The organism is Thermomonospora cellulosilytica, assembly GCF_014138835.1.
In the GTDB taxonomy this organism is placed as follows: domain Bacteria; phylum Actinomycetota; class Actinomycetes; order Streptosporangiales; family Streptosporangiaceae; genus Thermomonospora; species Thermomonospora amylolytica.
The window spans coordinates 6,392,307-6,446,984 of sequence record NZ_JACJII010000001.1 but is presented as its reverse complement, the minus strand read 5'-3'; the positions used below and the strand labels follow the sequence as shown (position 1 = coordinate 6,446,984).

Genomic DNA, 54,678 nt, shown 5'->3' with positions numbered 1-54,678 from the left:
CGGGTCGGCGGCCGGGCCCCGGCGCACTCCACCGCGCTGGGCAAGGCGATCCTGGCCTGGCTGGAGCCCGAGCGGGTCGACGCGCTGCTCGGCCCCGAGCCGTACCGGCTGACCAACCGCACCATCGGCGACCTGGGCACCCTGCACCAGGAGCTGCACCGGATCCGGCGGCGGCGCGGGCTGGCGTTCGAACGCGGCGAGTCGTTCCCCGGCATCGCCTGCGTGGCGGCGGCGATCCGCGGCGAGGAGGGCCCGGTCGCCGGCCTGTCCCTGGTCGGCGACATCCGCACCCCGCTGGAGAACGTCGCCCCGCTGGTGGCCGCCGCCGCCCGCGAGGCCTCCCTGACCCTGTTCCCCGGCTCCGGCGCGTCGGCACGCCGCGCCAGGACCCGCCGCCCCTGCCCGGCGCCGCCGCCGGAGGCCACCTGGTCCCCGGAGACCATGAACCGCCTGCTGGCCCTCGACGCCCGCACCTGGTTCTGAACGCGCGCCGGACCCGATGGGGCAGGCCCGGGAGGAGGGGAGTCGTCCCGGGCCTGCGTGGGGGACGGTACCAGGGGAACGGGACGGCGGGAGCCGCCCGGCGAGATCCCCCGAGAACGCGCCGGTCGGTTGTCGTGGAAGCCGCGGGAGTCGCGGGAACGGCGGTCATCCCCAGCGGTCGGCCCTGGACCAGGGGTCGGGGGCGATCGGGGCGTCGGGCTCGTCGATGCCGAAACGGCTGCGGAAGAAGATCATCGGGCGGTGTTCGTCGGCCACGCGTTCGATCGCCAGCACCTGCCCGATGACCACGTCGTGGTCCCCGGCCGGGTGCACGGCGTGCACGGCGGCGTGGACCCGGACCAGCACGCCGGGCAGGGCGGGGGCGCCCCACGGCGAGACCTCCCACTCCAGGCCCTCGAACCGGCGGCCCCGGGGCGAGCCGAAGCGTTCGCAGACCTCCCGCTGGTCCTCGGCCAGCACGTTCACGCAGAACCGGCCGGACCGCCGGATCCGCGGCCAGGACCGGCCCCGGTGGTCGGCGCAGAACAGCACCAGCGGCGGCTCCAGCGACACCGAGGCGAACGACTGGCAGGCGAACCCCACCGGCTCCCCGCCGTCCAGCCCGGTCACCACCGTGACCCCGGTGGCGAACAGCCCCATGGCCCGCCGGAATTCCAGCGAGTCGGGGCCGGTGTCGGTGGTGAGCGCTGGCTCGGCTGACATGGGTCACCTCTCGGGCTGGCCTCGGCACGGCCCTTCGACCGTAGGCGGCGGCCCGTGACGGCCGGTAAGCGGGATCCCGTTGAGCGGTAAGGAGCATCCCCGCGTCCCTCGCCCGTCGGGGCGCGTCCCGCTGATCGGGATGGGTCCGGCGACCTTGACAGGGCGCTGATTACGTTCCCGGCAACGCCACTCCCGACGGACTGAGGGACGATGACCACCGAGCTGACCCACGCGTCGACGTTGCGCGAACTCGCCACCGACCAGGGCGTGCTGCGTTACCACGAGGCGGGCGACGGCCCTCCGCTGTTGCTGCTGCACGGCTCCGGCCCCGGCGTCACCGGCTGGCGGAACTTCCGCGGCAACCTGCCGGCGCTGGCCGAGCACTTCCGCTGCCTGGTCCTGGAGTTCCCCGGCTTCGGAGTGAGCGACTCCACCGACCGGCACCCCATGGTCGCGGCCCCCCAGGCGGTGACCCGGTTCCTGGACGGGCTGGGCCTGCACCAGGTGGACGTGATCGGCAACTCGATGGGCGGGATCGTCGGCGTCCAGTGGGCGCTGGCGCATCCGGACCGGGTGCGCCGGCTGGTCACCATCGGCGGCATCGGCCCGAACGTCCTCAGCCCCGCGCCGGGGGAGGGCATCAACCTGCTGATGGAGTTCGTCGAGGACCCCACCCGGGAGCGGCTGGTCCAGTGGCTGCACTCGATGGTCCACGACCCGTCCCTGGTCACCGAGGAGATGATCGAGGAGCGCTGGCGGCAGGCCACCGACCCCGACACCCTCGCCTCCTCCCGCCGCATGTACGGCAGGGCCGCGGCGGCGGCCCGCGCCAAGATGACGGCCGCCTCCGACGCCCCGCCGTACTGGGCGATGCTGCACAAACTCAGGGCCCGCACCCTCATCACCTGGGGCCGCGACGACCGGGTCAGCCCCGTGGACATGGCGCTGCTGCCGATGCGGACCATCCCCGACGTGGAGGTGCACATCTTCCCCAACTGCGGGCACTGGGTGATGATCGAGCAGAAGGAGGCCTGGGAGCGCACCGTCCTGGCCTTCCTGACCCGCAAGGACGCCTCATGAGCGCCGCCGGGTGGGTCGCCGAGTACGACCTGGTGATCGTCGGCAGCGGCGGCGGTGGGATGACGGCGGCGCTGACCGCCCACGACCAGGGCCTCGAGCCGCTGATCGTGGAGAAGGGCAGGAAGTACGGCGGCAGCACCGGCATCTCCGGCGGCGGCATCTGGATCCCCAACAACCCCGTGCTGCGCAGGCTCGGCCACAACGACTCCCGCGAGTCCGTCCGCCGCTACCTCGACCAGCTCACCGGCGGCAGGGTCCCCGGGGAACGCCTGGACGCGTTCATCGACAACGGCCCCGCCGCGATGGAGCTGCTCTGCCGGAGCAGGTGGATGGAGTTCTTCTGGACCAAGGGCTACTCCGACTACCACCCCGAGCTGGAGGGCGGCCGTCCCCTGGGCAGGTCCATCGAGCCCAAGCCGTTCGACACCCGCAAGCTGGGCGAGGACGAGAAGTACCAGCGGCCCAACAGCATGAAGGGGCCGCTGGGCCTGTGGGTCACCGCCAAGGACTACCGCGACCTGGCGATGGCCAAGCGGACCTGGCGGGGCCGCCGCGCCTCCCTGGTCGCCGCCTGGCGGGTGTCGTCCAACCTGGTCCGGCGCCGCCACATGGCCACCGGCGGACGGGCCCTGGTGGCGCGGATGCGGATGGCGCTCAAGGACGCCGGCGTCCCGCTGTGGCTCCGGACCCCGATGACCGAACTGGTCACCGACGAGAACGGCGCGGTGACCGGGGTCGTCGTGGAACGCGACGGCGAGACCCTGCGGATCCGGGCGCGGCACGGGGTGGTGCTGGCGACCGGGGGCTTCGACCACAACCCCGAGATGCGCGCCAAGTACCTGCCCGAGGGCGGGCAGGACGACTTCGGCATGGGCGCGCGGGAGAACACCGGTGACGGCATCCTCGCGGGGGAGCGGCTCGGCGCGGCCCTGGACCTGATGGACGACGCCTGGTGGATGCCCGCCGTCCGCCACCCGGCCGGGGCGACGATCCCGCTGGTGTCCGAACGCGCCATCCCCCGCCAGGTGATCGTGAACGCCGAGGGCCGCCGGTTCACCAACGAGGCCGCCCCGTACGTCAACTTCGTCCACGACCAGCTCGCCGGCGGGCATGTGCCGTGCTGGATGGTGATGGACGCCAAGGCCCGCGCGCGTTACCCGTTCGCGCAGATCCTGCCGGGCGCGCCGATCCCGCAGGCGTTCTACGACGCGGGCATCGCGTTCAAGGCCGGGACCCTCGCCGAGCTGGCGGGCAAGATCGGCGTCCCGGCGGACGCCCTCACCGAGACGGTGGAGAAGTTCAACGCCCACGCCCGCGACGGCAAGGACCCCGAGTACGGCCGGGGCGACAGCGCCTACGACCGCTACTACGGCGACCCCCGGCTCAAGAACCCCAACCTCGACGTCATCGACACCGCCCCGTTCCACGCGTTCCGGATCGAGGTCGGCGACCTGGGCACCAAGGGCGGGCTGGTGTGCGACGAGCACAGCCGGGTGCTGCGCGAGGACGGCTCGGTGATCGAGGGCCTGTACGCCACCGGCAACACCTCGGCGTCGGTGATGGGCAACGAGTACGCCGGTCCGGGCGCGACCATCGGCCCGTCGATCGTGTTCGGCTACATCGCCGCCAAGCACGCGGCCTCCCGCGCGGGGCGGGCATGACGGTGCTGAAGGTGCGGGTCGCCGAGGTGGTCCGGGAGACCGCCGAGGCCCACACCCTCGTGCTGGAGCCCGCCGAGGAGGACCGGGACCGGTTCGCCTACCGGCCCGGCCAGTTCCTCACCGTCCGGGTCCCGGCGGGGGACGGTCACGTGGCGCGCTGCTATTCGCTGTGCAGCTCGCCGGTGTGCGACGACCGGCTCAAGGTGACCGTCAAGCGGGTCGCCGGGGGCCTGGGGTCCAACTGGATCTGCGACAACGTCGCCGAGGGCGACGTGCTGGAGGTGCTGCGGCCCTCCGGCACGTTCACCCCCGCGTCGCTGGACGAGGACCTGCTGCTGCTGGCGGCGGGCAGCGGCATCACCCCGGTGATGTCGATCCTCAAGTCCTGCCTGGCCGCCGGGCGCGGGTCGGTGACGCTGGTCTACGCCAACCGCGACGAGCGTTCGGTGATCTTCGCCGGTGAGCTGCGCGCCCTGGCCGAACGGCACGGCGAACGGCTGACCGTCGTGCACTGGCTGGAGTCGCTGCAGGGCCTGCCCACGGCCGCCGCCCTGCGCGCGCTGGCCCGCCCGTACCGGGGCCGGGAGGCGTTCGTGTGCGGGCCGGAGGCGTTCATGGATCTGGCGACCTCGGTGCTCACCGGGCTCGGCGTGCCGGCCGGGCGCGTCCATGTGGAGAAGTTCTTCTCGCTGTCCGGCGACCCGTTCGCCGAGCCGGAGCCCGACGACGCCGCCGACGACGAGGCCCCCGCCACCGTCGAGGTGGAGATCGACGGCGAGACCCGCACGGTGACCTGGCCGCGCTCGCAACGCCTGCTGGACGTGCTGCTGCGCGCCGGGGTCGACGCGCCGTACTCCTGCCGCGAGGGCTCCTGCGCCGCCTGCGCCTGCGTGCTGCTGGAGGGCGATGCCGAGATGGACGCCAACACCGTGCTGGACCGCCGGGACCTCGACGACGGGCTCATCCTCGCCTGCCAGGCCAGGCCGCTCAGCGACCGCCTCAGGGTCAGCTACGACGGCTGACCGCGACACCACGGGAGTTCAGGCCATGCGCAACCGCGTGCTCGACGAGATCATGGAACGCGCCGAGGAGATCCGCGAGCTGGGCCCGGTCGGCGAGCGGCTCGGCAGGCTGGACGACAAGGCCGCCGGGGTGCTGCGGGACGCCGGGGTGATCCGGCTGCTCCAGCCGGCCGGGCACGGCGGGCTGGAGGCGCATCCCCGCGAGTTCGCCGAGACGGTGATGGCGATCGCCGCCCTGGACGGGTCGGCCGGATGGATCGCCGGGATCGTCGGCGTGCACCCGTGGGAGATGGCGATGGCCGACCCGAGGGTGCAGCAGGAGATCTGGGGCGAGGACCCCGACACCTGGATCGCCTCCCCGTACGCGCCGATGGGCATCGCCCGCCCGGTGGACGGGGGTTACGTCTTCAACGGGCGCTGGCAGTTCTCCTCGGGCACCGACCACTGCGACTGGATCTTCCTCGGCGGGATGCTGGGGGACGCGGACGGCAGGATGGCGCAGCCGCCGCAGGCCCTGCATCTGATCCTGCCGCGCTCGGACTACGAGATCGTGGAGGGCTCCTGGGAGGTCGCCGGGCTGTGCGGCACCGGCTCCAAGGACATCGTCGTCCGCGACGCCTTCGTGCCCGACTACCGCGTCATCCCGTTCGCCAAGGTCATCGACGGGTCCGCGCCCCGCGAGGCGGGGCTGACCAACCCGACCTACCTGACCCCGTTCTCCACGGTGTTCCCGCTGGGCATCACCGCTGCCGTCATCGGCATCACCGAGGGGGCGCTGGCCTGCCACCTGGCCTACCAGCGCGACCGCGTCCAGATCACCGGCACCCGGATCAAGGACGACCCGTACGTGCTGTACGCGATCAGCGAGGCCGCCGCCGAGATCTCCGCCTCCCGCACCGCACTGATCGACAACGCCTGCCGCATGTACGACAAGGCCGCCGCCGGTCGGGAGATCACCTTCGCCGAACGCGCCGCCGGCCGCCGCGTCCAGGTCCGCGCCGCCTGGCGCGCCGTGCAGGCCATGAACGAGATCGTGGTCCGCTCCGGCGGCAACGCCATGCGCCGGGACAACCCCATCCAGCGCTTCTGGCGCGACGCCCACGTGGGCCTGGCCCACGCCATCCACGTGCCGGGCTCGGTCTACCACGCCTCCGCCCTGACCGACCTGGGCGTGGAGCCCCCGCCCGGCCCCATGCGCTCGATGATCTAGAACGTCCGGTCCAGGGCGAGGACGGCGGCGCGGCGCAGGGCCCGGCGGTCGGCGTCGGAGACGGTGGAGGCCGAGCAGGAGGCCAGGGCGAGGACGTTGCCCCGGCGGGCGACGACGATGACCCAGCCCTCCTCGGTGACGCCCGCGCAGCTGTCCTCGCCGCCGACGGCGGCGTCTCCGGTGGCGGCCGGGCCGGTGCAGCCGAAGTCGGTGCCGCCCCGGATCGCGTTGCGGGCGTCGGTGACGCCCTGTTCCGGGTTCCGGGTGTTGTAGAGGTTGAGCTGGATCTGGAACGTGTTCTTGGGCGGGAACCGTTCGGTGCCGAACGCGCACAGCTCCCAGCGGCCGTACCCGTCGTCCTCGCCCTGCGGGATCCGCCGGCCGAGGGCGGCCCCCATGGCGCGCAGCACCTCCCGGCCGTTCCCGTCGTCGTAGATCGTGCACATGTCGGGCAGCGTCGTGACGTACGGCGGATCGTTCCGCGGCCCGCCGGCGTCCTCCAGCAGCCGCGCCCCGACGAGGCCGCCCAAGGCCAGCACCGGCACCATCACCAGCGCGAGCATCGCCAGCAGCACCGGCCACGCCCTGCGGGGCCTGGGCTGCGGCAGGACGGTCGGCTTGAAGTGCGGATGCGGGGTCCAGGGCGGGGGAGCGGGCGGCTGCGCGCCCGCCGCGGTCTCCGTCCCGGCGGCCCCGTGCCCCGTGAGCCGCGAGACGACCTGTTCGGCGGTGGGCCGCCGCGCAGGGTCCTTGGCCAGGCACGCCGCCGCGATCGAGCGCAGCGGCTCCGCCATGCCCGACAGGTCCGGCTCCCCGCTGAGGATCTGGTGGAACAGCGCCTGCACGCCGTCCCGTGCGAATGCCGGATGCCCGGTCGCGGCGAACACCATCACCGCGCCCCAGGCGAACATGTCGGCCGCCGCCGTGACCTGGTCGCCCTCGATCTGCTCCGGCGCCATGTAGGCCGGGGTCCCGATCGGCCCCTGGGTGAGCGAGGAGGCCAGATCCACCTCTCGGGCGATCCCGAAGTCGATCACCCGCGGCCCGTCCGGCCCCAGCAGCACGTTGTGCGGCTTGAAGTCCCGGTGCACCACCCCGGCCCGGTGGATCGCCGCCAGCGCGGTCGCCGTCGCCACCGCCAGCCGGTCCAGCGCCGCCCCCCGCAGCGGCCCGCCCGTCTCCACCGCCCGTTGCAGCGACGGCCCGTCCACGTACTCGCTCACCACGTACGGCGGCGTCGCGTCCAGCCGCACGTCGAGGATCGGCACGGTGCAGAACGGCGCGACCCGCCGGGCCGCCGCGACCTCCCGTTCCATCCGCAGCCGGGCGGCCGGGTCCAGCCCCCGCAGCACCTTGACCGCGACCCGCCGCCCGTCGGCCCCGCGCCCGAGATACACCACGCTCTGCCCGCCCTCGCCGAGCCGCCCGGCGATCTCCCACGCCCCGACGGCCTGCGGATCCCCGGGCCGCAACGGCATGACGACGGACATGCGGGCTCCTCACCTGGCGGACGTGCCTCCCTTCTACCGCATTCCGCCCGGAACGTCCGCGAATGCGGATCCATGGCCGTTGGTTATACGAGCATGTATTGGACGCCGTCGCCCCGGCACGGCCGGTGGCCCTGTTCCTGCTCGGCTACGCCTGGAACCTGTGCTTCGTCGCCGCCCTGACCACGCTCACCCAGCTCCGTCCGCGGCGTGACCTGCGAACGGACCGCTGAAGCCGGAAACGGCTCGTCCCCCATGCGGCGCATGCGTTCGGGGACAGAGCCGGTACCGCTTCATCCCCGTCACCACCGCCAACGGCGTGCCCCTGGACTTCGCCGACGCGGGCGCCGGGCCGATCACCGCCCGGCACTGCGCGTTCCCGCTTCCCGAGGCGGAGTCCGACGCGGCGTTCGACCGGCTCGGGGCGCGGCCGGGGTGTCCTGAGGGTTGGGGTCGTCTTCCCTGGTCCAGCGAAGATGTGAGTTTCCTTCGGGTACTGCCGGGGCGTTTTGTTCCTCCCTGGTGATGTCCGGTACGTGGTGTCCGATGAATCTTGACCCGGTTGTCACCGTTCAGTCAGGAAACGGTACGGCGAAGGGCTGCTTACCACTCTCTGTGTGGAGATATACACCCAAAGTGATCCCAAGAGAAGGTAAAGGCACCCGAACGTAGTGGAGGGATCACGATGCGAATGTTCTCCCGGATCGCCGCGACCACCGCCGTGGCCGGCTCACTGACCGCCGCGGGCCTGGTCGGCCTGTCGGCGCCCGCCCACGCCGACGCCGCCGACTGCGTGGCCTACCTGGCCTCCGTGAACCAGTCCAGCCTCCTGCGGACGGCGTTCTGCGAGGCCACCCAGACGGCGGCCCAGACGGTGTCCCCCTCGGTCGCCGAGAGCGCCTGCCTGCTGCTGATGGCGGTGACCGGGCTCGGCCAGACCGACGCGCAGCAGGCCTGCAACAGGGCCGTCGCCCCGTAACGCGCACCAAGGAAGACCCGCCGCGGCGACCCGGTGGCACGAGCCCCGGGCGCCGCGGCGGCCCCCGGCCGGCGCCGGGGCGGTGACAGGGCTGGAGCACCGCCCCGGCGCCGGCCGTTGACGTCCACCGGTTCCCACCCGGCACCGCGGACGAGGCCGGCCGCCGGGAGGGAAGCGGGCGGGGCCGGTCGCCAGGAGGGGAGTACAGGCGACCGGCCCCACCTGCGACGGGACACCCGATGCCCCGCCCCGCCCTGAGCAGGCCGGTCCCGGTCGGGTGGGCCGGATGCGGCCGAGGTCTGGGCGGCACCGGACTTTTCTGTGATCATGGGCCTCCGTACGACGACGTGCAGAGGGCGGGAGGGGCCGTGATCCGATTCGCCGTTGTGGCCGGGGTGGTGCTGGGCGCGGGGCTGATGGCGCCGGGCGCCTCCGCCCAGGAGGTCCGGGACGTCCACGTCAAGGAGAGCGAGGGGCGCGTCGCGGCGGTCGGGCCGGGCTTCACGCTCAAGCTGACCAGGCACGGGATCACCACGAACGTGGTGGACGAGGAGTTCGGCGATCCCGCGACCGGCAACGAGATCGTGCGGCAGGTCATCGACCTGGCCGGGCGCACCTTCCGGCCGTTCGTCTGCGAGAACGGCACGTACACCATCAAGTCGGGCACCTTCGAGCGCACCTGGCGGTTCTCGCTGCTGGAACGGCGGCCCGCGCCGTATCCGGAGCGGTTCCACGCGGGATTCCCCGGCTTCGTGACGCCGTTCCTCGGCGAGTTCGACGCCACCGTGACCGACGAGACGGGCGAGACGCTGCGCGTGCTGATCTCCGACCTGGCGTACGAGGCGCGGACGGAGAACGGCGGATTCCGGGGCACCTACCCCATCCACGGGTTCGTGGTGGACCAGAAGGGCAAGATCCGGGACCGCATCTCGCTCTTCGGCCGCTTCCGCTCCGGGCCGGGCGGCGCGAACGCCGCGTACTGGATCGAAGACCGCGGCACCTGCCACCAGACGGCCGACCTCGGCTGGGGCGAGCCGAACACCGACCGTGTGGTGGTGACGGGGCCGCTGCTGGTCCTCCCGTTCAACTCCCCGGTCATCACACCCAGGCGATAGGAGCCGGACGGCGATCGCCGTCACCCGGCGTGTTCCCGGGCGCATCGGGGGCAGTGGCGGGCCAGCGGCCGCAGCTTCAGATGGGCGAAGGCGATGGGGGCGTCGCAGGCCCGGCAGCGGCCGTAGTCGCCGGTCGCCATGCGTTCGAGGGCTTCCTGCAGCTCGGCGGCCTGCGCCTCGGCGAGGGTGATCCCGGCGTACAGCGCGGTGCGCTCGCCGGCGGGGCCGGTGTGGTTCCGCAGCTCGGCCAGCAACCGGTCCAGCTCGAGGCTGCGCCACAGCAGCCGGCCCTGCAACTGCTCACGCAGGGCCTGCAGTTGCACGCTGGACAGGTGACCTCGGGCGTCGAGCGGCATGAGGGACCTCCTTCACGGTCGGTGCACGTGGGCGCGACCGATGCTCCGCGGATGCGGGCCGGGGCTCGTACGGCCCGGGGGCGAGCCCGGCAGGAACGGCGGCGAGGCCCGCCCCCGGCCGCCCGGCGCGTCCGGTCACCGGCGGCGGGCCGCACGATCAGCGCCGCCGCTGCTGGCACCGCACGCAGAAGCGGGCGTAGGGCAGGATCTCCAGACGGCCCTCGGGGATCGGCTCGCCGCAGCCCTCGCAGATCCCGTAGACGCCGCCGTCCAGACGGGCCAGGGCGGCGTCGACCTCCTCCAGGGTCTTGCGCAGCGTGTCGAACCGGGCCAGCGCCGCCTCGTCGGAGTGCAGGTCGCCCTGGTGCTCCAGAACGGCCAGCTCCGCCGTCCGGGTGTGGCGCTCCTGCTCCAGCCGCTCGCGGGCCTGCCGGGCGGCAGCACCACCCGGCTCGTATCCGCCGGCCGTACCGCGCGTGGCGTCGTTCACGGTCATCGCAAGGGCTCCCTTCGGGCACCGCCTCGGTGCCGGGCATTCGAAAAGCCCCCCACGTCGTTGTGGAGGGCCTGCGTCGCCGGCGTCCGGCCGCGGAGACGCGGACAGGGGCCCGGACGCCGGCGACGCGGATCGGGTTCCGGCTTCCCTGTCCACCATGAGCGGGCGAGGCGGCGGCCACCATCGGGGACGACCCCCATTTCCCGGCGGCCGACCATGTATCCGCAGGCCCGCCCGTTCCCCATGGGCACGGATTCATCGGTGCCGCACCGGATCGACCGGCACGCCGGGGCGGCTGCACGATGGACGCATGAGGGCGCCTACCGTGGATGAAGCGCCCGCACCCCGGCCGGCCGGGGCCGGAGCGGACGGCGATGACGGGAGACTGCGCGCGGTGCGGCTGTTCTGGCGGGTGTTCTGGCTGAACGCGCTGGTGGGCGCGGTCGCCACCGTCCTGCTGATGGTCGGGCCGTGGACGGTGTCGGCCCCCATCCGGCTGATCGAGGCGGTGGTGCTGCTGGCCGGGCTGGCGGCGATGCTGGCCGTCAACGCCGCCCTGCTGCGCTGGGGGCTGGCGCCGCTGGACCGGCTCACCCGGCTGATGACCACCGTCGACCTGCTGCGTCCCGGCCAGCGGCTGCCCGTCACCGGCACCGGCGAGGTCGCGGCGCTGATCGACACGTTCAACCAGATGCTGGGGCGGCTGGAGGCCGAGCGCGGAGCCAGCAGCGCCCGCGCCCTGTCCGCCCAGGAGGAGGAACGCCGCCGCATCGCCCGGGAACTGCACGACGAGATCGGCCAGAGCCTGACCGCCGTGCTGCTGGAGCTCAAACGGCTCACCGACCGGGCCCCCGAGCCGTTGCGCGAGGACCTGAGGTACGCCCAGGAGACCACCCGCCACAGCCTGGACGAGGTGCGCCGCATCGCCCGCCGGCTGCGCCCCGACGTGCTGGAGGACCTCGGACTGGTCAGCGCGCTCGCCGCGCTGGCCGGCCAGTTCACCGCCCACACCGCGCTGCGCGTCCACCGGGACCTGCGGCCCGGCCTGCCGCCGCTGACCCCCGACACGGAACTGGTGCTCTACCGGATCGCCCAGGAGGCCCTGACCAACGCCGCCCGACATTCGGGCGCCACGGCGGTCGAGCTGAGCCTGGCCCCTGCCGACGGCGGCGTGCTCCTGCGAGTCGACGACAACGGCGAGGGAACGGGCGACGTCCCCGAAGGCGCCGGGATCCGTGGCATGCGCGAACGCGCCCTGCTGGTCGGCGGGGAGCTCACCATCGGAGCCCGCCCCCAGGGCGGCACCCGCGTCTCCCTGTACGTGCCCACCGGCCCCACCGGCGAGGAACGACCATGACAGCCACCCGCAAGACCCGCATCCTGCTGGCCGACGACCACGCACTGGTGCGCCGGGGCGTCCGGCTCATCCTGGACGGCGAACCCGACCTGCAGGTCGTCGCCGAGGCCGGGGACGGCGCCGAGGCCGTCGAACTGCTCCAGGAGGTGGAGGCCGACCTGGCCATTCTGGACGTGGCCATGCCCCGGATGACCGGCCTGCAGGCGGCCCGCGAACTGTCGCGCCGGCACCCGGACCTGCGCCTGCTCATCCTCACCATGCACGACAACGAGCAGTACCTCTTCGAGGCCCTCAAGGCGGGCGCCGCGGGCTACGTGCTCAAGTCCCTGGCCGACCGCGACCTGGTGCAGGCGTGCCGGGCGGCGATGCGCGGCGAACCGTTCCTGTACCCCGGCGCGGTCACCGCCCTGATCCGCAGCTATCTCGACCAGGCCCGCCAGGGCGGCCCCCTCGACTCGCCGCTGACCCCCCGCGAGGAGGAGATCCTCAAACTCGTCGCCGAGGGCCACTCCTCCAAGGAGATCGCCGACACCCTCGTCATCAGCGTCAAGACCGTCGAACGCCACCGCGCCAACATCCTGGCCAAACTCGGCCTCAAGGACCGCCTGGAGTTGACCCGCTACGCCATCCGCACCGGCCTGATCGAACCCTGACCTGCTACCCGCTCACAGCGCGATCGGCGGCGACCTGTCCAGCCGTCGCAGACCCGTCGCGTACGAAACGTCGGATAAACAGCCGGACTTCTGGGAAACGGGTTTTTCCGGAGCCGGGGTGGTCACGTGCACGCGCACCGGCGATGCCCGGGGCGGCATCGCGCGAACGGCCGTTCCCGGGGCGGTCTCATCAGCGGTGGAATTCACCGTCCGCATTCCATGGAGACAGGGCCGAAAACCGAGTTCCGGGCGACCATGCCAGATATCCGTTATCGCTTGACAGTGCGGACGGGGTGCCCAACGCTCGTCGGCGTGAACACGTCAGGATCCCCCGGCCGGCAGGGGCGGCAGGGAGCGCCGGACCCTCGGCGATCCCGGCGCGACACCATTCTGGGATTCACCGATCACCAGGTCATCGGCGGTCTGCTGGTGGCGATCATCGTGGGCGTCGCGGGCTTTGCCTGGGCGAAGATCGATCCCGACGTGCAGAAGGACAAATCCGGACCGGGGGCGAATACGCCCTCGCCGATAGTTGATTCTCCTCCCACCCCTGACCCGCGGTCGGAAGCGCGGGTGCGGTGGCGTGGATTCGTCGAACTGCCGCTGGCGGCCAACGTCCCCTCGGACGTCGGGCTCGATCTCGACGGCGAGTCGCCGACGCTCGTCGGCGCGCAGGACGATCTCCGCGGCGACAACCAGACCGCGCCCAAGGTGATCGTCTTCACCGGCCGTGTCGCTGAGGTGTCCGGTGACGTCGGCGGTCTCAGCAGGGAGGAATGCGAGCGGTCGCTTCCCCCGGGAGCGTCCCGGGAGCCGGTCTTCCTGCCCGTCTACCGGGGGAACGGCGTCAACGGGACCTACTGTTTCACCACCACCGAGAACAAGGTGGCGGCCTTCGCGATGGTGTCGGCCGACTTCCCGCTGCCGACCTCCGTGCGCATCGAGGCGGTCGTCTGGGAGTAGTGCCCGAGGACCGGCTGCACCGCGACGAGGTCGCCCGGCGGTCGCCCTCGGTCCCCGCCGACCGACTCTCACGAGTCGTTCCGTTCGGTCAGTGCCGGGTGGTCGATGCGTACCGCGGTGATCTTCTCCGAAGACGTCGGACCCGGCGGGTACGTTGGGCGGCGTCGGTGTCCGCGTGTCCGGGGGAGCACGGCATGGCGAGGACCACGAACGACGCGCCGGACCGGCTGCTGGCGGCGGCGCGGGACGGGGACGCGGACGCGTTCGGGCTGCTGGTGGACCCGTTCCGGGGAGAGCTGCACGCGCACTGCTACCGGATGCTGGCGTCGGTGCACGACGCCGACGACGCCGTCCAGGAGACGCTGGTGCGGGCGTGGCGGAGCCTGGACCGGTACGAGGAGCGCGGGTCGATCCGCGCCTGGCTCTACAAGATCGCCACCAACCGCTGCCTGACGATGATCGAACGCCGCGCCCGCCGGGAGCTGCCCGCCGATCTGAGCCCGGGGACCGTGCCCGCGACGGAGATCGCCTGGGTCGAGCCGTACCCGGACGAGCGGACGGGACCCGAGGACGCGGTGGTGGCCCGGGAGGGCATGGAGCTGGCGTTCGTCGCCGCCCTGCAGCACCTGTCGGGCCTGCAGCGGGCGGTGCTGCTGCTGCGGGACGTGCTGGGGTTCGGCGCCGCCGAGACCGCCGGCCAGCTCGACACCACGGTCGCCTCGGTCAACAGCGCCCTGCAGCGGGCCCGCAAGGTCGTGGACGGCATGTTCCCCGACGCCCGCCGGCGGGGCGCGCCGCGTTCCCCGCAGGACGCGGCCGTACGGGAGCTGGCCCGCCGGTACGCCGCCGCCTGGGAGAAGGGCGACGTGGACGCCATCGTGGCGATGCTCGCCGAGGACGCCAGGTTCTCCATGCCGCCGCTGCCGGAGTGGTACCGGGGGCACGCGGAGATCCGCGCGTTCCTGCTGGAGGGGCCGCTCAACCATCGGTGGCGTTTCCTGCCCACGACGGCGAACGGGCAACTGGCGTTCGGCACCTACATGTGGGACGAGGACCGGAACGCCTACCTGCCGAACGGCCTCGACGTGCTCGCGCTGCGCGGAACGCGGGTCGCCGAGGTCGTCGCGTTCCTGACCGCCGACCTGCCCGCGTTCGGCCTCCCGGAGAAAATCCCGGCCGGGCGATGAGCCGGGCCGGCCTCCCGGGGTTGTAGAGGCGTACGGACCATCGACCCCAGGAGGCAGAGACATGGCGACCGACGACCGGGCACGGATCGAGGCCCTGATCCGGCGGTGGGCCGAGGCCGTCCACGCCGGGGACATGGACGGCGTCCTCGCCGACCACGCCGACGACATCGTGATGTTCGACGTTCCGCCGCCGCACGAGGGCGTCCGCGGCATCGACGCCTACCGCGACACCTGGCCGCCGTTCTTCACCTGGCAGGCCCGGGGCGGCACGTTCGAGCTCACCGAGCTGGAGGTGACCGCCGGCGAGGACGTCGCCTTCGCCCACGCCCTGCTCCGCTGCAGCACCCGCGAGCACCAGGAACGCCATCCCGAGCACCGGCTCCGCCTGACCCTCGGCCTGCGCAAGGAGGACGGCCGGTGGGTCGTCGCCCACGAACACCACTCGTTCCCCACCCCGGACGAGGAGGCGTCCCAGAACGAGATCCGGGCTCTCCACGAGGACTGGTTCGACGCCACCCGGGCCAAGGACCTCGACGGCCTCATGGCCCGCATCGCCGACGACGTCGTCTCCTACGAGCACGAGGAGCCCCTGCAGTACGTCGGCGTCGACGCCGTCCGCAAGGTCTGCGAAAGCGGCCTGCACGCCACTACCGGGACCGTCGAGTGGGACGTGCCCGACCTGCGGATCCTCACCAGCGGCGACCTCGCCGTCGCCTGGGGCCTCAACCGCATCCGCCCCGGAGGCGGCACCGAGTGGTGGTCCCGCGGCACCCGCGTCTTCCAGCGCGTCGACGGCGCCTGGCGGATGATCCACCAGCACGTCTCCCACCCCTACGATCCCGAGACCGGCCGGGCCCGCACCGACCTGCGCCCCTGACGCGCCCCAGGCCGGACACCCCGCCCCGGACGGCGTGACTCTCACTGAGCGGGAGGAGGACGGCGGGGGCGGGGGGAGTCTGGGACGTTGGGCGGCGTGGGCACAGTGACGCATATCCGAGGGCTGGGATATCTCAAGGTCCAGACGCGGCACATCGAGCGGTGGCGGGAGCTGGCGATCGACGCGCTGGGGTTCGCCGAGGGCTCGGGGCCCGATCCGGACGGGCTCTATCTGCGGATGGACGAGCGGCGGGCCCGGCTGGCGGTGCTGCCCGGGGACGCCGACCGGGTGCTGGCGGTGGGCTGGGAGGTCCGCGACCAGTACGCGCTGGCGGCGGTGCGCGAGGCGGTGGAGAAGTCCGGCGTGCGGGTGCGGGAGCTGACCGGTGAGGACGCCGAGGAACGGGGCTTCGAGGCGGGCATCGCGTTCGGCGACCCGGGCGGGACGCCGACCGAGGTGTTCTTCGGGCCGGTGCTGGACCACGGCCCGCTGCGGCTCGGGCTGGACCAGAGGTTCGTGACCGGGCCGATGGGCATGGGGCACGTGGTCATCCCGACGCCGCGCTGCGAGGAGGTCGCGGCCTGGTACGCCGAGGTCCTCGGGTTCCTGCCGCGCGGGGCGATGAAGGTCGGGCCCGGGGCGCGGATCCGCTTCATGGGCGTCAACCGGCGGCACCACAGCCTGGCCGTGTGCCCCGCCCCGCACGACGGCGACCCCGGGCTGGTGCACCTGATGGTGGAGGTCGACGGCCTGGACGCGGTGGGCCGGGCGCTGGACAACGTGACCCGGGCGGGCTTCTCGATCTCCTCGACGCTGGGCCGGCACACCAACGACAAGATGATCTCGTTCTACGTGCGCGCCCCGGGCGGCTTCGACATCGAGTACGGCTGCGAGGGCATGCTGGTCGACGAGCGGCACTACACCGCCGAGGAGATCACCGCCGACAGCTACTGGGGCCACGACTGGTCCGGGGCCGAGCCGCTGCCCGCGTTCATCCCGCCGAAGAAGTGAGCGGCCCGGTGGAACCGGTCGGCCTCCGCGAGGCCGGCCCGGCGGATCACGAGTGCGACGTGCTGGTCGTCGGGTTCGGCGCCGCGGGCGCGGCGGCGGCCCACGAGGCGGCGGGCGCGGGCGCGGACGTGCTGGTGCTGGAACGGGCCGGCGGCCCCGGCGGCACGTCCGCCCAGTCCGGCGGCGAGCTGTACCTGGGCGGCGGCACCGAGATCCAGAAGGCGTGCGGGTTCGACGACACCCCCGACGACATGTACGCCTACCTGGAGGCGGCGCTCGGCCCGCATCCCGACACCGCCAAGCTGCGGCTGTACTGCGACGAGAGCGTGGAGCACTTCGAGTGGCTGCGCGCCCGGGGCGTTCCGTTCAAGGCGAGCCTGTACGAGACGCCGACCTGGATGCCGCCGACCGACGACGGGCTGATGTGGCTGGGGGAGAACGCCTGGCCGTTCACCGAGATCGCCAGGCCCGCGCCGCGGGGCCACCGGCCGGCCGCGCCGCTGTTCGCCGGGAGGGTCCTGATGGACGCGCTGTCGTCGGCCGCCACCGGGGCCGGTGCCGTCGCCCACCGCGACACCCAGGCCGCCAACCTGATCCTGGACGACGACGGCCGGGTCGCCGGGGCGGTGGCCCGCCGGTACGGGAAACGCGTCGTCTACCGGGCGCGGCGGGCGGTCGTGCTCACCACCGGCGGGTTCGTGGACAACGACGACATGCTCCGCGACCACGCCCCCGTCCTGCTGGGGCACGGCAAGGTCAGCGACGGCCTCGACGACGGCTCCGGGATCCGGATGGCCGCCGCGATCGGCGCCGCCACCCGCCGCATGGGCGAGGTGGAGGTCGCGCTGGCCGCGCTGCCCGTGCTGGTCGCGCGGGGGATGCTGGTCGACGCGCTGGGCCGCCGCTTCATCAACGAGGACGTCTATCCCGGCCGGTTCAGCCACCACGCGGTGCGCCACCAGCCGGGACCGTACTGGGCGATCATCGACGAGGAGGGCTTCGACCAGATCCCCGAGCCCGACCTGTGGGGCGTCCGCCCCAAGCACGCCGCCGAGACCCTCGCCGAAATGGAGGAGTCCCTCGGCATGCCGCCCGGCTCCCTGGCCAACACCGTCGAGGTCTACAACCGCCACGCCGCCCACGGCGAGGACCCCTACTTCCACAAGGACCCCCGGTGGCTGCGTCCGTTGCGGGGCCCGTTCGCGGCGTTCGATCCCGGCGACGGGTTCTGGGGGAGCGGCGGCCCGGCGAGCGGCGTCTCCGGTTTCACCCTCGGCGGCCTGCACACCGACCTCGACGGCGCGGTCCTCAACCACTCCGGCGCCCGGATCCCCGGCCTGTACGCCGCGGGCAGGGCGTCGCACGGCATCCACGGCGAGGGCTACGTCAGCGGAACCTCCCTCGGCGACGGCACGTTCTTCGGCCGCCGCGCCGGCCGCGCCGCCGCACGCGACGCCACGGCGTAAATCGTGCACACCCTCCGGGAGGACGGCGGCGGGTCCGTCCGGTGTCGTCAGGTGCCGACCTCGATCTCGCCCTTTGCGGCGGCGACGCCGATCGACTCCAGCAGGGCCGGGCAGGTGCTGTAGCCGTCCGGCGGGGGATCGGCGCAGCCGGCCATGGCGGAGGTGCTCCACTGGATGCTGGTCTGCTCCCAGCTCGCCTTGCGGACCAGCACCTCGACCCCGCACCGCAGGCACCGCACCGGCCGCATCGGCCGCTCGTCCAGCCTGACGTCCGGGCGTACGGTCATGCGGGCCGTTCCCCGGCGGCCTGCGCGGCCAGGTTCCGCTCGACCTCCTGCTCCCAGGCCTCCACCGGCCGGGTGGTGTCCAGCTCGAACTCGAATCGCGCCGTCATCTCCGGCGTCACGTCCGCCACGTCCACGTAGAACTGCTCGTACCAGCGGCGCAACTGGTAGACCGGGCCGTCCTCCTCGCACAGCAGCGGGTTGTCGATGCGCGCCTTGGTCTTCCAGATCCGGATGTCCTGCTCGAACCCGAGCTGGATGAAGCCGGACAGCTTGCGCGCCATCTCGTCGGCGGCCTCGCCGGGCAGCGCCTCGCTGCGTTCGGTGATGATGCCCGACTGCAGCACGAACGAGTTCCGGTCGATCGGATAGTGGCAGTTCAGCAGCACCGAGTTGATGTCGAAGCCCTCGTAGTGGTACGTCAGCTCGTCGATCATGAACGAGGGGCCGTAGTAGGTCGCCACCGAGGTGTTGCCGAGCATCTGCGGGCCGCGGGAGGAGCGGCGGGCGTCGGGCCGCGCCCGGCCCTTCATGATCTGGGTCGCCCTGTGGTCCTCGAAGACGTTCTTGAAGTACGTCGGGAACGAGTAGTGGACGTAGAAGAAGTGCGCCATGTCGACGACGTTGTCCACCACCTCCCGGCAGTTGGCGTGCACCACCGTCTCGGTCCACACCCAGTCGGTCCACCGGTCGCTGGTGGCGCCCGGGATGCGGGGGATGGCCTGCTGCGGCGGGGGCGGGTTGCCCTCCGGGTCGTTCCAGACGAACAGCATCCCGTCCTGGTCCAGCGTCGGCCACGCCGCGGTCCGCGCCCGCAGCGGCACCCGCCGCGAGTAGGGGATCTTCTTGCAGCGTCCGTCGCCGCCCCACCGCCAGTCGTGGAACGGGCAGGCGATCTCGTTGCCCTTGACCGTGCCCTCGGACAGGTCGCCGCCCATGTGCCGGCAGTAGGCGTCCAGCACGTTCAGCCCGCCGTCCTCCCCGGCGAACACCACCAGCCTGCCGCCGAACGCCCGCACCGCGTGCGGCCTGCCGTCCCGGAACCGCTCCGACAGTCCCAGGCAGTGCCAGCCGCGGGCGTAGCGGGTCGGGATCGCCTCCGCCTCGATGACGCGGACGCCGTCGGACTCGGTAGCGGTCACGGTGATCATCCCTTCGCGGGCACTCCGGTACGCCTGCACGCTATGCCGCCCGCGCGCCGCCGCCGCCCCGCAGTCCCGGTGGCCGGGACGCCCGCCCGTGCCGCCCGCCCCCGGCATGGTGTGCTGCACCCGCGCGGACGATCGAGGGGAGCGGCCGATGAGCGGCGACAAGGTCCTGGAGACGGTGCGCGGGCTGCTGCCGGGCATCGCCGAGCGGGCGCGGACCGTCGACGAGAAGGGGCGCATCCCGGCGGAGACGATCCGGGAGCTGGCCGACGCCGGGGTGTTCCGCATGCTGCAGCCCGCCCGGTACGGCGGCCTGGAGGGCGACCCGGTGGCGTTCTACCGGGCGGTCCGGGAGATCGCCGGGGCGTGCGGCTCCACCGGATGGGTGACCGCCGTGCTCGGCGTGCATCCCTGGCAGCTCGCGCTGTTCCCCGACGAGGCCCAGCGGGAGGTGTGGGGGAACGGCCCCGACGTGCTGCTGGCCTCCTCGTACGCCCCGATCGGGCGGCTCGCCCCGGTCGAGGGCGGTTATGAGTTCTCCGGCCACTGGGGGTTCTCCTCCGGGTGCGAGTTCGCCGACTGGGCGCTGCTCGGCGGGCTGGTGGTGGGCGCCGAGGGACGGCCGGTGGACTTCATGACCGTCCTGGTGCCGCGCGCCGACTACGAGATCCGCCGGGTGTGGGACTCGATGGGGCTGCGCGGCACCGCCAGCGACGACATCGTGGTGGAACGCGCGTTCGTCCCCGCCCACCGCGCCATGCGCAACTACGACCAGGCCCAGTTGCGCGCCCCCGGCTGCAAGGTCAACACCGGCCCGCTGTACCGGATGCCGTTCGGCACGATCTTCACCACCACCGTCGCCACCGCCGTGGTCGGTGCGGTCGAGGGCTGCTACCACTCCTACGTCGAGGCGATGCGCGACCGGATCCGGCTCAGCCTGGGCGGCGGCCGTTTCGTCGAGGACCAGTTCTCCCAGGTCGCGGTGGCCCGCGCCGCCTCGGAGATCGACGCCGCGATCCTGCAGACCGAACGCAACGTCCGCGAGATGTACGAGCACGCCCTGGCCGGCACCAGGATCCCGATGGAACTGCGCCTGCGCGCCCGCCGCGACCAGGTCCGCGCCACCGAACGCGCCATCGAGGCCATCGACATCCTCTTCAAGACCGCCGGCGGCAACTCCCTGCGCCGCGGCCACGTCATCGAACGCGCCTGGCGCGACGCCCACGCCGGCAGCGTCCACGTCGCCAACGACGCCGAACGGGCCCTGGCCATGTACGGCCGAGGCGAGTTCGGCCTCAAGATCGAGGACAACCTCCTCTGATCCCCCCCGCCCCGGCCCATGCGTCGGACGTGAGGCCGGTGGCCTGGTCTCTCTGAGAGCCAGGCGGGATTCTCTGCGGGACCGTGCGGAGGCCGACCGAGGGGTGGGAAGAGTCCCGCCCCTCGGCCGGCGAGGGCCGTCGTTGCGGGGGTGGTGGTCAGTCGTTCTGTGGGGGCGTCGGTGGGAGGACGTGGGCGAGGGCGCGGCGGAGCACGTCGGCGAAGGGTTCGGAGCCGTCGCCGGTGACCCAGTGGCGGCCGGCCACCCGGACGGCGGCGGCGACCGCGGCGGCCACGACGTTCGGGAACAGGTCCCGGTCGGGGTCGGTGCCGGTGCGCTCGGCGATCGCCTCGGCCAGCGGGCGTTCGGCCATGGTGAACGCCTTGAGCGCCTCGCCCTCCAGTTCGGGGGTCTCCATGATCATGCGGAGGCCGGCCCGGTCCGGCGGCGGGGTGGCGTGCTCGATCACGGCGGCGGTGAGGGCGTCCTCCAGCGGCTCGTCGGCCGGGCGGGCCCGCAGGATCCGCCCGAGGCGGCGCGCCCGGTCGGCCTGGAACGCGCAGATCGCCTCCTCCCGGCTGGAGAAGTAGTTGTTGTAGGTCCGGGGCGACACCCCGGCGGCCTCGGCGATGTCACGGACCCGTACCAGGGCCAGTCCCTCGGGGCCCTGCTCGATGGCCAGGCGCAGCGCGGCGGCGCCGATCGCCTCCCGGGTCGCCAGCTTCTGGCGGGTGCGCAGGTCGCGCGGCTGCTCGTCGTCGGTGGCGTGCATGGCCCCCACCCTAGCCGATGATTGCGCGACGCGCATTGAGTGCGTGACGCGCAATTTGTGGTGTACGGTGGCGTGCCAGGACGGACGGCGGGCCCTCGTGCAGGGCGTCCGTCGCGGGCGCCGTCCGTCCGCCCATCCCCGACGAGCAGGAGGAACGATGGCGGCGAAGATGATCGCGTTCGACGAGGAGGCCCGCCGGGGTCTTGAGCGCGGGATGAACCAGCTTGCCGACGCGGTCAAGGTGACCCTTGGTCCCAAGGGCCGCAATGTGGTGCTGGAGAAGAAGTGGGGCGCTCCCACGATCACCAATGACGGTGTGTCCATCGCCAAGGAGATCGAGCTGGAGGACCCCTGGGAGAAGATCGGCGCGGAGCTGGTCAAGGAGGTCGCCAAGAAGACCGACGATGTGGCCGGTGACGGCACCACCACCGCGACCGTGCTGGCCCAGGCCCTGGTCCGTGAGGGCCTGCGGAACGTCGCCGCGGGCGCCAACCCGATGTCGCTGAAGCGGGGCATCGAGGCGGCGGTGGAGCGGGTCAGTGAGGAGCTGTCCAAGCTGGCCAAGGACGTGGAGACCAAGGAGCAGATCGCCTCGACGGCCTCGATTTCGGCCGGGGACACGCAGATCGGTGAGATGATCGCCGAGGCGATGGACAAGGTCGGCAAGGAAGGCGTCATCACGGTCGAGGAGAGCAACACCTTCGGGCTGGAGCTGGAGCTCACCGAGGGCATGCGCTTCGACAAGGGCTACATCTCGCCCTACTTCGTCACCGACCCCGAGCGGATGGAGGCGGTCCTCGAGGACCCCTACATCCTGATCGTCCAGGGCAAGGTGTCGGCGGGCAGGGACCTGCTCCCGGTCCTGGAGGCGGTCAAGCAGACCGGAAGGCCCCTGCTCGTCGTCGCGGACGACATCGAGGGCGAGGCCCTCGCCACGCTGCTGCTCAACAAGCTCCACGGCGTGTTCAAGTCGGTGGCGGTCAAGGCCCCGGGCTTCGGTGACCGTCGCAAGGCCATGCTGGGGGACATCGCCACCCTGTCCGGCGGCCAGGTGATCAGCGAAGAGGTCGGCCTCAAGCTGGAGAACACCACCCTGGACATGCTCGGCCGGGCCAAGCGCGTGGTGGTGACCAAGGACGAGACCACGATCGTGGACGGTGCCGGTGACGCAGGCGAGATCGCGGGCCGGGTCAACCAGATCCGCACCGAGATCGACAACACCGACTCCGACTACGACCGGGAGAAGCTGCAGGAGCGGCTGGCCAAGCTGGCCGGCGGCGTGGCCGTCATCAAGGCCGGCGCGGCCACCGAGGTCGAGCTCAAGGAGCGCAAGCACCGCATCGAGGACGCCGTCCGCAACGCCAAGGCCGCGGTCGAGGAGGGCATCGTCCCCGGCGGTGGCGTCGCCCTCCTCCAGGCCGGCGCCAGGGCGTTCGACGGCCTGACCCTCACCGGCGACGAGGCCACGGGGGCGAACATCGTCAGGCGCGCCCTCGAGGAACCGCTCAAGCAGATCGCCGTCAACGCCGGCCTCGAGGGCGGCGTCGTCGCCGAGAAGGTCCGCACCCTCCCGCCCGGCCACGGACTGAACGCCGCCACCGGCGAGTACACCGACCTGTTCGCGGCCGGGGTCATCGACCCCGCCAAGGTCACCCGGTCGGCGCTGCAGAACGCCGCCTCCATCGCGGCGCTGTTCCTGACCACCGAGGCCGTCATCACGGAGAAGCCCGAGCAGACCCAGGCGGCCCCGGAGGGCGCCGGCATGGACTTCTGATCCGGTCTCGCGGCCCGTGTCCCGGAAGGAGACGCGGGCCGCCCGGCGTTCATCCCGCTGAGCGGTATCGCAGGGGCGGCCGGTGGCGTCAGGGGCCTATGTATTGTCGTGTCGACGTCGTAGCCCACGGGGGGAAGAGTGCCGAGGATCGCCGCAGCACGGCCGCCGGCCGAGCCGAGCTCGCCCGAGCAGCGGGACAGGCGTCAGCGCATCCTCCGTGCGGCGGCGCGGATCGGGGCGGAGAAGTCGCTGGAACGGGTGCAGATGCACGAGGTGGCCAAGGCCGCCGGGGTGGCGATCGGCACGCTGTACCGGTATTTCCCCTCGAAGGTCCACCTGTTCGCGGCGGTGATGTGCGCGCAGATCGAGCGGTTCCGGGAGGGCATCCGGCCGCCGGAGCCCGGCATCGCCCCCGAGGACGCGGTCGGCGACCTGATGGTGCAGGCCAGCCGGGAGCTGCTGAGCCGTCCGGTGCTGGCGACCTCGATGCTGTACTCGTGCAACGCGGCCAGCGCGGCGACGGTGGCGGACGCGATCCGGATCGACACCATGTTCCGCGAGATCGTGCTGGACGCGCTCGGCATCCGGACCCCCACCGCGCAGGACGTGACGCTGGTGCGGCTGCTGCTGCAGTGCTGGTACGGGGTGCTGCAGTCGAGCCTGAACGGGCGGGCGTCGATGGCCGACGTGGAGGGCGACATCCGGCTCGCCAGCCGCCTGCTGCTGGCCCCCCGCTCCAACGCCGCCCGGGGCTGACCGCGTTCGCGGCCCTCCCCGGGCAGCCGAGGCTCAGGAGCCGGGGAACCTGCTGACGCCGGTGGTGTCCAGGGCGTGGACGCTCCAGGCCGCGTACGTCCGGAACGGGTCGCGGCCCTCGAAGTACGAGGTGAGCTTGGCGTCCAGTTCCTCGACCGAGAAGACGCCGCCGTCGGCGGTCCACTTGTGCTCCACGGCCGGCGCGGCCATCAGCGCCACCATGTCCCCGTACACGACGAACACCTGGCCGCTGACGTGCCCGGCGGCGGGGGAGGCCAGGTAGCCGACGAACGTCCCGACCCGTTCGGGGGCCATGACGTCCAGCCCGCCGGGGGCGACGCCCTCGGCGAACTGCTCGGCGGTCATCGCCGTGCGGGCGCGCGGGCAGATCGCGTTGGCGCGCACCCCGTAGCGGGCCAGGCCCTGGGCGGTGGACAGGGTGAGCGCGACGATCCCGGCCTTGGCCGCCGCGTAGTTGGGCTGGCCCGCCGGGCCGAACAGGAACGCCTCCGACGAGGTGTTGATCACCCGGGCGTACACCGGCCCGCCCGCGGCCTTGGCGGCGGCGCGCCAGTGCACCGCGGCGGCCCGCGACACCGCCGCATGCCCCTTGAGGTGCACGCGGATCACGTCGTCCCAGTCGGACTCCGACAGGTTGAACAGCATCCGGTCGCGCAGCACGCCCGCGTTGTTGACCACGATGTCCAGCGAGCCGAACTCCTCGACCGCGGCGGCGACCAGCTTGTCGCCCAGCGACCAGTCGCCCACGTCGCCGGTCACCGCCACCGCCCGGCCGCCGGCGGACTCGATCTCGGCCACCACGTCGTCGGCGGCCGGCCCGATGTCGTTGACGACGACGGCGGCGCCCCGCGCGGCCAGCGCCAGGGCCTCGCTGCGGCCGAGCCCGCCGCCCGCGCCGGTGACGACGGCGGTCCGCCCCGCCAGGCTGAGGTCACTGCTCATCGCTCGCTCCCGGTCGTACGGTCCACGTGCCGCGGACACTAGTACGAATTCCAGTGCTCGCCCCGCGGCCGATCTCACTGAGCGGGCACGGCGTCCTCCCGGGCCGCCGACAGGTGGTCGTGCAGCCGGGCGGCGCCCGCGAGCATGGCGGCGGCCCGCCGGGTCAGCTCCTCCCGGCGCCGGGCGACGGCCGCGTGCAGTTCCTCGGTGCCGCCCGTCCGGCGCAGCCGGTCCATGATGGGCCGGATCTGGTCCAGCGGATAACGGTTGTCCCGCAGCATCTTGATCATCTGGGCGTGGCCGACCTCCGCCGGGCCGAACCACCGGTAGCCGGTGCCCGGCTCGCGTCCGGGGGCCAGCAGCCCGGCGGCCTCCCAGACGCGCAGCGCGGAGGTGCGCACCCGCAGCAGGGCGGCCACCTCGCCGATGCGCATGCCCGAGCGCGGCAGCCCCGCCGCGTCCGGTCCCCGGCGGGCGATGATCTCCAGGGCCTCGCTCGTGGCCTGCAGGGACCGCCGCTCCTCGTGCAGCGCCGCATGACAGGCGTCCACGACGGCCAGCGCTCCGGCGACGTCCCCCTCGTGCACGGCCTGCATGATCGCCCGTGCGTGGACCGGGCCGAACCCCCGCAGCAGGGCCCGGTAGGCGAGCAGGGCCCGCATGTGCCGGTCGTCGTACCGGCGATGGCCGGAGGCGGTGCGGGGCGCGGGCGGCAGGATCCCCGCGTCCTCGTAGTTGCGGATCTGCTGGGTCGAGACGCCCGCCGCACGGGCCAGGTCGACGGGACGCAGCGGGGTCCTCCTTCGCGCCAGGGTTGCTCCCGGGATTTGAAGGTTAGCGGTGATTCACGCCGACGTACATCGGCATCGAGCGTGAAAAGTGCCAACAAGGACTTCAATGACACACTTGAAGGCATGGAAACAGGCGGCAATGACGGCCCCGTGATCGAGGTCCGTGATCTGCGCATGCGCTACGGCTCCGCCGACGTGCTCCGCGGAGTGGACTTCCACGTCGGCCGGGGCGAGGTCGTCGCCCTGCTCGGGCCGAACGGCGCGGGCAAGACGACCACCATCGAGATCCTGGAGGGATTCCGGCTGCGTTCGGCCGGGCGGGTCCGTGTGCTCGGCACCGACCCCGGGCGCGGCGACGAGGCATGGCGCGCCCGGCTCGGCGTCGTGCTCCAGTCCTGGCGCGACCACGGCCGGTGGAAGGTGCGGGACCTCCTCGACCACCTCGCCCGCTACTACACCCCCTACCGCAGGCCCTACGACCCCGACGAGCTGATGGCCCTCGTCGGCCTGACCGGGCAGGCCGACACGATGCTCCACAGGCTGTCCGGCGGGCAGCGCCGCCGCGTGGACGTGGCGGTCGGGCTGGTCGGCCGGCCCGAGCTGCTGTTCCTGGACGAGCCCACGGTCGGCTTCGACCCCCAGGCCAGGCAGGAGTTCCACGAGCTGGTGCGGCGGCTGGCCGAGCTGGAGGACACCGCGATCCTGCTCACCACCCACGACCTGGACGAGGCCGAGAAGCTCGCCGGCCGGATCCTCATCCTGGTCGGCGGCGTGATCGTCGCCGACGGCACCCCGGCGGAACTGGCCCGGCAGGTCTCCGGCAAGACCGAGGTCCGCTACACCCGCGACGGCGAGCGGTACGTGGAGAACGTCGAGGACGGCACCGCCCACGTGCGCGACCTGTTCGCCCGGTACGGCGACGCGATCGGCGACCTGGAGGTCCGCCGCGCCCGCCTGGAGGACGTCTACCTGGCCATGGTCCGCGACTTCGAGTCCGAGCAGCGTGGGGAGGCGGCATGAGCGAGCGGAGCGAGTTCATGAACGCTGTTTTCGTCGGGGGGCGTGGGGGGCCGTCCCCCCACGAGGAGGCGGCGTGAACGCCCGCATGGTCGCCGTCCGCGCGGGGCTGCACCGCGCCCGGCTGGAGCTCAGTCAGGCCCTGACCAGCGTGCAGGAACTGTGGAACCTGCTGTTCTTCCCGGTCATCGGGATGTTCGCGATGTTCATGTTCCGCGGCAACGACGTGCCGGGCACCGGCTTCTCCCTCGGCGCCCACGCCGTGCCCGGCATCCTCGCGATGAACATGATGTCCAGCGGGATGATGGGGCTGGCGATCACCCTCACCATGGACCGCGAGGACGGCACGCTGCTGCGCGCCAAGGCCACCCCGAACGGCGTGATCGGCTACCTGACCGGACGGATCCTCAGCCGGGGCGGCCTGACCGTCGTCGGCCTGCTCCTCCCGCTGGTCCCGGCCGCGTTCGTCTTCGGCGGGCTGGACCTGGGCCGGGCGTCGGCGTGGCTGACGCTGGCGTGGGTGCTGGCCCTCGGGCTGCCGGCGGTCCTGGCGATCGGCGCGATCCTCGGGTCGCTGTTCACCAACGCCCAGTCGGTGGGCGTCCTCATGGTGCCGCTGATGCTGCTGATCGCGATCTCCGGGGTGTTCTACCCGGTCACCGCGTTCCCCGGCTGGGTGGAGTGGATCGCCCAGGCGTTCCCGCTGTACTGGCTGGGCCTGGGCATGCGCTCGGCGATGCTGCCGGACCCGCTGGCCGCCGCCGAGATCGGCGACTCGTGGCGGCACCTGGAGACCGCCGGGATGCTCGGCCTGTGGGCGGTCGCCGGGCTCGTCCTCGCGCCGCGGGTGCTGCGGCGGATGGCGCGACGCGAGTCCGGGACGGACCTGGCCGCCCGCAGGAAGAAGGCGATGCAGTGGTCCTAGACGGCCGCTAGGGCGATCCGGCGGGACGGTCGACCATCGCCTCGACCTCCCGCCGGACCACCTTGTCGGTGGCGTTGCGCGGCAGCGGCTCGGTGGTGATCCGCCACCGCGACGGCACCTTGAAGTACGCCAGCCGTTCGCGGGCGAAGGCCTCGATCGCCTCCGCCGAGATCGGCTCGCTCGCGACCACCACCGCCATGACCTCCTGCCCCAGGTCCGGATGCGGCACCCCGAGCACCGCGCACTCGCGCACCCCGGGGAACTCGGCCAGCACGCCCTCCACCTCGGCCGGGTAGACGTTCTCCCCGCCGCGCAGGATCAGGTCCGACCGCCGCGTCGTCAGCCGCAGCCGCCCCTGCTCGAGCACCCCGATGTCGCCGGTGCGCAGCCAGCGGTCGGCGTCCAGGGCGCGGGCGGTGGCCTCCTCGTCCCTCCATTGGCTTCCTCCCCGCCTTCAGACTGGGGACCCCGCCTGCTTCCACCGTGGGGTGGGTTGCTTCGGGTGGGTTCCTGCTTCGCCGCGCTGTGCCGGAACGGATCCCGGTCTTACCTGCGCTCCACAGGCTGTCACCGCCAGCCCGGCGGCTTTGGCGACGTTGATCGCCGCATTGACGTCCCGGTCGTGAACGGCCCCGCACCTCGGGCACGTCCAACGGCGGACGTGCAACGGCTTGGGGCCGTCACCGAGCCCGCAGGCCGAACAGACCTGCGAGGTCGGCACGAACCGGCCGATTCTGATGAAGGCCCGCCCGTGTCGGGCGGCCTTGTACTCCAACATGGCGACGAACTGCGCCCATCCGGCGTCGTGGACGCTCTTGGCCAAACGAGTGCGAGCGAGCCCCTTGACCGCCAGGTTCTCCACCGCGACCGCTTGGTTCTCACGGATCAGGCGAGTGGAGAGCTGATGGTGGAACTCGCGCCGCGCATCCGCGACCCGGACATGGGCGCGAGCCAGACGGAGCCTGGCCTTCTCCCGGTTCCTGCTGCCCTTCTGCTTGCGGGACAGCGCCCGCTGGGCGCGCTTGAGCCTCTTCTCCGCCCGGCGCAGGAAACGAGGGTTGGTGATCTTGCGGCCGTCCGACAGAATGGCGAAATGCTTGAGCCCCAGGTCGATTCCGACCTTGGTGGTCGTCTCGGGTAGCGGCTCGTCGGCGAGCTCGACGACGAACGAGGCGAAGTACCGCCCCGCCCGGTCTTTGATCACCGTCACCGACGACGGCTCCGACGGCAATGAGCGGGACCAGCGGACCGATAGGTCACCGATCTTCGGCAGCCGCAGCCTCCCGCTCGCCGTGATCTTGAACTTCGCGTTCCTGGTGAACCGGATCGCCTGCCGGTCGTCCTTTCGGGACCGGAATCGGGGCGGGGCGACCTTCGCCCCTTTCCGCCCGCCGGACAGCGAGGCGAAGAAATTACGGTAGGCGGCGTTGAGGTCAGCCAATGATTGCTGCAAGATCACCGCTGAGACCTCGCCCAGCCAGGAGCGCTCAGGCGTCTTTTTCGCCTGCGTGATCACCCGCTTGGACAACTCGCCGTCACTGACGTACGGCAGCCCCGCCGCACGAGCCTCCTGCCGAATGCGCAGCCCGTCGTTGAACACCACCCGCGCACACCCGAACGCCCGAGCCAACGCCTGTCGCTGACCGGCAGTCGGATAGAGACGAAAGGCATACCGAAGCTGCACGGCAGGATCTTACTAAGAGTTTTCGAGTGAATACCTGTAGATGCCGAAACTGGCGTCTCAGTGCGTCCCGGTGAGCGGGATCACGCACCGGAACGCCCGAGGCGGCCCCGCACGATGACCGCCGTGGGATTCCTCAAGGACAAGGTCGCGATCGTGACCGGAGCCGGGCAGGGCGTCGGCCGGGGCATCGCGCTGGCGCTCGCCTCCAAAGGCGCGGCCGTCGCCGTGGTCGGCCGCACCCCCGGCAAGCTGGACGACACCTGCGCGCTGATCCGCGAGCGCGGCGCGCGGGCCGAACCGTTCTGTTGCGACGTGGCCGACACCGAGGCGGTCCCCGGGCTGGTCGAGGTGGTCGCCGAGCGGTTCGGCGGCATCGACGTGCTGGTCAACAACGCCTACTCGGGGGCGTTCGGGCCGCTGCTGTCGATGAGCGACCGGGCGTTCCAGAAGGGGTTCCGCACCGGGCCGTTCGCGGCGTTCGCGTTCATGAAGGCATGCCATCCGCACATGAAGGCGCGCGGCGGCGGCCACATCGTCAACCTGGTCACCTCCGCGATGGTCCGCTGGGACCCGTCCACCTACGGCGCGTACGCCGCCGCCAAGCAGGCGTTGCGCTCGCTGACCCGCACCGCGGCGGCCGAGTGGGGACCGGACGGCATCCGCGCCGTCGCCATCGCCCCGCACGCGCTGTCCCCGGGGCTGCAGCGGTGGGTGGACAACAACCCGGAGGAGGCCGAGGAGTTCCGCAGGACGATCCCGCTCGGCTACATCGGCGACTGCGAGCAGGACATCGGCCGCGCCGTCGTCGCCCTGCTGAGCCCGGACATGCGCTACCTGACCGGCGCCACGATCCCCCTGGACGGCGGCCAGGCCCACTTCGGCTGACCCGTTCGTCCGGGGACGGCCCCTGACCGCTCCCGGTCAGCGGGATGACCAGGAACGTCGCCGATCCCCGCTGGTTACCGTCGAGCCGCCACCCGATGGGAGGACCCGTGAGCGACCCCGTCCCCGACGTGCTCGCCCCCGCGAAGCTGGGGCCGGTGACCCTGCGGAACCGGATCATCAAGGCCGCCACCTACGAGGGGCTGAGCCGCGACGGGCTGGTCACCGACGAGCTGATCGGCTTCCACGTCCGGCACGCGGCCGGCGGGGTCGGCATGACCACGGTGGCGTACTGCGCGGTCTCCCCGGACGGGCGCACCGACCGCAGGCAGATCCAGTGGACCGACCGGGCGCTGCCGGGCCTGCGCAGGCTCACCGACGCCGTGCACCACGAGGGCGCCGCAGTCTCGGCGCAGATCGGGCACGCCGGTCCGGTCGCCGACCCCAGGTCCAACCGGGTGCCCGCGATCGGCCCGGCCCGGCGCTTCAACCCGCTCGGCGGCGGCTTCACCAGGGCCGCGACCAAGGCCGACCTGGAACGGGTGGTGCGCGCCCACGGCCGTGCGGCGGCGATGGCGATCGAGGCCGGGTTCGACGCCGTCGAGGTGCACCTGGGCCACAACTACCTGGCCAGCGCGTTCCTCAGCCCCCGGCTCAACCGCCGCACGGACGAGTACGGCGGCCCGCTGGAGAACCGCGCCCGGCTCGCCCGCGACATCGCCCGCGCCGTCCGCGACGCCGCCGGGGACCGGATCGCCGTGATCGCCAAGCTCAACATGGACGACGGCGTGCCCGGCGGGTTCGGGCTGGACGAGGCGGTCCGGGTCGCGCGGTGGATCGAGCGGGACGGGTCGGTGGACGCGCTGGAGCTGACCGCGGGCAGTTCGCTGCTCAACCCGATGTACCTGTTCCGGGGCGAGGCGCCGCTGCGGGAGTTCGCCGCGGTCATGCCGCCGCCGATCCGGCTGGGCGTGCGGCTGGTCGGCGGCCGGTTCCTGCGCGGCTACCCCTACGAGGACGGCTACCTGCTCCCGCAGGCCCGGCAGGTCCGGGCGGCGGTCTCGATGCCGCTGATCGCGCTCGGCGGGATCACGAACAGGCGGGTGATGGACCGGGCCATGCGGGACGGCTTCCAGTTCGTGGCGATGGCGCGGGCGCTGCTGCGCGAGCCGGACCTGATCAACCGGATCAAGGAGGACGCGGACACCGGATCCCTGTGCATCCACTGCAACAAGTGCATGCCCACGATCTACCGCGGCACCCGCTGCGTCCTGGTCGAGCAACCCGCCTGAGGGCGAGCGCCGTGCACACGATCGCGGACCTGCTGCTGGCCCGGCTGGGCGACCACCGGCCCGGCCTGCGCAGCCGGGAACGGACCTGGACCTGGGACGAGGTCGTCCGCGACAGCGCGGCCCGCGCGTCGCTGGCGCGCGGGCTGCGCCGCGACGGGCCGTTCCACATCGGGGTGCTGCTGGACAACGTGCCCGAGTACGTCCTGTGGCTGGGCGGCGCGGCGCTGGCCGGGGCGACCGTCGTCGGCATCAACCCCACCCGCCGCGGCGCCCAGCTCGAACGGGAGGTCCGGCACACCGACCCGCAACTGGTGGTCACCGACCGGGCCGGGCTGGAACTGCTGGACGGGCTGGACATCGGGGTGCCGCGCGACCGGTTCCTGCTGGTGGACTCCGCGGGTTACGCCGTTCCCGCCGCCGAGCCGGAACGCGACCCGTCGATCACCCCCGCCACGCAGATGCTGCTGCTGTTCACCTCGGGCACGACCGGAAGGTCCAAGGCCGCCCGCTGCTCGCAGGGACGGCTCGCCGGGCTCGGGCACGCCAACAGCGCCAAGTACGACGTGACCCGCGACGACGTCTGCTACTGCCCGATGCCGCTGTTCCACGGGAACGCGCTGATGGCGCTGTGGGCCCCGGCCCTGGCGGCGGGGGCGTGCGTGGCGCTGACGCCGAAGTTCTCCGCCTCGGGATTCCTGGACGACGTGCGGTTCCACGGCGCGACGTTCTTCACCTACGTCGGCAAGGCCATCTCCTACATCCTCGCCACGCCCGAAAAGCCCGACGACGCCGACAACACCCTCACCCACGCGTTCGGCACCGAGGCGTCACCGCAGGACAGGGCCGAGTTCCTGCGCCGCTTCGGCTGCACCCTCATCGAGGGCTACGGGTCCAGCGAGAGCGCCGGGATGATCGCCCGCGACCCGGCCGCCCCGCCCACCGCGCTCGGCCGTCCCGCCCACGACGGCGTGCGGATCGTCGACCCCGAGACGCTGCGGACCTGCGCCCCGGCGGTCCTGGACGAGCACGGCCGGGTCACCAACCCCGAGGAGGCGGTCGGCGAACTGGTGGACGTGCACGGGGCGGCCGGGTTCGAGGGCTACCACAACGACCCCGAGGCCGACGCCGAACGGGTCCGCCACGGCTGGTACTGGACCGGCGACCTCGGCTACGTCGACCAGGCCGGGTTCGTGTACTTCGCGGGCCGTTCCGGCGACTGGATCCGGGTCGACTCGGAGAACGTCTCCGCCCTGCACATCACCCGGGTCCTCCGCCGCCATCCCGAGATCATCGACGCGATCGCGTTCGGGGTGCCGGACCCGCGTTCGGGCGACCAGGTGATGGCGGCGATCGAGATCGGCGCGGGCGTCGCGTTCGAGGACCTGGACCTGCCGGCGTTCCTGGCCGCCCAGCCCGACCTGGGCACCAAGGGCGCGCCCCGCTTCGTCCGCGTCTCCCACGCGCTGCCCGCCACCGGCTCGGGCAAGCTCGCCCGCAACCGCCTCCAGACGGAGGGCTGGCGCACCGGCGACCCGGTCTACCGGTGGGCGGGGCGGGGCGACCCCGAGTACACCCCGATGACCGACGACGACAAGGCGGCGCTGCGCGAGGAGTTCATCGCGGGCGGACGCGAACGGTTCCTGCCGTGACACGAAAGGGCGTCGATGGATCTGCGTGAGTCCGACGCGCACCGCAAGCTCAGACGCGAGCTGCGGGCGTACTTCGCCGAACTCCTGCCGGAGGACGAACGCCGCCGCGCCGGGGAGGAGGGCGTCGGCGGCCCCCGCTTCCGGGAGATCGTCAGGATGCTCGGCCGCGACGGCTGGCTCGGCTACGGCTGGCCGGTCGAGTACGGCGGGCAGGGCCGGTCGGTCGCCGAGCAGTACGTGTTCTTCGACGAGGTGCAGCGGGCCGGGCTGCCGTTCCCGTTCGTCACCGTCAACACGGTCGGGCCGACCCTGATGCGGTACGGCACCGAGGAGCAGAAGCGGCGGTACCTGCCGGGCATCCTGTCCGGCGACATCGTCTTCGCCATCGGCTACACCGAGCCCGACGCCGGCACCGACCTGGCCGCGCTGCGCACCCGCGCGGTCCGCGACGGCGACTGCTTCGTCATCGACGGCGCCAAGGTCTTCACCAGCGGCGCCAACACCGCCGACTACATCTGGCTGGCCTGCCGCACCGACCCGGACGCCCCCAGGCACAAGGGCATCTCGATCATCATCGTCCCGACCGACGCCGAGGGCTTCTCCTGGAGCCCCATCCCGACGGTCGGCGGCATGTCCGTGACCGCCACCTACTACACCGGCGTCCGCGTCCCGGCCGGGAACGTCGTCGGCGAGGTCGACGGCGGCTGGAGCCTGATCACCACCCAGCTCAACCACGAACGGATCGGGCTGGCGGCCCTCGGCGGCCGGATGATCCGGCTGTGGGAGGACGTGCTCGCCTGGGCCCGCGACAACGGCGTCCTCGACCTGCCGTGGGTGCGCCGGGACCTGGCCCGCGCGCACGCCAGGCTCGAGGCGATGCGGCTGCTCAACTGGAAGATGACCATGGCCGTCGAGCGGGGCGGGCTGACGGGCGCGCAGGCCGGGGCCACCAAGGCGTACGGCACCGAGACCCACATCGACGTGCAGCGCACCCTCACCGGGATCCTCGGCGCGGCCGGGCGGATCCGCCCCGAGTCGCCGGGCGCGGTGCTGGCCGGGCAGATCGAGCAGCTCTCGCGGCAGGGCATCGTCAACACGTTCGGCGGCGGGGTGAACGAGGTGCTGCGGGACATGGTCGCCACCCAGGGCCTGGGCCTGCCGAGGTCGAGGCGCTCATGAACGACGACTACGACGACTACGAGGAGCGGCTGCGGGCCTGGGCGGGGCGCGAGGTGATGCCCCTGAAGGCGGGACAGGACCCGGTGAACGTGCCGATGATCCGGCACTGGGTCGAGGCGATGGGCGACCGCAACCCGATCTATCTGGACGAGGAGGCGGCCCGCGCCACGGGACGGCCCGGGGTCGTCGCGCCCGCGTCGATGATCCAGGCGTGGACCATGCGCGGGTACGCCGCCCACACCGCGCCGTCGCAGGACACGCGGACCGGGATGGACGAGCTGACCGAGCTGCTGGCCGAGGCCGGTTACACCTCGGTGGTGGCGACGGACTCGGAGCTGGAGTTCCACCGGGAACTGGTGCCGGGCGACCACGTCGGCGTCCGGGAGGTCGTGGAGTCGATCTCCCCGGAGAAGAGGACCGCGCTGGGCGAGGGCCGCTTCGTCACCACCGTCCGGACCTACTGCGACCAGAACGGCGAGGTCGTGGCCACGCAACGGTGGCGGCTGCTGCGCTTCCGCCCCGGCACCGGCAGGGCCGCGAAGAAGCAGAAGGCCCTGCGGCCCCGCCCGGCGATCAACCGGGACAACGCGTTCTGGTTCGAGGCGGCCCGCGAGCACCGGCTGGTGATCCAGCGGTGCGCGGCGTGCAAGGCGCTGCGGCACCCGCCCGGCCCGTGCTGCCCGCAGTGCGGCTCGTTCGACTGGGACACCGTCGAGGCCGCCGGGACCGGCCACGTCCACAGCTACGTGGTCGCGCACCATCCGCCGCACCCGGCGTTCGACATGCCGTACGTCGTCGCGCTGGTCGAGCTGGCCGAGGGCACCCGCCTCATCGCCAACCTGACCGGCCTGGCCCCCGAGGAGGCCGAGATCGGCATGCCCGTCGTCGTGGACTGGCTGGAGGCCGACCCGGACCTGACCCTCCCGGTCTTCCGCCCCGCACGACCGGAGGAGGCACGCTGATGGACTTCACTCTGGGCGAGGAACTGGAGGCGGTCCGGGAGCTGGCCCGGCGGATCTTCACCGACCACGCCACCCGGGAACGGATCCGCGCCGCCGAGCGGAGCGAGACCGGCATCGACCACGCCCTGTGGTCCGAGCTGGCGAACACCGGCCTGCTCGGGGTCGCGCTGCCCGAGGACGCGGGCGGCGCGGGCCTGGGCCTGGGCGGGCTGTGCGTGCTGCTGGAGGAACAGGGCCGTGCCGTCGCCCCCGTTCCGCTGTGGCCCGCGCTGGTGACGGCGCTCGCGGTGGCCCGGTACGGCGGCCCGGAACAGCGGGCGGCGCTGCTGCCGGGAGTGGTGGACGGAACGATCCGGCCGACCGCGGCGCTGGAGGAGTTCGCCCCGCATGATCCGGCGTCGCCTGCGTGCCAGGCGCGACGGGACGGGGACGGATGGGTGCTGACCGGCACCAAGGCGGTCGTTCCCTCGGCTCACGGGGCCGGCCCGGTGCTGGTCTCCGCCGACGCGGGCCTCTTCCTCGTGGAAGCGGACGCACCCGGCATCACCTGGGAGGACGTCGAGACCACCAGCCGCGACAAGGCCCGGACCCTGCACCTGGACCGCGCCCCGGCACAGCCGCTCACCGAAGGCACGCCGGGAAGGCCGCCCGCAGAGGGCGCCCTGGACGGGGTGCTGGACCTGGCGCGTACCGCGCTGGCGGCCGTTCAGGTGGGCGTCGCCGAAGGGGCGATGCGGCGGGCCGCCGACCACGTGACGCGGCGCGAGCAGTTCGGAAGGCCGCTGGGCACGTTCCAGGCGGTGCAGCACCAGCTCGCCGACTGCTACATCGAGATCGAGGCGATGCGGGTCTGCCTGTGGCACGCGATCTCCCTGCTCGACGCCGGAGAGCCCGCCGCCTCGGCCGTGCTGGTCGCCAAGTGGTGGGCCGGCGAGGCCGGGCTGAACGTCGTGCACCGCACCCAGCACCTGCACGGCGGCATCGGCGTCGACGTGGACTACCCGATCCACCGTTACTTCCTGTGGGGCAAGCAGATCTCCGGGACGCTCGGCGGCGCGTCCGCCGACCTGGAGCGGCTCGGCTCGGCACTGGCGGGAGCATCCTGGTGAAGACCTATCCGGACGTGACGGTGGGGGAGACGCTCCCCGAGCTGAGCATCCCGCTGACCCGCACGCTGATCGTCGCGACGGCCATCGCCAGCCGCGACTACCAGGACGTCCACCACGACCCCGAACTGGCCGTGCGGCGGGGGTCCAAGGACGTCTTCATGAACATCCTGACCACGGGCGGCCTCGTCGATCGATACGTCACCGGGTGGGCCGGACCCGCCGCGCGGGTGAAGGCCATCCGCATCCGCCTCGGCGTCCCCAACTACCCCGGCGACACGATGGTGCTCACCGGCGAGGTCACCGCCAAGCACGACGGGGACCGCCGCGTCGAGATCGCCGTGCGCGGCACCAACGCCCTCGGCCCCCACGTCACCGGCACCGTCGAGATCACCCTTCCCGGGGAGGGCTCATGAGCGTGCTGCCGGGGGCCGCGGCGATCGCGGGGATCGGGGCCACCGAGTTCTCCAAGAACTCCGGCCGCAGCGAGCTGCAACTGGCCTGCGAGGCGGTGCTGGCCGCCATCGCCGACGCCGGGCTGGAGCCCTCCGACGTGGACGGGCTGGTCACGTTCACCGCCGACACCAACTCCGAGATCCACGTCGCCCGCAACACCGGGATCGGGGAGCTGACGTTCTTCTCCCGGATCGGCTACGGCGGAGGCGCGGCCTGCGGGACGATCCAGCAGGCCGCGATGGCGGTCGCCACCGGCGTCGCCGACGTGGTGGTCTGCTACCGGGCGTTCAACGAGCGGTCCGGCGAACGGTACGGCCTCGGGCAGGCCGACCGGAGGCTCGACGCGAGCGCCGACAGCGCCGCGTACGCGTGGATGCTGCCGTTCGGGCTCAACACCCCCGCCCAGTGGGTGGCGATGTTCGCCCGCCGCTACATGCACGAGTACGGCGCGACCAGCGAGGACTTCGGCCGCGTCGCCGTGGTGGACCGCAGGCACGCCGCCACCAACCCGGCCGCCTGGTTCTACGGGCGGCCGATCACGCTGGCCGACCACCAGGCGTCCCGCTGGATCGCCGAGCCGCTGCACCTGCTGGACTGCTGCCAGGAGACCGACGGGGGCCAGGCCCTGGTCGTGGTGTCCGCCGAACGCGCCCGCGACCTGCCGCACCCGCCCGCCCTGATCATGGCGGCGGCGCAGGGCTCCGGCCCCGACCAGCACATGATGACCAGCTACTACCGTCCCGAGATCACCGGCATCCCGGAGATGGGCCTGGTCGGGGAGCAGCTTTACGGACAGAGCCGGCTGACGCCCGCCGACATCGGCGCGGCCGTCATCTACGACCACTTCACCCCGCTGGTCCTGCCCCAGCTCGAGGAGCTCGGGTTCTGCCCGCGCGGCGAGGCCAGGGGCTTTATCGCCGACGGCAACCTGGAGGTCGGCGGGCGGCTGCCGTTCAACACCCACGGCGGCCAGCTCGGCGAGGCCTACCTGCACGGCATGAACGGCATCGCCGAGGCCGTCCGCCTGGTCCGCGGCACCTCCGTCAACCAGCCCGGCGGTGCCGGCCAAGGGATGGGCTACGTCCTCGTCACCGCCGGCACCGGCGTCCCCACCAGCGGACTCATCCTGGGAGCCGACCGATGAACGCGGGTGATCGGCGCGGCCGGGTCGTGTTCAGCCCTTGGTGACCATGTGGCGGGCGGGGATCTCGCCGCCGCCGTGGACGGGCAGGTCCGCGCCGGTGACGTAGGACGCCAGGTCGCTCGCCAGGTACAGGCAGGTGTTCGCCACGTCCTGGGGGGAGCCCATCCGGCCCATCGGGATGATCTCGCCCAGGGCGCCGCCGTCGCCGTAGTACGAGGCGGCGGCCTCGGTCAGGACCAGGCCCACCGTGACGTGGTTGACGCGGACCTTCGGGCCCCACTCCAGGGCGAGCGCCTGGCTCAGCATGCGCAGGCCCGCCTTGGCCGCGCTGTAGGCGGCGGTGCGGGGCTGCGGGTCCACGCCGGACACGCTGCCGATGTTGATGATCGAGCCGCCGGTCTCCTGGGCCTGCATGATCTTGTTGGCGGGCTGCGCCGCATAGAACGGGGCCAGCAGGTTGAGCTGCACGATCCGTTCCACGAAACGCGGGGAGACCGTGGCGGCGTCCGCGTCCGGGGAGCCGCCGGCGTTGTTGACCAGCACGTCCAGGCGGCCCATCAGCCCGGCGGCGCGTTCCACCAGTTCGGCGGCCTGGGCGGGGTCGCGGATGTCGGCGGGCAGGAAGTGCGCCGCCCGGCCGCCCGCGCTCGGCGGCGTCCGCGGCTCGTTGCGCGCGCACACCGTCACCCGCGCCCCCGCCGCCAGGAACGCCCGGGCGATCACGGCCCCGATGCCCTTCGTCCCGCCCGTCACCAGGACCGCCCGGCCGCCGAAGTCCACCGACGCGTTCATCCCGCTCCTCCCGCCGCGACTACCGGTCGCGCGGAGCGTACGGTCACCGGCCCGTCGCGGACGGGACGCGTACCGGTGACCGGGACGGCGCCCCCGCGCGGCCGGTCCGCCGACCACCATGACGCCCAGGAACGCGCCGACCCCCGCATGAGGAGAACTTCGATGGCCGAGGCCTACATCGTCGACGCGGTCCGCTCCCCGGTGGGGCGGCGCGGCGGCGGGCTGTCCGGGGTGCATCCCGCCGACCTGGGCGCCCACGTGCTGCGCGCGCTGATGGACCGGACCGGGGTGGACCCGGCGGCGGTGGAGGACGTGATCTTCGGATGCGTGGACGCCATCGGCCCGCAGGCCGGGGACATCGCCCGCACCTGCTGGCTGGCGGCGGGCCTGCCCGAGCACGTGCCGGGCGTGACCGTGGACCGGCAGTGCGGGTCCTCCCAGCAGGCGGTGCACTTCGCCGCCCAGGCCGTCCTGTCGGGCACCGCCGACCTGGTGGTGGCGGGCGGCGTGCAGAACATGTCGCAGATCCCGATCGCCTCCGCGATGACCGCCGCCGCCCAGTTCGGCTTCACCGAGGGGCCGTTCGCCGGGTCCAAGGGCTGGCGGGCCCGGTACGGCGACGTCGAGGTGTCGCAGTTCGCGGGGGCCGAGCAGATCGCCCGCGAGTGGAACATCAGCCGCGAGCAGATGGAGGAGTTCGCCTACCGGTCGCACCGGCGGGCCGTCGCCGCGATCGACGGGGGCCTGTTCACCAAGGAGATCGCCCCACTGGAGGGCGTGTCCGCCGACGAGGGACCCCGCCGCGACACCTCCCTGGAGAAGATGGCCGGCCTGAAGACCCTGGTCGACGGCGGACGCCTCACCGCCGCGGTGTCCTCGCAGATCTCCGACGGGTCCGCCGCCCTGCTGATCGCCTCAGAGCAGGCCGTCCGCGACCACGGGCTGACCCCGCGCGCCCGGATCCACCACATCTCCGCACGCGGCGAGGACCCCGTCCGGATGCTGTCGGCGCCCATCCCCGCCACCCGGCACGCCCTCGCCAGGACCGGCATGACCATCGACCGGATCGACGCGGTGGAGATCAACGAGGCGTTCGCCAGCGTCGTGCTCGCCTGGCTCAGGGACATCGACGCCGACCCCGACAGGGTCAACCCGCACGGCGGCGCCATCGCCCTCGGCCACCCGCTCGGCGCGACCGGCGCCCGGCTGATGACCACGCTGCTGCACCACCTGGAGCGCACCGGCGGCCGGTACGGCCTGCAGACCATGTGCGAGGGCGGCGGCCAGGCCAACGTCACCATCATCGAACGCCTCTGAGGGAGCGACGGACATGATCTGTGCGGGACGGGTCGTCATCGTGACCGGGGCCGGGCGCGGTCTCGGCCGGGCGCACGCGCTGGAGTTCGCCCGGCAGGGCGCCAAGGTGGTGGTCAACGACCTCGGGGTGGCCCGCGACGGCACCGGGCGGGCCGACGACGGGCCCGCCCAGCAGGTGGTGCGGGAGATCGAGGCGCTCGGCGGGCAGGCGGTCGCCGACGGCCACGACGTGGCCACGGACGAGGGCGCCGCCGCGCTGGTGCGCACCGCGGTCGAGACGTTCGGCGGGCTGGACGTGCTGGTCAACAACGCCGGGTTCCTGCGCGACCGGATGCTGGTCAACCTCGGCGAGGACGAGTGGGACGCGGTGATCCGCGTCCACCTCAAGGGCCACTTCCTGCCGCTCAAGCACGCCGGCGCGTACTGGCGGGTCCGCGCCAAGGCCGGCGAGCCGGTGGACGCCCGCGTCGTCAACACCTCCTCCGGCGCGGGCCTGCTCGGCAGCGTCGGGCAGGGCAACTACTCGGCCGCCAAGGCCGGGATCGTCGGCCTCACCCTCGTCGCCGCCGCCGAACTGGGCCGCTACGGGGTCACGGTGAACGCCATCGCGCCCGCCGCCCGCACCCGGATGACCGAGGAGGTGTTCGCGGCGACGATGGCCCCGCCCGAGCCGGGTCGCTTCGACGCCATGGCCCCCGAGAACGTCTCCCCGCTGGTCGTGTGGCTCGGCTCGGCCGGGTCCGGGGACGTCACCGGCCGGGTCTTCGAGGTCGAGGGCGGCAGGGTCTGCGTGATGGAGGGCTTCCGGCACGGCCCGGCGACCGACAAGGGCGCCCGCTGGGACCCCGCCGAACTCGGCCCCGTCATCGCCGGCCTGCTCGCCAAGGCCGAGCGGCCCGAACCGGTGTACGGGGCCTGACGACCGGCGCATCCCACTGGCCGGGAGCGCCCCGGGCGCACCCGTTCCGGCGCTCGTACCGTCACGGGCATGCTGACCGAGGAACAGCGCCGCGAGGCCGCCGACCGGCTGCGCGACGCCGAACTCGACCGGGCGCCGATCCCGCCGCTCACCGAGAGCCTGCCGGGCATCGACGCGGTCGACGCGTACGAGATCCAGCTGATCAACATCCGCCGCAGGCTGGCGGCGGGCGCGGTCGTGCGCGGCCACAAGGTCGGCCTGTCGTCCAGGGCGATGCAGCAGATGATGGGCGTGGACGAGCCCGACTACGGCCACCTGCTCGCCGACATGGAACTGCGGTCCGACGAGCCGGTGGAGGCCGCCCGCTACTGCTACCCGCGCGTGGAGGTGGAGGTCGGGTTCGTGCTCGGCGCGGACCTGCCCGGCGAGGACTGCACCGAGGACGACGTGCTGCAGGCCACCGAACGGGTCGTCCCCGCGCTGGAGCTGATCGACAGCCGGATCGCCGACTGGCGGATCCGCCTCGCCGACACCATCGCCGACAACGCCTCCTCGGCCGGCTACGTCATCGGCGAGGGCCGCCCGCCCGAGGGCCTGGACCTCACCGCGATCGAGGCGAGCCTGTACCGGGACGGCGAGCACGTGGTCTCCGGCCGGTCCGACGCGGTGCTCGGCGACCCGGTCACCGCGGTCGCCTGGCTGGCCCGCAAGGTCGCCTCGTTCGGCGTCCGGCTGCGGGCCGGCCACCTGGTGCTGCCGGGCTCGTGCACCCGGGCGATCGACGTGGCCGCCGGTCAGACGTTCACCGCCGACTTCACCGATCTCGGCTCCGTGTCGTTGACGTTCAAGTGATCCGCAGGGAGTGACCATGGCGGTGACCGCCGCGATCGTCGGGCCGGGCAACATCGGCACCGACCTGCTGTACAAGCTGCTGCGCAGCGAGCACATCGAGCCGCGCTACATGGTGGGCGTCGACCCCGGCAGCGAAGGGCTCAGGCGGGCGGCGAAGCTGGGCCTGGAGACCAGCCACGACGGCATCGACTGGCTGCTGGCCCGCCCCGAGAAGCCGGACCTGGTGTTCGAGGCGACCTCGGCGTACGTGCACCGCCAGGCCGCGCCCCGCTACGAGGAGGCCGGGATCCGGGCGATCGACCTGACGCCCGCCGCGGTCGGTCCCGCCGTGGTGCCGCCCGCCAACCTGCGCGAACATCTGGACGCCCGCAACGTCAACCTGATCACCTGCGGCGGGCAGGCCACGATCCCGATGGTGTACGCGGTGTCCCGGGTGGTGCCGGTGGAGTACGCCGAGATCGTCGCGTCGGTGGCGTCGGTGTCGGCCGGGCCGGGCACCCGCGCCAACATCGACGAGTTCACCAAGACCACCGCCCGCGGCATCGAGACCATCGGCGGCGCCCGGCGCGGCAAGGCGATCATCATCCTCAACCCGGCCGACCCTCCGGTGATCATGCGGGACACGGTGTTCTGCGCGATCCCGGCCGACGCCGACCGCGACAAGATCGCCGGGTCGATCGTCGACGTGGCCGCCGACGTGGCCTCCTACGTGCCCGGCTACCGGCTGCGCGCCGAACCCCAGTTCGACGACCCGGCCCCGGAGAGCGGCGGGCTCGCCCGCGTGGCGATCTTCCTGGAGGTGGAGGGCGCGGGCGACTTCCTGCCCCCGTACGCCGGGAACCTCGACATCATGACCGCCGCCGCCGTCAAGGTCGGCGAGGTCCTCGCGACCGAGGCAGGAGCCTGACATGCCCTACTCCGACACCCTCGACATCCGGATCACCGACTCCTCGCTGCGCGACGGCTCGCACGCCAAGCGCCACCAGTTCACCGTCGACCACGTCACCTCGGTCGTCGCCGCGCTGGACGAGGCCGGGGTGCCGGTCATCGAGGTCACCCACGGCGACGGGCTCGGCGGGTCCTCGTTCACCTACGGGTTCTCCGCCACGCCGGAGCAGGAGCTGATCAAGGCGGCGGTCAAGACCGCGACCAAGGCCAAGATCGCGTTCCTGATGCTGCCGGGCGTCGGGGTCAAGGACGACATCCGCGAGGCCGCCGACAACGGGGCGCGGATCTGCCGGATCGCCACCCACTGCACCGAGGCCGACGTGTCGGTGCAGCACTTCGGGCTGGCCCGCGACCTGGGCCTGGAGACCGTCGGGTTCCTGATGATGGCGCACTCCCAGCCGCCGGAGGTGCTGGCGAAGCAGGCGCGGATCATGGCCGACGCCGGGTGCCAGTGCGTGTACGTGGTGGACTCGGCGGGCGCCCTGATCCTGGAGGAGACCTCCGACCGGATCGCCGCCCTGGTCGCCGAGCTGGGGGACGACGCCCAGGTCGGCTTCCACGGCCACGAGAATCTCGGCCTCGGCGTCGCCAACAGCGTCGCCGCCGTCCGCGCGGGGGCGCTGCAGATCGACGGGTCGGTCCGCCGCCTGGGCGCGGGCGCGGGCAACACGCCGGTCGAGGCGTTCGTGGCGGTCTGCGACAAGCTCGGCATCCGCACCGGCGTCGACGTGTTCAGGATCGTCGACGCCGCCGAGGACGTGGTCCGCCCGGTCATGGACTCCGAGTGCCTGCTGGGCCGGATGGAGATCATGATGGGGTACGCGGGCGTGTACTCCAGCTTCCTCAAGCACGCCGACCGCCTGGCCGCCCGCTACGGCGTGCCCGGCGCGCAGATCCTGGTCCGCGCCGGGGAGCGCAAGCTGATCGGCGGCCAGGAGGACCAGCTCATCGACATCGCCATCGAACTGGCCGAAGAGCAGGGCTGACCCCGCTCGCTCCCAGGCCGGGCCCCGCGGGACCCGGTCAGGCCGGGTCGCCGGTCACCGCCTCCACCAGCGCCCCCGTCACGGTGGCGTGGTCGAGGTCCAGCCGCTCGGCGACCCGGCCGGCCTGCCGCGGAACGTGCACCGGCGCCATCGGCGCGATCACCGAGGCCGCCGCCCGCAACGCCGCCGCCCTGTCCTCCGGCGACCGCAGCGCCCCGCCCGCCCGTTCCACCGCGGCGTCCACGACGAGATCCGCCATCGGCCGCGCGCCCTCCAGAACGCGCCGCAGCCCTTCCGGCCCCTCCCGCCGCAGCACCTCCGCCGGGTCGTCACCCGGCTCGAACAGCGCCACGTCCACGGGCGCGCTCACCTCGCGCAGGACGTCCCACGCCCGCAGCGCCGCGGCCCGCCCCGCCGGATCCCCGTCCAGCGCCACCAGGATCCCGGCCTGCGCGGACGCGCGGGTCAGGAGGGCGCGGAGTTGTTCGGGGGTGATGGTGGAGCCGCAGGTCGCGATGCCGGCATGGGCGGGGAGGGCGTTGATCGCCAGGGCGTCGAAGGGGCCCTCGACGATGACCGGGCGGGCGCCGGCGGCGAGACGGTCGCGGGACTCGTGCAGGCCGTAGAGCAGGCGGCCCTTGCGGAACAGGGCGGACTCGGGGCTGTTGAGGTACTTCGGGCCGCCGCCCCCGCCGTGGCGGCGGCCGATGAAGCCCGCGATCGTCCCGCGGGCGTCCCGCAGCGGGAACATCGCCCGGTCGCGGAACCTGTCGTACAGGACTCCGCCGCGTCCCCTGCGCGCCAGCCCGGCGGCGATGATCGCGTCGTCGGGCAGGCCGAGATGCCGCAGGTGGCCGGTCAGGGCCTGCCAGGCGGCGGGCGCGCAGCCGACCGGGGCGTCCGCGGGCAGGCCGCGCCGGGCCAGGTGGGCGGGCACCCAGCCGCCGGGGGCCTGGGCGAGGAAGAACGCGTGCGCGGCCTCCAGGCAGGCATGGGCGGCCCGGGCCGCCTCCAGTTCCGCGGCGACGACGGCGGCGGCCCGCAGGATCCGGTCACCGGCGGAGATCACGGCCCCGGTGTCGGCGGCCCAGGCCCGCACCTCCGGATACACCAGGTGCGTCGCCCGGACCCCGAGATGCGCCAGCACCAGGTACGCCACCGAGGAGGTGTGCTCGGGCAGCAGCCGCCGGCCCAGCCGCAGCGCCAGCGCCGTCAGCGCCTCCCGCACCACCGGGGGGTCGGGGTCGGCCTGCACCCCGAGGGCGTGCGCCGCCTGCCGCAGCCGTTCGTACGCCGCGTCGGGCGGCAGGGCGCGCGGCGGCAGCGGCGCCCCGTCGGTCTGCGCGATGTCGAACACCGCCCGGGTCCGGCCGTTGCGCGACAGGATCCGGATCCCCGTCTCGCCCTTGCGCACGTACCGCCCGGCCGCCCGCCACTCGTTGTAGGACCGGACGTCGGCGGCGAACCGCCACTGCGCGGCGATCAGCACCGTGTTGACGAACCCGTGCCGCCCGTACCGCGCCGCCCGTTCCAGCCACCAGGTCCAGGGCCGCGAGCCCGCCAGCAACCGGGCGATCTCCTGCTCGGCCACACCGCGCAGCACGCTGCGCGTCCGCTCCGCCGGGGGCACCACCGCGGGCATGGGAAGCCTCCACACGTCGACCGTGGGGAAGCCATAAACGTGATACCCATAAACATTTCCACCCAAAACACCCGACAAGGGGGAACTCCCTCACCGGGCCGCCCTGCCCTGGCCCGCGTGCGCGCCGAACTCCTCGACCCGTGCCCGCGACGCCAGGACCGCCTCACCCGCCCCACCAGCGACGATGTGGCATGCCCGACATGCCGGCCGGGCATGGCGGCATGGGATGATCATGTCCATGCTGGACGTCGTCGCCTGGGTGCACATCGCCGGCGGCCGGATGCTCGCCGTCCGGGCGCGCGGCCGCGACCTGCTCTACCTGCCCGGCGGCAAACGCGAGGCGGGGGAGGCGGACTGGGCGGCGATCTCCCGCGAGGTCCGCGAGGAGCTGTCGGTCGAGCTGGACCCGCGCACGTTCCGCAGGCTGGGCGTGGTCCACGCGCCCGCCCACGACCAGCCGGAGCACACCCATGTACGGATGTCCTGCTTCACCGCCGCCTTCCACGGTCGCATCCACCCGTCCGGCGAGATCGACGAGCTGCGCTTCGTGTCGGTGAACGAGCGGGAGCTGCTGGCCCCGGCCGCCCGTGCCGCCCTCGACCTGGCCGCCGACTCCGGCCTGCTCGGCTGAACCGGCCGGTCAGCGGCCCTCCGCCCGGCGGCGCGCATCCTCGGCCGCGCGGGACGCCCGGGTGTGCTCCCGCCGGGCCACCTCCACCCGGCGTTCGGCCGCCCTCCGCCGTTCCAGCGCCCGGTTCAGGCGGCGGCGCAGCTCGTCGGCCTCGGCGGCGCGCTCGTCCAGCTCCCGCTGCGCCTCGGCGACCTCCGCCGCCCACTCCGCAGCCTCCTTGGCGGCCTTGTCCGCCTCCCGCCGGGCGGCCTCGGCGGCCTCCTCCCGGCGTCGGCGTTCCTCCTCGGCGCGCTGCTTCTTGGAGACCTCGGGCCCGGGCTCCGGGGGAGCCGCCGGGCGGGCGGGCGCGGTGAACCCGGCCGGCACGAACCCCGCATGGCTGCGCGGCCTGTCCAGCGTCCCGATCCGCACCTCCTCGGCGACCCGCGGATCCACCGCCGCCGCCTGCAGGGTGTCCTCCACCTCGCGCCGGATCTGGTCCCGCAGCGGCAGCCCGGCGTCGGCGGCCAGCCGTTCGGCGGTGCGCAGCAGCATCGCCACGATCTCCCCGCGCCGCTGCTCCAGGCCCCCGATCGGCTCGCCCGCCGCCCATGCCGCGCGCAGCCGGGCGCCCAGGTCCAGCAGCATCGCCAGGTCCCCGCCCGCCGCCCGGGACAGCCGGTTGACCGCCCACGCCGACACCGTGGGCTTGTGCAGCGCCCCGATCCTCCTGGCCAGCGCGGCGTCCCCGGCGGCACGCGCCTCGGCCACCAGCCGTCTGCGGGTGTCCATGAATTCCGCGGGCGGGACTCCGTACAGCTCGTGCGCGGCGGAGGCGAGATCCACACCGGCTGTCTACCCGGCCGGGCGTCCGCTCAAGAGGCCCCGAACCGCCGGGCCGACGCGTCCTCCTGGGCCAGCCGGTGCAGCGCGACCAGCACCTGGTCGTACACCACGGTCGCGGCGAGCATGCGCAGCGCCTGGGCGCGCGTGGTGTCCTCCCGCAACTGCCCGGTCTCGTGCTCGGCCAGCGCGGCGGCGGCCTGCGCGTACGGGCGCAGGGCCGCGGGCGACGGCGTGAACCCCAGCCGCCGCAGCGCGACGAACGCCTGGGCCAGCACGGTCCGGGCCGGGGCCTCCTCGGTGACCCGCCAGCCCAGCTCCTCCAGCAGCGCGTCCACCTCCCGGCGCGCGGCCCGCCAGGCCGGATCGTCGCCGGGCTCCTCCACCCGGGGCCCGATGGCGTACGCGGCGGTGCCGAACAGGTCGTGCAGCCCGATCCCGGGATCCTCCAGGGCCGTGATGACCCGCCGGATCGCCGCCACCGGCAGGTCCCCGGCCTCGCGCAGCGCCCGGATCAGCCGCAGCCGCTCCAGGTGCGTCTCGTCGTACTCGGCCCTGGTCGCGGCGGAGTTCACGCCCTTCGGCAGCAGGCCCTCCCGGATGTAGAACTTGATCGTCTGCACCGGCAGCCCGCTGCGCTCGCTCAGCTCCGAAATCCGCATGGCACCTCCGATTGGATAGTAGTACTATCCAAATATTGGATAGTGGCAGTATCTAATGAGGAGGGCCGATGTTCACCGCCATCGAGGCCACCGGCGTCCGCGAACTGGACGCGCGCCCCACGCCGGACGGCGGGCTGCTGGCCCCGCTCGACCGGCCGCTGCTCGGCTGGACCCGCGAGCCGCACGGCTGGTGCCGCGGCGAGACCTGCCTGCCGGCCTTCCGCGCCGCCGCCGCCGAGACCCCGCAGGGAGTGGACGTCGCCGCGTTCGCCGAGCTGGTCGGCAGGGTCGCGGTGATCGACCAGGCCGAACGGGCGGTCGCCTTCGCCGACGGGACCGGGCCGCTCGCCGGCGGGCTCACCGCCGGCCACGCCCCCGACTTCGCCCTCGACGGCGTGTCCCTGGCCGGCCTGCGGGGCCGCAAGGTCGCGATCGTGTTCTGGGCCTCCTGGTGCGGCTGCCGCTACGACCTGCCCGCCTGGCAGGAACGGCACGACGAGCTGGAGCCGCACGGGCTGACCGTGCTCAGCGTCTCCCTCGACCGGACCGCCGACGACGCCCGCCCCTGGATCGCCGAGGCGCACGCCGCGGCCCGCGCGCCGCACCCGGCCGTGATCGACACCGAGGGCCTGGTCGCCGAGCTCTACAACGTGATCAACGTGCCGACCGTGGTCTGGGTCGACGAGGAGGGCCGCATCGCCCGGCCGCAGGACACCCAGACCGCCACCGACCTGTTCCGCTCCATGAACGGGCTGGACTCCGCCAAGTCCGGGGAGGCGCTGCGCCGCTGGGCGCTCGACGGCGACGCGGGCCTGGACGCCGAGCAGGTCCGCCGCCACCTGCGCGTGCCGACCCCGGAGGAGAGCCGAGCCCGCGCCCACGCCCGGCTGGCCGCCTGGCTCGCCCGCGAGGGCCGCGCCGAGGCCGCCCGCCGCCACCTGGAGGCCGCCGCCGCGCTCGCGCCGCACGACGTGGCGATCCGCCGCGGCCTGATGCCGCTGACCGGCGAGGACCCGTTCGGCGACGCCTACTTCGCCCTCCGCGAGGAGCTGGAGCGCTCCGGCATCCCCCTCTACCGCCCGCTGCCCGTCAAGGAGTGAACGCCGATGGAGATCCCCTGGTCCGCCGTCGAGGCCCGCGACACCGGGCCGGTGGCGCTGGTCATGGCCTCCCGCTTCCAGTTGTCGAACGCCTGGCGGTCGCCGGTCTTCCTGGTCCACTCGCTGCGGCTGTGGCGGCAGGCCCGGCGCTCGCCCGGCGCGCTCGGCGTGTCCCTGCGGGCCGAGCCGCTGCGGGGAACGTTCTGGACCCTGTCGGCCTGGACCGACCGCAAGGCCCTCTACGCCTACGCCCGCACCGACCCGCACGGCCGGATCATGAAGAAGATCCGCCCGTGGACCCGCGACTCGGCGTTCCGCTTCTGGGAGATGCCGGTCGAGGACCTGCCGCGCCGCCGTGACGCGTCCGCCCTGTGGGACGAGGCCGGCGAGCGGCTCGCCCGGCCGGAGGAACGCGCATGAGGTTCGCCCTGCTCAGGGCCGTGCAGCCGCTCGCCCTGGTCCTCGCGCCGATCCTGCTCGTCCAGGGCCGCGGCGTACGGGCCCGCACGCCCCGCCTCCCCGAGGCCACCGGCCCCGAACGCGGCGCCGTGGACGGGAACGGCCCGGTGCTCCGGCTGGCCGTCGTGGGCGACTCGACCGCCATGGGCGTCGGCGCCGAGCGGCACGCCGAGGCGATGCCCGGGTTCACGGCCGCCGCGCTGGCCGCCGCCACCGGGCGTCCCGTCGCCTGGCAGGTCGCCGGCCGCACCGGGGCGACCGCCCGCCGGGTGAGCCGCGAGCACGCCCCGCGCCTGGACCCCGCCGACGCCGTCCTGGTCCTGGTCGGCATCAACGACCTGCTGAAACTCAGCCCGCTGCGGACCTGGGAACGCGACCTGGCCGACCTCGTCGCCGCCGTGCGCCGCAGCGCCGGGCCGGTCCCGGTGCTGATCGCCGGGATGCCCCACGTGCACCGCTTCCCGACCCTGCCGCAACCGCTCCGCGCGGTGCTCGGCCTGCGCGCCCTGGCCATGGACCACGCCATGCGCCGGGTCGCCGCCCGCCTGCCGGACGTGACGCACCTGCGGGTCGGCACGCCCGACCTGCACCGCTACTTCGCCGCCGACCGCTTCCACCCGTCCCGCGAGGGCTACCGCCTCTGGGCCGAACGACTGGTCTCCGGATGGCGGATCCTCTCCGGGGACCGGCCGCCCGAACCGGCGGCCGGGCGCTAGCCCGCGGTACGGCGCATCGCCTCGGTGATCTTCTCGGCGGCGGCCACCACCGCGGCGGCGTGCAGCCGGCCGGGGGAGCGGGTCAGCCGTTCCAGCGGCCCGGACACCGAGATCGCGGCGATCACCCGGCCGCCCGCCCCGCGGATCGGGGCCGACACCGAGCCCACGCCGGGCTCGCGCTCGCCGACGCTCTGCGCCCAGCCGCGCCGCCGCACCGCGGCCAGCGTGGCGGCCTCGAACTTGGCCCCGCGCAGCCCCCGGTGCAGCCGGTCCGGCTCCTCCCAGGCCAGCAGGACCTGCGCGGCCGAGCCCGCCGTCATCGGCAGCGCGCTGCCCACCGGCACCGTGTCGCGCAGCCCGCTGCTGCGCTCGGCCGCCGCCACGCACACCCGGACGTCGCCCTGCCGCCGGTAGAGCTGGGCGCTCTCCCCGGTGTGGTCGCGCAACTGGGCCAGCACCGGCTGGGCGATGGCCAGCAGCCGGTCCTCGCCGGCCGCCACCGCCAGCTCGGCCAGCCGGGGACCGAGGATGAACCGCCCCTGGGCGTCGCGGTGCACCAGCCGGTGGTGCTCCAGCGCCACCGCCAGCCGGTGGGCGGTCGGCCTGGCCAGGCCGGTCGTCTGGACCAGGCTGGCCAGCGACGCGGGGCCGGCTTCCAGCGCGTTCAGTACCAGCACCGCTTTGTCAAGTACGCCGACTCCGCTAGAGTTGTCCATACCTCGATATTGCAGTCTTGAAATGTGAGATGCAAGTTCGGGACCTCGGCCCTCGCGCGACGATGCGCGCAGGGTGACCCAAGGTGATCAAGACAGGTGAGGTGGAGCACATGGGCCGGACACTGGCCGACAAGGTCTACGACGCGCACGTCGTGCGGCGTGCCGAGGGCGAGCCGGACCTCCTCTACATCGACCTGCACCTGGTGCACGAGGTCACCAGCCCGCAGGCGTTCGACGGGCTGCGGATGGCCGGCCGCACGGTCCGCCGGCCCGACCTGACCATCGCCACCGAGGACCACAACGTCCCCACCCAGAACCTGCTGGCCCCCATCGCCGACCCGGTCTCGCGCACCCAGGTCGAGACGCTGCGCAAGAACGCCGCCGAGTTCGGGATCCGGCTGCACCCGATGGGCGACGACGGCCAGGGCATCGTGCACGTCATCGGCCCCCAGCTCGGCCTGACCCAGCCCGGCATGACGGTGGTGTGCGGCGACTCGCACACCTCCACCCACGGCGCGTTCGGGGCGCTGGCGTTCGGCATCGGCACCAGCGAGGTCGAGCACGTGCTCGCCACCCAGACGCTGCCGCAGATCAAGCCCAAGACCATGGCCGTCACGGTCGACGGCGCGCTGCCGGAGGGCGTCACCGCCAAGGACCTGATCCTGGCCATCATCGCCAGGATCGGCACCGGCGGCGGCCAGGGCCACATCATCGAGTACCGCGGCGAGGCGATCCGCGGGCTGTCGATGGAGGGCCGCATGACGGTCTGCAACATGTCCATCGAGGCCGGCGCCCGCGCCGGGATGATCGCCCCCGACGAGAAGACCTTCGAGTACCTCAAGGGCCGCCCGCACGCCCCCCAGGGCGCCGAGTGGGACAAGGCCGTCGAGTACTGGAAGTCCCTGCGCACCGACGACGACGCGGTCTTCGACAAGGAGGTCGTGATCGACGCCTCCACGCTGACCCCGTACGTCACCTGGGGCACCAACCCCGGCCAGGGCCTCCCGCTGGGCGAGTCGGTGCCCGACCCGGCCTCGTTCGCCGACCCGATCGAGCGGCAGGCCGCCGAGCGGGCGCTGGAGTACATGGGCCTGACCCCGGGCACCCCGCTGCGCGACATCGAGGTCGACACCGTCTTCGTCGGCTCCTGCACCAACGGCCGCATCGAGGACCTGCGCACCGTCGCCGAGGTGCTCAGGGGCCGCAGGGTCGCCGACGGCGTCCGGATGCTCATCGTCCCCGGCTCGATGAAGGTCAAGGCCCAGGCCCAGGAGGAGGGCCTGGACGAGATCTTCAAGGCCGCCGGCGCCGACTGGCGCGAGGCCGGCTGCTCGATGTGCCTGGCGATGAACCCCGACAAGCTCACCCCCGGCGAGCGCAGCGCCTCCACCTCCAACCGCAACTTCGAGGGCCGCCAGGGCCCCGGCGGCCGCACCCACCTGGTCTCGCCCGCCGTCGCCGCCGCCACCGCCGTCACCGGCCGCCTCACGGCCCCCGCGGATCTCTAGGCCGCGTGACATCCGGTACGTGAAAACAGACTTGGAGAGACGACAGATGGAAGCGTTCACCGTTCACACCGGGCGCGGGGTGCCGCTGCGGCGGAGCAACGTCGACACCGACCAGATCATCCCGGCGGTGTGGCTGAAGCAGGTCAGCCGGACCGGGTTCGAGAAGGGGCTGTTCTCGGCCTGGCGCGAGGACCCGGAGTTCGTGCTGAACAGGCCGGAGTACGCCGGGGCGAGCATCCTGATCGCCGGGCCGGACTTCGGGACCGGGTCCTCGCGCGAGCACGCGGTGTGGGCGCTGCAGCAGTACGGGTTCCGGGTGGTCATCGCGCCGCGGTTCGGCGACATCTTCCGCAACAACTCCACCAAGATGGGGCTGCTGCCGGTGGTGCTGCCCGCCGAGACCGTCGAGACGCTGTGGAAGGCCGTCGAGGAGGACCCGGCGACCGAGATCACCGTGGACCTGGGGGCCCGCGAGGTGCGCGGGGCCGGGGTCGTCGCAGGCTTCGAGATCGACGACTACACCCGCTGGCGGCTGATGGAGGGGCTGGACGACATCGGGCTGACCCTCCGCCACGCCGACGACATCGCCGCCTACGAGGAGCGCCGCGCGTCCTGGCTGCCGACCACCGTGTGACCTTCGCCGCCCTTCGGCAGGGGGCGACCGTTCGAGCGTGTCACCCCGCGGGGGATGATTTCCTGCGGGAGACACGCTCGACGTGGTTTTGGGGGCGAACACCATGAGCAATCCGTCCACTCCGCCGCGGCCGCCGGCAGGGAGCGGACCGCAGTGGGAGGACCCCGTGCTGACCCGGCTGGCCCGCCGGCTGCGGGACGCCCACCGGGCGGTCGCCCCGCTGCCGCCCGAGCCGCGCCGCCGGCTGATCCGGCATCTGCTGACGATCACCGACCTGGCCAAACGCGACCACGAACTGGCCGACCGCAGGCTGGAGGCGTTCCTGGCGGATCTGCCCTACCGGCTGGCGACAGAGTGTGACGAATCGGATACTTCGGGTTCGCAGACCTCGTCCGAAGCCCCTTCGAGCGACGAAATCGCCTGCGACACGGGAAGTATTGCTTGCAGGTGATTGTGTCAATGCCCTACGTCCTTTAGTTTCGTGCGGGCAAGGGGGGAACCGGAGGAGTAACCCAATGAACAAGCGTGAGCTGGTCGACGCCATCTCGGAACGGCTGGGCAGCAAGAAGGCCGCAGCCGAGGCCGTCGACGCGATCCTGGAGACGATCCAGAACACGGTCGCCAAGGGCGACAAGGTCGCGATCACCGGGTTCGGTTCGTTCGAGAAGGCCGAGCGGCCCGCCCGTACGGCCCGCAACCCGGCAACCGGCAAGACCATCGAGGTCCCCGCGACCTCGGTGCCCAAGTTCAAGGCCGGCGCGGACTTCAAGAACCTGGTGGCCGGCAAGAAGTAAGCACCACGTTCCACACACGCGCCCGGGATCCGTACACCACGTATGGATCCCGGGCGCGTGTTTATTGCCGCGCCTCCGGCGCGGCGGCTCGCGGGCGTGCTCATGGCGCTCGCTCCGCTCGCGCGGCTCGCGCGCCTGGGAACGCGCGGCCGTTCGTCGTCGCGGGTCGAGATCGCTCGTTCCTCGCGATCTTGACCCGCTCCTCCTCACGACCACGCGGCGCGCTCGCGGTGGCCTTCAGGACCTTCGGGTGCGAGGTCTTCGGACGCCGGGGTGCAGGGGCTCGGGGAGCGGGACAGGGCTAAGGTCGCGGTATGGGTGGTGTGCGGGTGCAGGGCACCGTGGGGTCGTTCGACGTGGAGACGCGGAGCGGGACGGTGCTGCTGGACGACGGGACGGAGCTGGGGTTCGACGCCGAGGCGTTCGCGGCCGGGGGGCTGCGGCTGCTGCGGTTCGGGCAGCGGGTGAACCTGGCCCTCGAGGACGGGAGGGTCCGGGTGGTCACCCTGTCGACGTTTCCGCTCCCGGACTGAGGGACGGCAGGCGGGCGGCCAGGGCGGTGGTGCGGGGGCCCGCGCCGAGGGCCAGGGCGGCGCGCAGGTCGTCGGGGGTGTCGACGTCCCGGCGGACGCTGGCGATGTCCTCCAGGGCCAGCTCGCGGGCGCCCTGGGCAGCGTGACGGGCCCGCGAGTCCGGGCCGAACGCGGGGGAGAACGGCACGCCGGGACGGGCGGCGTACAGGGTGGTGCCCACCCCGGCGGCGTCCGGGACGAACGACTCGGGGAAGGCGGCGGCGGCCGTCAGCACCCGGCCCAGCTCGGCGGGCCGCAGCGCCGGCAGGTCCGCGGACATCGCGCCCACGCCCACGTCCGGCCGCGCGCGGCGGGCCACGGAGGCGCCGTAGGCCAGGGCCGGGTTGAGGCCCCGGTCGGGTTCGTCGGGCACTGTG

The 54,678-nt window shown here is 73.2% G+C and carries 58 protein-coding genes and 1 pseudogene (2 of these 59 running past the window's edge); 42 read left to right on the top strand and 17 right to left on the bottom strand.

What is annotated here, in order from left to right; genetic code table 11:
• A protein-coding gene (locus HNR21_RS30435) for an IclR family transcriptional regulator (protein WP_220500361.1) crosses the window boundary here: on the top strand, positions 1-483 show its 3' portion. 414 nt of this gene lie to the left of the window's left edge; the window shows 483 of its 897 coding nt (coding positions 415-897); its start codon lies beyond the left edge, outside the window; it ends in the stop codon at positions 481-483.
• A 165-nt stretch (positions 484-648) separates the two neighbouring features.
• Here HNR21_RS30435 and HNR21_RS30430 read toward each other — a convergent pair whose 3' ends face one another.
• A complete protein-coding gene (locus HNR21_RS30430) occupies positions 649-1,206 on the bottom strand; it encodes a flavin reductase family protein (RefSeq protein WP_119729194.1) in 558 nt (185 codons plus the stop codon).
• 210 nt (positions 1,207-1,416) lie between these two features.
• Here HNR21_RS30430 and HNR21_RS30425 point away from each other — a divergent pair, with 210 nt between their 5' ends.
• Genes HNR21_RS30425 through HNR21_RS30410 form a run of 4 tightly spaced genes read left to right on the top strand, consistent with a single transcriptional unit; the run spans position 1,417 to position 6,179 of the window.
• Entirely contained in the window at positions 1,417-2,286 is an 870-nt protein-coding gene (locus tag HNR21_RS30425; protein WP_182707849.1) for an alpha/beta fold hydrolase, read from the top strand.
• The gene (locus HNR21_RS30420) at positions 2,283-3,947 is read left to right on the top strand and encodes an FAD-binding protein (RefSeq protein WP_182707848.1); all 1,665 of its coding nucleotides are present in this window, start codon (positions 2,283-2,285) and stop codon (positions 3,945-3,947) included. Before HNR21_RS30425 ends, HNR21_RS30420 begins: the two co-directional genes overlap by 4 nt.
• The gene (locus HNR21_RS30415; protein ID WP_182707847.1) at positions 3,944-4,969 is read left to right on the top strand and encodes a ferredoxin--NADP reductase; all 1,026 of its coding nucleotides are present in this window, start codon (positions 3,944-3,946) and stop codon (positions 4,967-4,969) included. The genes HNR21_RS30420 and HNR21_RS30415 overlap by 4 nt, the downstream gene beginning before the upstream one ends.
• Before the next feature lie 25 nt (positions 4,970-4,994).
• Positions 4,995-6,179 (top strand): acyl-CoA dehydrogenase family protein, encoded by a 1,185-nt coding sequence (locus HNR21_RS30410; RefSeq protein WP_182707846.1) that lies wholly within the window; start codon positions 4,995-4,997, stop codon positions 6,177-6,179.
• Here HNR21_RS30410 and HNR21_RS30405 read toward each other — a convergent pair.
• Positions 6,176-7,669 (bottom strand): serine/threonine-protein kinase, encoded by a 1,494-nt coding sequence (locus tag HNR21_RS30405; protein ID WP_182707845.1) that lies wholly within the window; start codon positions 7,667-7,669, stop codon positions 6,176-6,178. The genes HNR21_RS30410 and HNR21_RS30405 overlap by 4 nt on opposite strands.
• Positions 7,670-7,767: 98 nt before the next feature.
• Here HNR21_RS30405 and HNR21_RS36185 point away from each other — a divergent pair, with 98 nt between their 5' ends.
• The 3 genes from HNR21_RS36185 (at position 7,768) to HNR21_RS30395 (ending at position 9,760) form a co-directional block, all read left to right on the top strand.
• Positions 7,768-7,899: a hypothetical protein gene (locus HNR21_RS36185; RefSeq protein WP_281402069.1), complete on the top strand. Its 132-nt coding sequence runs from the start codon at positions 7,768-7,770 to the stop codon at positions 7,897-7,899.
• Between the two features lie 452 nt (positions 7,900-8,351).
• The gene (locus HNR21_RS30400) at positions 8,352-8,645 is read left to right on the top strand and encodes a hypothetical protein (RefSeq protein WP_182707844.1); all 294 of its coding nucleotides are present in this window, start codon (positions 8,352-8,354) and stop codon (positions 8,643-8,645) included.
• 368 nt (positions 8,646-9,013) lie between these two features.
• On the top strand, positions 9,014-9,760 hold the full coding sequence (locus HNR21_RS30395; RefSeq protein ID WP_182707843.1) for a hypothetical protein: 747 nt from the start codon (positions 9,014-9,016) through the stop codon (positions 9,758-9,760).
• Positions 9,761-9,780: 20 nt separating this feature from the next.
• On the opposite strand, the gene HNR21_RS30390 is transcribed toward HNR21_RS30395, so the two are convergent.
• Complete coding sequence (locus HNR21_RS30390; RefSeq protein WP_182707842.1) at positions 9,781-10,116, bottom strand: TraR/DksA family transcriptional regulator; 336 nt, start codon at positions 10,114-10,116, stop codon at positions 9,781-9,783.
• A 157-nt stretch (positions 10,117-10,273) separates the two neighbouring features.
• Entirely contained in the window at positions 10,274-10,612 is a 339-nt protein-coding gene (locus tag HNR21_RS30385; RefSeq protein WP_182707841.1) for a TraR/DksA family transcriptional regulator, read from the bottom strand.
• A gap of 394 nt (positions 10,613-11,006) precedes the next feature.
• Here HNR21_RS30385 and HNR21_RS30380 point away from each other — a divergent pair, with 394 nt between their 5' ends.
• The 7 genes from HNR21_RS30380 (at position 11,007) to HNR21_RS30350 (ending at position 18,126) form a co-directional block, all read left to right on the top strand.
• Positions 11,007-11,969, top strand: a complete 963-nt coding sequence (locus HNR21_RS30380; protein WP_182707840.1) for a sensor histidine kinase — start codon at positions 11,007-11,009, stop codon at positions 11,967-11,969.
• Positions 11,966-12,622: a response regulator gene (locus tag HNR21_RS30375; RefSeq protein WP_182707839.1), complete on the top strand. Its 657-nt coding sequence runs from the start codon at positions 11,966-11,968 to the stop codon at positions 12,620-12,622. Before HNR21_RS30380 ends, HNR21_RS30375 begins: the two co-directional genes overlap by 4 nt.
• A gap of 219 nt (positions 12,623-12,841) precedes the next feature.
• Positions 12,842-13,585, top strand: a complete 744-nt coding sequence (locus HNR21_RS30370) for a hypothetical protein (RefSeq protein ID WP_182707838.1) — start codon at positions 12,842-12,844, stop codon at positions 13,583-13,585.
• A 194-nt stretch (positions 13,586-13,779) separates the two neighbouring features.
• The gene (locus HNR21_RS30365; RefSeq protein WP_182707837.1) at positions 13,780-14,772 is read left to right on the top strand and encodes a sigma-70 family RNA polymerase sigma factor; all 993 of its coding nucleotides are present in this window, start codon (positions 13,780-13,782) and stop codon (positions 14,770-14,772) included.
• A 61-nt stretch (positions 14,773-14,833) separates the two neighbouring features.
• Positions 14,834-15,649 carry a YybH family protein gene (locus HNR21_RS30360; RefSeq protein ID WP_182707836.1) on the top strand — a complete coding sequence of 272 codons (816 nt, stop codon included), beginning with the start codon at positions 14,834-14,836 and terminating at the stop codon, positions 15,647-15,649.
• Positions 15,650-15,745: 96 nt separating this feature from the next.
• On the top strand, positions 15,746-16,660 hold the full coding sequence (locus tag HNR21_RS30355) for a VOC family protein (RefSeq protein ID WP_312881425.1): 915 nt from the start codon (positions 15,746-15,748) through the stop codon (positions 16,658-16,660).
• A gap of 8 nt (positions 16,661-16,668) precedes the next feature.
• Positions 16,669-18,126, top strand: coding sequence for an FAD-dependent oxidoreductase (locus HNR21_RS30350; protein WP_182707835.1), 1,458 nt, complete (start codon positions 16,669-16,671; stop codon positions 18,124-18,126).
• A gap of 47 nt (positions 18,127-18,173) precedes the next feature.
• Here the strand turns inward: HNR21_RS30350 and HNR21_RS30345 are convergent, their stop codons facing one another.
• On the bottom strand, positions 18,174-18,413 hold the full coding sequence (locus tag HNR21_RS30345; RefSeq protein WP_119729218.1) for a ferredoxin: 240 nt from the start codon (positions 18,411-18,413) through the stop codon (positions 18,174-18,176).
• On the bottom strand, positions 18,410-19,561 hold the full coding sequence (locus tag HNR21_RS30340) for a 3-ketosteroid-9-alpha-monooxygenase, oxygenase component (RefSeq protein WP_182708913.1): 1,152 nt from the start codon (positions 19,559-19,561) through the stop codon (positions 18,410-18,412). The genes HNR21_RS30345 and HNR21_RS30340 overlap by 4 nt, the downstream gene beginning before the upstream one ends.
• A gap of 148 nt (positions 19,562-19,709) precedes the next feature.
• Here HNR21_RS30340 and hsaA point away from each other — a divergent pair, with 148 nt between their 5' ends.
• On the top strand, positions 19,710-20,879 hold the full coding sequence (gene hsaA, locus HNR21_RS30335) for a 3-hydroxy-9,10-secoandrosta-1,3,5(10)-triene-9,17-dione monooxygenase oxygenase subunit (protein ID WP_182707834.1): 1,170 nt from the start codon (positions 19,710-19,712) through the stop codon (positions 20,877-20,879).
• A 157-nt stretch (positions 20,880-21,036) separates the two neighbouring features.
• Here hsaA and HNR21_RS30330 read toward each other — a convergent pair whose 3' ends face one another.
• Positions 21,037-21,651, bottom strand: a complete 615-nt coding sequence (locus tag HNR21_RS30330) for a TetR/AcrR family transcriptional regulator (protein WP_119729221.1) — start codon at positions 21,649-21,651, stop codon at positions 21,037-21,039.
• A gap of 157 nt (positions 21,652-21,808) precedes the next feature.
• Here HNR21_RS30330 and groL point away from each other — a divergent pair, with 157 nt between their 5' ends.
• Positions 21,809-23,425, top strand: a complete 1,617-nt coding sequence (gene groL, locus HNR21_RS30325; protein WP_182707833.1) for a chaperonin GroEL — start codon at positions 21,809-21,811, stop codon at positions 23,423-23,425.
• Positions 23,426-23,563: 138 nt separating this feature from the next.
• Positions 23,564-24,181: a TetR/AcrR family transcriptional regulator gene (locus HNR21_RS30320; RefSeq protein WP_182707832.1), complete on the top strand. Its 618-nt coding sequence runs from the start codon at positions 23,564-23,566 to the stop codon at positions 24,179-24,181.
• A 33-nt stretch (positions 24,182-24,214) separates the two neighbouring features.
• Here the strand turns inward: HNR21_RS30320 and HNR21_RS30315 are convergent, their stop codons facing one another.
• Positions 24,215-25,144: a 3-oxoacyl-ACP reductase gene (locus HNR21_RS30315; RefSeq protein ID WP_182707831.1), complete on the bottom strand. Its 930-nt coding sequence runs from the start codon at positions 25,142-25,144 to the stop codon at positions 24,215-24,217.
• Positions 25,145-25,218: 74 nt separating this feature from the next.
• The gene (locus HNR21_RS30310; protein ID WP_246445955.1) at positions 25,219-25,920 is read right to left on the bottom strand and encodes a MerR family transcriptional regulator; all 702 of its coding nucleotides are present in this window, start codon (positions 25,918-25,920) and stop codon (positions 25,219-25,221) included.
• A gap of 138 nt (positions 25,921-26,058) precedes the next feature.
• On the opposite strand from HNR21_RS30310, the gene HNR21_RS30305 reads away from it, so the two are divergent.
• Positions 26,059-26,955 carry an ABC transporter ATP-binding protein gene (locus HNR21_RS30305; protein ID WP_182707830.1) on the top strand — a complete coding sequence of 299 codons (897 nt, stop codon included), beginning with the start codon at positions 26,059-26,061 and terminating at the stop codon, positions 26,953-26,955.
• Between the two features lie 73 nt (positions 26,956-27,028).
• Positions 27,029-27,877: an ABC transporter permease gene (locus tag HNR21_RS30300; RefSeq protein ID WP_220500358.1), complete on the top strand. Its 849-nt coding sequence runs from the start codon at positions 27,029-27,031 to the stop codon at positions 27,875-27,877.
• Positions 27,878-27,884: 7 nt separating this feature from the next.
• On the opposite strand, the gene HNR21_RS35650 is transcribed toward HNR21_RS30300, so the two are convergent.
• Together HNR21_RS35650 and HNR21_RS30290 are read right to left on the bottom strand one after the other, a co-directional pair.
• Complete coding sequence (locus HNR21_RS35650; RefSeq protein WP_312881423.1) at positions 27,885-28,244, bottom strand: AMP-binding enzyme; 360 nt, start codon at positions 28,242-28,244, stop codon at positions 27,885-27,887.
• Between the two features lie 87 nt (positions 28,245-28,331).
• Positions 28,332-29,561, bottom strand: coding sequence for an RNA-guided endonuclease InsQ/TnpB family protein (locus HNR21_RS30290; protein ID WP_182707829.1), 1,230 nt, complete (start codon positions 29,559-29,561; stop codon positions 28,332-28,334).
• A gap of 114 nt (positions 29,562-29,675) precedes the next feature.
• Between HNR21_RS30290 and HNR21_RS30285 the strand changes: the two genes are divergently transcribed.
• The 8 genes from HNR21_RS30285 to HNR21_RS30250 all read left to right on the top strand — a co-directional run bounded on the left by HNR21_RS30285 (position 29,676) and on the right by HNR21_RS30250 (position 38,231).
• Complete coding sequence (locus HNR21_RS30285; protein WP_220500357.1) at positions 29,676-30,446, top strand: SDR family NAD(P)-dependent oxidoreductase; 771 nt, start codon at positions 29,676-29,678, stop codon at positions 30,444-30,446.
• A gap of 107 nt (positions 30,447-30,553) precedes the next feature.
• Positions 30,554-31,735, top strand: a complete 1,182-nt coding sequence (locus HNR21_RS30280) for an NADH:flavin oxidoreductase (protein ID WP_312881422.1) — start codon at positions 30,554-30,556, stop codon at positions 31,733-31,735.
• Positions 31,736-31,746: 11 nt separating this feature from the next.
• A complete protein-coding gene (casI, locus tag HNR21_RS30275) occupies positions 31,747-33,384 on the top strand; it encodes a steroid-22-oyl-CoA synthetase (protein ID WP_182707827.1) in 1,638 nt (545 codons plus the stop codon).
• Positions 33,385-33,399: 15 nt separating this feature from the next.
• Positions 33,400-34,563: an acyl-CoA dehydrogenase family protein gene (locus HNR21_RS30270; RefSeq protein ID WP_182707826.1), complete on the top strand. Its 1,164-nt coding sequence runs from the start codon at positions 33,400-33,402 to the stop codon at positions 34,561-34,563.
• A complete protein-coding gene (locus tag HNR21_RS30265; RefSeq protein WP_182707825.1) occupies positions 34,560-35,525 on the top strand; it encodes a bifunctional MaoC family dehydratase N-terminal/OB-fold nucleic acid binding domain-containing protein in 966 nt (321 codons plus the stop codon). The genes HNR21_RS30270 and HNR21_RS30265 overlap by 4 nt, the downstream gene beginning before the upstream one ends.
• Entirely contained in the window at positions 35,525-36,634 is a 1,110-nt protein-coding gene (locus tag HNR21_RS30260) for an acyl-CoA dehydrogenase family protein (RefSeq protein ID WP_182707824.1), read from the top strand. The genes HNR21_RS30265 and HNR21_RS30260 overlap by 1 nt, the downstream gene beginning before the upstream one ends.
• On the top strand, positions 36,631-37,047 hold the full coding sequence (locus HNR21_RS30255) for a MaoC family dehydratase (RefSeq protein WP_182707823.1): 417 nt from the start codon (positions 36,631-36,633) through the stop codon (positions 37,045-37,047). The genes HNR21_RS30260 and HNR21_RS30255 overlap by 4 nt, the downstream gene beginning before the upstream one ends.
• Positions 37,044-38,231, top strand: a complete 1,188-nt coding sequence (locus tag HNR21_RS30250) for a lipid-transfer protein (RefSeq protein WP_182707822.1) — start codon at positions 37,044-37,046, stop codon at positions 38,229-38,231. The genes HNR21_RS30255 and HNR21_RS30250 overlap by 4 nt, the downstream gene beginning before the upstream one ends.
• A 30-nt stretch (positions 38,232-38,261) precedes the next feature.
• Here the strand turns inward: HNR21_RS30250 and HNR21_RS30245 are convergent, their stop codons facing one another.
• Positions 38,262-39,023 carry an SDR family oxidoreductase gene (locus HNR21_RS30245; RefSeq protein WP_182707821.1) on the bottom strand — a complete coding sequence of 254 codons (762 nt, stop codon included), beginning with the start codon at positions 39,021-39,023 and terminating at the stop codon, positions 38,262-38,264.
• 162 nt (positions 39,024-39,185) lie between these two features.
• On the opposite strand from HNR21_RS30245, the gene HNR21_RS30240 reads away from it, so the two are divergent.
• From HNR21_RS30240 to dmpG, 5 genes are all read left to right on the top strand, one after another.
• On the top strand, positions 39,186-40,340 hold the full coding sequence (locus tag HNR21_RS30240; protein WP_182707820.1) for an acetyl-CoA C-acetyltransferase: 1,155 nt from the start codon (positions 39,186-39,188) through the stop codon (positions 40,338-40,340).
• Between the two features lie 13 nt (positions 40,341-40,353).
• On the top strand, positions 40,354-41,259 hold the full coding sequence (locus tag HNR21_RS30235) for an SDR family oxidoreductase (RefSeq protein ID WP_182707819.1): 906 nt from the start codon (positions 40,354-40,356) through the stop codon (positions 41,257-41,259).
• 69 nt (positions 41,260-41,328) lie between these two features.
• Positions 41,329-42,111 (top strand): 2-keto-4-pentenoate hydratase, encoded by a 783-nt coding sequence (locus tag HNR21_RS30230; RefSeq protein WP_182707818.1) that lies wholly within the window; start codon positions 41,329-41,331, stop codon positions 42,109-42,111.
• A gap of 16 nt (positions 42,112-42,127) precedes the next feature.
• A complete protein-coding gene (locus HNR21_RS30225; RefSeq protein ID WP_182707817.1) occupies positions 42,128-43,018 on the top strand; it encodes an acetaldehyde dehydrogenase (acetylating) in 891 nt (296 codons plus the stop codon).
• Between the two features lies 1 nt (position 43,019).
• Positions 43,020-44,045, top strand: coding sequence for a 4-hydroxy-2-oxovalerate aldolase (gene dmpG / locus HNR21_RS30220; protein ID WP_119729238.1), 1,026 nt, complete (start codon positions 43,020-43,022; stop codon positions 44,043-44,045).
• Between the two features lie 37 nt (positions 44,046-44,082).
• Here dmpG and HNR21_RS30215 read toward each other — a convergent pair whose 3' ends face one another.
• Positions 44,083-45,687 (bottom strand): toprim domain-containing protein, encoded by a 1,605-nt coding sequence (locus HNR21_RS30215; RefSeq protein WP_182707816.1) that lies wholly within the window; start codon positions 45,685-45,687, stop codon positions 44,083-44,085.
• 238 nt (positions 45,688-45,925) lie between these two features.
• Between HNR21_RS30215 and HNR21_RS30210 the strand changes: the two genes are divergently transcribed.
• A complete protein-coding gene (locus HNR21_RS30210; RefSeq protein ID WP_119729240.1) occupies positions 45,926-46,318 on the top strand; it encodes an NUDIX hydrolase in 393 nt (130 codons plus the stop codon).
• 9 nt (positions 46,319-46,327) lie between these two features.
• On the opposite strand, the gene HNR21_RS30205 is transcribed toward HNR21_RS30210, so the two are convergent.
• Both HNR21_RS30205 and HNR21_RS30200 read right to left on the bottom strand, forming a co-directional pair.
• Complete coding sequence (locus tag HNR21_RS30205; RefSeq protein WP_182707815.1) at positions 46,328-47,143, bottom strand: hypothetical protein; 816 nt, start codon at positions 47,141-47,143, stop codon at positions 46,328-46,330.
• Positions 47,144-47,172: 29 nt separating this feature from the next.
• Positions 47,173-47,802, bottom strand: coding sequence for a MerR family transcriptional regulator (locus tag HNR21_RS30200; RefSeq protein WP_182707814.1), 630 nt, complete (start codon positions 47,800-47,802; stop codon positions 47,173-47,175).
• Positions 47,803-47,870: 68 nt separating this feature from the next.
• Here HNR21_RS30200 and HNR21_RS30195 point away from each other — a divergent pair, with 68 nt between their 5' ends.
• Genes HNR21_RS30195 through HNR21_RS30185 form a run of 3 tightly spaced genes read left to right on the top strand, consistent with a single transcriptional unit; the run spans position 47,871 to position 50,077 of the window.
• Positions 47,871-48,902: a TlpA disulfide reductase family protein gene (locus tag HNR21_RS30195; protein WP_182707813.1), complete on the top strand. Its 1,032-nt coding sequence runs from the start codon at positions 47,871-47,873 to the stop codon at positions 48,900-48,902.
• 6 nt (positions 48,903-48,908) lie between these two features.
• Positions 48,909-49,322, top strand: a complete 414-nt coding sequence (locus HNR21_RS30190; RefSeq protein WP_182707812.1) for a hypothetical protein — start codon at positions 48,909-48,911, stop codon at positions 49,320-49,322.
• Entirely contained in the window at positions 49,319-50,077 is a 759-nt protein-coding gene (locus HNR21_RS30185) for an SGNH/GDSL hydrolase family protein (RefSeq protein ID WP_220500356.1), read from the top strand. Before HNR21_RS30190 ends, HNR21_RS30185 begins: the two co-directional genes overlap by 4 nt.
• On the opposite strand, the gene HNR21_RS30180 is transcribed toward HNR21_RS30185, so the two are convergent.
• Positions 50,074-50,793 carry an IclR family transcriptional regulator gene (locus HNR21_RS30180; protein WP_119729246.1) on the bottom strand — a complete coding sequence of 240 codons (720 nt, stop codon included), beginning with the start codon at positions 50,791-50,793 and terminating at the stop codon, positions 50,074-50,076. The genes HNR21_RS30185 and HNR21_RS30180 overlap by 4 nt on opposite strands.
• 110 nt (positions 50,794-50,903) lie before the next feature.
• Between HNR21_RS30180 and leuC the strand changes: the two genes are divergently transcribed.
• The 5 genes and pseudogenes from leuC (at position 50,904) to HNR21_RS30155 (ending at position 54,262) form a co-directional block, all read left to right on the top strand.
• Positions 50,904-52,301: a 3-isopropylmalate dehydratase large subunit gene (gene leuC, locus HNR21_RS30175; protein ID WP_182708908.1), complete on the top strand. Its 1,398-nt coding sequence runs from the start codon at positions 50,904-50,906 to the stop codon at positions 52,299-52,301.
• A 46-nt stretch (positions 52,302-52,347) separates the two neighbouring features.
• The gene (gene leuD / locus HNR21_RS30170; RefSeq protein ID WP_119729248.1) at positions 52,348-52,935 is read left to right on the top strand and encodes a 3-isopropylmalate dehydratase small subunit; all 588 of its coding nucleotides are present in this window, start codon (positions 52,348-52,350) and stop codon (positions 52,933-52,935) included.
• Positions 52,936-53,038: 103 nt separating this feature from the next.
• A pseudogene (locus HNR21_RS36795) lies at positions 53,039-53,266 on the top strand (SCO5555 family protein); the annotation flags it as partial.
• A 184-nt stretch (positions 53,267-53,450) separates the two neighbouring features.
• A complete protein-coding gene (locus tag HNR21_RS30160; protein WP_119729249.1) occupies positions 53,451-53,729 on the top strand; it encodes an HU family DNA-binding protein in 279 nt (92 codons plus the stop codon).
• A gap of 314 nt (positions 53,730-54,043) precedes the next feature.
• Complete coding sequence (locus HNR21_RS30155; RefSeq protein ID WP_220500355.1) at positions 54,044-54,262, top strand: hypothetical protein; 219 nt, start codon at positions 54,044-54,046, stop codon at positions 54,260-54,262.
• Here the strand turns inward: HNR21_RS30155 and cofC are convergent.
• Positions 54,231-54,678, bottom strand: the 3' portion of a protein-coding gene (gene cofC, locus HNR21_RS30150; RefSeq protein WP_182707811.1) for a 2-phospho-L-lactate guanylyltransferase. Its footprint extends 239 nt past the window's final position; only the last 448 of its 687 coding nucleotides appear in the window; the start codon falls outside the window, past its right edge; it ends in the stop codon at positions 54,231-54,233. The two genes, HNR21_RS30155 and cofC, sit on opposite strands and share 32 nt — an antisense overlap.

Bases quoted from the DNA above. Each gene is read 5' to 3' on its own strand.
- HNR21_RS30430 (WP_119729194.1), bottom strand. From the start codon at position 1,206: ATGTCAGCCGAGCCAGCGCTCACCACCGACACCGGCCCCGACTCGCTG.
- HNR21_RS30425 (WP_182707849.1), top strand. From the start codon at position 1,417: ATGACCACCGAGCTGACCCACGCGTCGACGTTGCGCGAACTCGCCACC.
- HNR21_RS30420 (WP_182707848.1), top strand. From the start codon at position 2,283: ATGAGCGCCGCCGGGTGGGTCGCCGAGTACGACCTGGTGATCGTCGGC.
- HNR21_RS30415 (WP_182707847.1), top strand. From the start codon at position 3,944: ATGACGGTGCTGAAGGTGCGGGTCGCCGAGGTGGTCCGGGAGACCGCC.
- HNR21_RS30410 (WP_182707846.1), top strand. From the start codon at position 4,995: ATGCGCAACCGCGTGCTCGACGAGATCATGGAACGCGCCGAGGAGATC.
- HNR21_RS30405 (WP_182707845.1), bottom strand. From the start codon at position 7,669: ATGTCCGTCGTCATGCCGTTGCGGCCCGGGGATCCGCAGGCCGTCGGG.
- HNR21_RS30400 (WP_182707844.1), top strand. From the start codon at position 8,352: ATGCGAATGTTCTCCCGGATCGCCGCGACCACCGCCGTGGCCGGCTCA.
- HNR21_RS30390 (WP_182707842.1), bottom strand. From the start codon at position 10,116: ATGCCGCTCGACGCCCGAGGTCACCTGTCCAGCGTGCAACTGCAGGCC.
- HNR21_RS30385 (WP_182707841.1), bottom strand. From the start codon at position 10,612: ATGACCGTGAACGACGCCACGCGCGGTACGGCCGGCGGATACGAGCCG.
- HNR21_RS30375 (WP_182707839.1), top strand. From the start codon at position 11,966: ATGACAGCCACCCGCAAGACCCGCATCCTGCTGGCCGACGACCACGCA.
- HNR21_RS30370 (WP_182707838.1), top strand. From the start codon at position 12,842: ATGGAGACAGGGCCGAAAACCGAGTTCCGGGCGACCATGCCAGATATC.
- HNR21_RS30365 (WP_182707837.1), top strand. From the start codon at position 13,780: ATGGCGAGGACCACGAACGACGCGCCGGACCGGCTGCTGGCGGCGGCG.
- HNR21_RS30360 (WP_182707836.1), top strand. From the start codon at position 14,834: ATGGCGACCGACGACCGGGCACGGATCGAGGCCCTGATCCGGCGGTGG.
- HNR21_RS30345 (WP_119729218.1), bottom strand. From the start codon at position 18,413: ATGACCGTACGCCCGGACGTCAGGCTGGACGAGCGGCCGATGCGGCCG.
- HNR21_RS30340 (WP_182708913.1), bottom strand. From the start codon at position 19,561: ATGATCACCGTGACCGCTACCGAGTCCGACGGCGTCCGCGTCATCGAG.
- hsaA (WP_182707834.1), top strand. From the start codon at position 19,710: ATGAGCGGCGACAAGGTCCTGGAGACGGTGCGCGGGCTGCTGCCGGGC.
- HNR21_RS30330 (WP_119729221.1), bottom strand. From the start codon at position 21,651: ATGCACGCCACCGACGACGAGCAGCCGCGCGACCTGCGCACCCGCCAG.
- groL (WP_182707833.1), top strand. From the start codon at position 21,809: ATGGCGGCGAAGATGATCGCGTTCGACGAGGAGGCCCGCCGGGGTCTT.
- HNR21_RS30315 (WP_182707831.1), bottom strand. From the start codon at position 25,144: ATGAGCAGTGACCTCAGCCTGGCGGGGCGGACCGCCGTCGTCACCGGC.
- HNR21_RS30305 (WP_182707830.1), top strand. From the start codon at position 26,059: ATGGAAACAGGCGGCAATGACGGCCCCGTGATCGAGGTCCGTGATCTG.
- HNR21_RS30285 (WP_220500357.1), top strand. From the start codon at position 29,676: ATGACCGCCGTGGGATTCCTCAAGGACAAGGTCGCGATCGTGACCGGA.
- HNR21_RS30270 (WP_182707826.1), top strand. From the start codon at position 33,400: ATGGATCTGCGTGAGTCCGACGCGCACCGCAAGCTCAGACGCGAGCTG.
- HNR21_RS30265 (WP_182707825.1), top strand. From the start codon at position 34,560: ATGAACGACGACTACGACGACTACGAGGAGCGGCTGCGGGCCTGGGCG.
- HNR21_RS30260 (WP_182707824.1), top strand. From the start codon at position 35,525: ATGGACTTCACTCTGGGCGAGGAACTGGAGGCGGTCCGGGAGCTGGCC.
- HNR21_RS30250 (WP_182707822.1), top strand. From the start codon at position 37,044: ATGAGCGTGCTGCCGGGGGCCGCGGCGATCGCGGGGATCGGGGCCACC.
- HNR21_RS30245 (WP_182707821.1), bottom strand. From the start codon at position 39,023: ATGAACGCGTCGGTGGACTTCGGCGGCCGGGCGGTCCTGGTGACGGGC.
- HNR21_RS30240 (WP_182707820.1), top strand. From the start codon at position 39,186: ATGGCCGAGGCCTACATCGTCGACGCGGTCCGCTCCCCGGTGGGGCGG.
- HNR21_RS30235 (WP_182707819.1), top strand. From the start codon at position 40,354: ATGATCTGTGCGGGACGGGTCGTCATCGTGACCGGGGCCGGGCGCGGT.
- HNR21_RS30230 (WP_182707818.1), top strand. From the start codon at position 41,329: ATGCTGACCGAGGAACAGCGCCGCGAGGCCGCCGACCGGCTGCGCGAC.
- HNR21_RS30225 (WP_182707817.1), top strand. From the start codon at position 42,128: ATGGCGGTGACCGCCGCGATCGTCGGGCCGGGCAACATCGGCACCGAC.
- dmpG (WP_119729238.1), top strand. From the start codon at position 43,020: ATGCCCTACTCCGACACCCTCGACATCCGGATCACCGACTCCTCGCTG.
- HNR21_RS30215 (WP_182707816.1), bottom strand. From the start codon at position 45,687: ATGCCCGCGGTGGTGCCCCCGGCGGAGCGGACGCGCAGCGTGCTGCGC.
- HNR21_RS30210 (WP_119729240.1), top strand. From the start codon at position 45,926: ATGCTGGACGTCGTCGCCTGGGTGCACATCGCCGGCGGCCGGATGCTC.
- HNR21_RS30200 (WP_182707814.1), bottom strand. From the start codon at position 47,802: ATGCGGATTTCGGAGCTGAGCGAGCGCAGCGGGCTGCCGGTGCAGACG.
- HNR21_RS30195 (WP_182707813.1), top strand. From the start codon at position 47,871: ATGTTCACCGCCATCGAGGCCACCGGCGTCCGCGAACTGGACGCGCGC.
- HNR21_RS30190 (WP_182707812.1), top strand. From the start codon at position 48,909: ATGGAGATCCCCTGGTCCGCCGTCGAGGCCCGCGACACCGGGCCGGTG.
- HNR21_RS30185 (WP_220500356.1), top strand. From the start codon at position 49,319: ATGAGGTTCGCCCTGCTCAGGGCCGTGCAGCCGCTCGCCCTGGTCCTC.
- HNR21_RS30180 (WP_119729246.1), bottom strand. From the start codon at position 50,793: ATGGACAACTCTAGCGGAGTCGGCGTACTTGACAAAGCGGTGCTGGTA.
- leuC (WP_182708908.1), top strand. From the start codon at position 50,904: ATGGGCCGGACACTGGCCGACAAGGTCTACGACGCGCACGTCGTGCGG.
- leuD (WP_119729248.1), top strand. From the start codon at position 52,348: ATGGAAGCGTTCACCGTTCACACCGGGCGCGGGGTGCCGCTGCGGCGG.
- HNR21_RS30160 (WP_119729249.1), top strand. From the start codon at position 53,451: ATGAACAAGCGTGAGCTGGTCGACGCCATCTCGGAACGGCTGGGCAGC.
- HNR21_RS30155 (WP_220500355.1), top strand. From the start codon at position 54,044: ATGGGTGGTGTGCGGGTGCAGGGCACCGTGGGGTCGTTCGACGTGGAG.